The organism is Pseudoalteromonas sp. SR41-7 (genome assembly GCF_014163935.1).
GTDB lineage: Bacteria > Pseudomonadota > Gammaproteobacteria > Enterobacterales > Alteromonadaceae > Pseudoalteromonas > Pseudoalteromonas distincta.
This window is the reverse complement of sequence record NZ_JACJEF010000004.1, coordinates 173015-229439: the sequence shown is the minus strand read 5'-3', so window position 1 is coordinate 229439 and position 56425 is coordinate 173015. Positions and strand designations below refer to the sequence as shown.

The 56425-nt window shown below is 39.3% G+C and carries 63 protein-coding genes (2 of these 63 cut by a window edge); 29 read left to right on the top strand and 34 right to left on the bottom strand.

The window, feature by feature from the left end; all coding sequences use genetic code 11:
- Both H5092_RS07335 and H5092_RS07330 read left to right on the top strand, forming a co-directional pair.
- Nucleotides 1–430, top strand: the 3' portion of a protein-coding gene (locus H5092_RS07335; RefSeq protein ID WP_182733216.1) for a hypothetical protein. 662 nt of this gene lie to the left of the window's left edge; the window shows 430 of its 1092 coding nt (coding positions 663–1092); its start codon lies beyond the left edge, outside the window; it ends in the stop codon at nt 428–430.
- Nucleotides 431–439: 9 nt separating this feature from the next.
- Nucleotides 440–2320: a hypothetical protein gene (locus H5092_RS07330; RefSeq protein ID WP_182733215.1), complete on the top strand. Its 1881-nt coding sequence runs from the start codon at nt 440–442 to the stop codon at nt 2318–2320.
- A gap of 134 nt (nt 2321–2454) precedes the next feature.
- Here H5092_RS07330 and H5092_RS07325 read toward each other — a convergent pair whose 3' ends face one another.
- Together H5092_RS07325 and H5092_RS07320 are read right to left on the bottom strand one after the other, a co-directional pair.
- Nucleotides 2455–3096: a CPBP family intramembrane glutamic endopeptidase gene (locus H5092_RS07325; RefSeq protein WP_002961594.1), complete on the bottom strand. Its 642-nt coding sequence runs from the start codon at nt 3094–3096 to the stop codon at nt 2455–2457.
- A gap of 66 nt (nt 3097–3162) precedes the next feature.
- Nucleotides 3163–3738, bottom strand: coding sequence for an inner membrane-spanning protein YciB (locus H5092_RS07320; protein ID WP_033028426.1), 576 nt, complete (start codon nt 3736–3738; stop codon nt 3163–3165).
- A 191-nt stretch (nt 3739–3929) separates the two neighbouring features.
- Between H5092_RS07320 and H5092_RS07315 the strand changes: the two genes are divergently transcribed.
- Nucleotides 3930–4199: an HU family DNA-binding protein gene (locus tag H5092_RS07315; protein WP_007375441.1), complete on the top strand. Its 270-nt coding sequence runs from the start codon at nt 3930–3932 to the stop codon at nt 4197–4199.
- 358 nt (nt 4200–4557) lie between these two features.
- Nucleotides 4558–5136, top strand: coding sequence for a type 1 glutamine amidotransferase domain-containing protein (locus tag H5092_RS07310; RefSeq protein WP_024595007.1), 579 nt, complete (start codon nt 4558–4560; stop codon nt 5134–5136).
- A gap of 64 nt (nt 5137–5200) precedes the next feature.
- Here H5092_RS07310 and trpA read toward each other — a convergent pair whose 3' ends face one another.
- The 6 genes from trpA to H5092_RS07280 are packed head-to-tail and all read right to left on the bottom strand — an operon-like array spanning nt 5201 to nt 11789.
- Nucleotides 5201–6022: a tryptophan synthase subunit alpha gene (gene trpA / locus H5092_RS07305; RefSeq protein WP_024595006.1), complete on the bottom strand. Its 822-nt coding sequence runs from the start codon at nt 6020–6022 to the stop codon at nt 5201–5203.
- Nucleotides 6019–7203: a tryptophan synthase subunit beta gene (trpB, locus tag H5092_RS07300; RefSeq protein ID WP_002961582.1), complete on the bottom strand. Its 1185-nt coding sequence runs from the start codon at nt 7201–7203 to the stop codon at nt 6019–6021. The genes trpA and trpB overlap by 4 nt, the downstream gene beginning before the upstream one ends.
- Nucleotides 7204–7210: 7 nt before the next feature.
- On the bottom strand, nt 7211–8575 hold the full coding sequence (gene trpCF / locus H5092_RS07295; RefSeq protein WP_002961581.1) for a bifunctional indole-3-glycerol-phosphate synthase TrpC/phosphoribosylanthranilate isomerase TrpF: 1365 nt from the start codon (nt 8573–8575) through the stop codon (nt 7211–7213).
- Complete coding sequence (trpD, locus tag H5092_RS07290; RefSeq protein WP_039489971.1) at nt 8568–9605, bottom strand: anthranilate phosphoribosyltransferase; 1038 nt, start codon at nt 9603–9605, stop codon at nt 8568–8570. The genes trpCF and trpD overlap by 8 nt, the downstream gene beginning before the upstream one ends.
- Before the next feature lie 11 nt (nt 9606–9616).
- Nucleotides 9617–10219, bottom strand: a complete 603-nt coding sequence (locus H5092_RS07285; protein ID WP_182194407.1) for an aminodeoxychorismate/anthranilate synthase component II — start codon at nt 10217–10219, stop codon at nt 9617–9619.
- A 1-nt stretch (nt 10220) separates the two neighbouring features.
- Nucleotides 10221–11789: an anthranilate synthase component 1 gene (locus tag H5092_RS07280; RefSeq protein ID WP_182733214.1), complete on the bottom strand. Its 1569-nt coding sequence runs from the start codon at nt 11787–11789 to the stop codon at nt 10221–10223.
- Between the two features lie 464 nt (nt 11790–12253).
- On the opposite strand from H5092_RS07280, the gene H5092_RS07275 reads away from it, so the two are divergent.
- The 5 genes from H5092_RS07275 to H5092_RS07255 all read left to right on the top strand — a co-directional run bounded on the left by H5092_RS07275 (nt 12254) and on the right by H5092_RS07255 (nt 15849).
- Nucleotides 12254–13108: an RNase RNM gene (locus H5092_RS07275; protein ID WP_138488940.1), complete on the top strand. Its 855-nt coding sequence runs from the start codon at nt 12254–12256 to the stop codon at nt 13106–13108.
- Entirely contained in the window at nt 13105–13725 is a 621-nt protein-coding gene (locus tag H5092_RS07270; protein ID WP_002961576.1) for an L-threonylcarbamoyladenylate synthase, read from the top strand. The genes H5092_RS07275 and H5092_RS07270 overlap by 4 nt, the downstream gene beginning before the upstream one ends.
- A 6-nt stretch (nt 13726–13731) precedes the next feature.
- Nucleotides 13732–14568: a ScpA family protein gene (locus H5092_RS07265; RefSeq protein WP_039489969.1), complete on the top strand. Its 837-nt coding sequence runs from the start codon at nt 13732–13734 to the stop codon at nt 14566–14568.
- Between the two features lie 146 nt (nt 14569–14714).
- Nucleotides 14715–15266: a cytochrome b gene (locus H5092_RS07260; protein WP_182733213.1), complete on the top strand. Its 552-nt coding sequence runs from the start codon at nt 14715–14717 to the stop codon at nt 15264–15266.
- A 1-nt stretch (nt 15267) separates the two neighbouring features.
- On the top strand, nt 15268–15849 hold the full coding sequence (locus tag H5092_RS07255; RefSeq protein ID WP_039489966.1) for a YceI family protein: 582 nt from the start codon (nt 15268–15270) through the stop codon (nt 15847–15849).
- A gap of 84 nt (nt 15850–15933) precedes the next feature.
- On the opposite strand, the gene H5092_RS07250 is transcribed toward H5092_RS07255, so the two are convergent.
- Together H5092_RS07250 and H5092_RS07245 are read right to left on the bottom strand one after the other, a co-directional pair.
- Nucleotides 15934–16776, bottom strand: a complete 843-nt coding sequence (locus tag H5092_RS07250; RefSeq protein ID WP_154903278.1) for a transporter substrate-binding domain-containing protein — start codon at nt 16774–16776, stop codon at nt 15934–15936.
- Nucleotides 16777–16915: 139 nt separating this feature from the next.
- Nucleotides 16916–17083: a hypothetical protein gene (locus H5092_RS07245; RefSeq protein WP_002961566.1), complete on the bottom strand. Its 168-nt coding sequence runs from the start codon at nt 17081–17083 to the stop codon at nt 16916–16918.
- Nucleotides 17084–17454: 371 nt separating this feature from the next.
- Here H5092_RS07245 and H5092_RS07240 point away from each other — a divergent pair, with 371 nt between their 5' ends.
- Nucleotides 17455–18006 (top strand): hypothetical protein, encoded by a 552-nt coding sequence (locus H5092_RS07240; RefSeq protein ID WP_182695149.1) that lies wholly within the window; start codon nt 17455–17457, stop codon nt 18004–18006.
- Here H5092_RS07240 and H5092_RS07235 read toward each other — a convergent pair.
- Entirely contained in the window at nt 18003–18806 is an 804-nt protein-coding gene (locus H5092_RS07235) for a hypothetical protein (protein WP_182733212.1), read from the bottom strand. The genes H5092_RS07240 and H5092_RS07235 overlap by 4 nt on opposite strands.
- A 188-nt stretch (nt 18807–18994) precedes the next feature.
- Here H5092_RS07235 and icd point away from each other — a divergent pair, with 188 nt between their 5' ends.
- Nucleotides 18995–20263 carry an NADP-dependent isocitrate dehydrogenase gene (icd, locus tag H5092_RS07230; RefSeq protein ID WP_138488944.1) on the top strand — a complete coding sequence of 423 codons (1269 nt, stop codon included), beginning with the start codon at nt 18995–18997 and terminating at the stop codon, nt 20261–20263.
- 12 nt (nt 20264–20275) lie between these two features.
- Here the strand turns inward: icd and H5092_RS07225 are convergent, their stop codons facing one another.
- The 4 genes from H5092_RS07225 to H5092_RS07210 all read right to left on the bottom strand — a co-directional run bounded on the left by H5092_RS07225 (nt 20276) and on the right by H5092_RS07210 (nt 22834).
- Complete coding sequence (locus H5092_RS07225) at nt 20276–20707, bottom strand: hypothetical protein (RefSeq protein WP_002961558.1); 432 nt, start codon at nt 20705–20707, stop codon at nt 20276–20278.
- A gap of 411 nt (nt 20708–21118) precedes the next feature.
- Nucleotides 21119–21325 (bottom strand): hypothetical protein, encoded by a 207-nt coding sequence (locus tag H5092_RS07220; RefSeq protein WP_007375422.1) that lies wholly within the window; start codon nt 21323–21325, stop codon nt 21119–21121.
- A 29-nt stretch (nt 21326–21354) separates the two neighbouring features.
- Nucleotides 21355–21804 (bottom strand): N-acetyltransferase, encoded by a 450-nt coding sequence (locus tag H5092_RS07215; protein WP_182733211.1) that lies wholly within the window; start codon nt 21802–21804, stop codon nt 21355–21357.
- A gap of 82 nt (nt 21805–21886) precedes the next feature.
- A complete protein-coding gene (locus H5092_RS07210) occupies nt 21887–22834 on the bottom strand; it encodes a LysR family transcriptional regulator (RefSeq protein WP_154903270.1) in 948 nt (315 codons plus the stop codon).
- Nucleotides 22835–23214: 380 nt separating this feature from the next.
- Here H5092_RS07210 and aceK point away from each other — a divergent pair, with 380 nt between their 5' ends.
- From aceK to H5092_RS07195, 3 genes are all read left to right on the top strand, one after another.
- Nucleotides 23215–24987 (top strand): bifunctional isocitrate dehydrogenase kinase/phosphatase, encoded by a 1773-nt coding sequence (gene aceK, locus H5092_RS07205; protein WP_182695153.1) that lies wholly within the window; start codon nt 23215–23217, stop codon nt 24985–24987.
- A 64-nt stretch (nt 24988–25051) separates the two neighbouring features.
- Nucleotides 25052–26014, top strand: coding sequence for a zinc-binding dehydrogenase (locus tag H5092_RS07200; protein ID WP_182733210.1), 963 nt, complete (start codon nt 25052–25054; stop codon nt 26012–26014).
- A gap of 62 nt (nt 26015–26076) precedes the next feature.
- The gene (locus H5092_RS07195) at nt 26077–26328 is read left to right on the top strand and encodes a DUF2999 family protein (protein WP_007582532.1); all 252 of its coding nucleotides are present in this window, start codon (nt 26077–26079) and stop codon (nt 26326–26328) included.
- 81 nt (nt 26329–26409) lie between these two features.
- Here H5092_RS07195 and H5092_RS07190 read toward each other — a convergent pair whose 3' ends face one another.
- Nucleotides 26410–26910, bottom strand: coding sequence for a fasciclin domain-containing protein (locus tag H5092_RS07190; protein WP_007582534.1), 501 nt, complete (start codon nt 26908–26910; stop codon nt 26410–26412).
- A gap of 184 nt (nt 26911–27094) precedes the next feature.
- Between H5092_RS07190 and lepB the strand changes: the two genes are divergently transcribed.
- Nucleotides 27095–27745: a signal peptidase I gene (lepB, locus tag H5092_RS07185; protein WP_024597614.1), complete on the top strand. Its 651-nt coding sequence runs from the start codon at nt 27095–27097 to the stop codon at nt 27743–27745.
- Nucleotides 27746–27928: 183 nt separating this feature from the next.
- On the opposite strand, the gene metG is transcribed toward lepB, so the two are convergent.
- Nucleotides 27929–29950: a methionine--tRNA ligase gene (gene metG / locus H5092_RS07180; protein ID WP_182733209.1), complete on the bottom strand. Its 2022-nt coding sequence runs from the start codon at nt 29948–29950 to the stop codon at nt 27929–27931.
- Between the two features lie 187 nt (nt 29951–30137).
- Here metG and apbC point away from each other — a divergent pair, with 187 nt between their 5' ends.
- Together apbC and dcd are read left to right on the top strand one after the other, a co-directional pair.
- Entirely contained in the window at nt 30138–31214 is a 1077-nt protein-coding gene (gene apbC, locus H5092_RS07175; RefSeq protein ID WP_182733208.1) for an iron-sulfur cluster carrier protein ApbC, read from the top strand.
- Between the two features lie 6 nt (nt 31215–31220).
- Nucleotides 31221–31805, top strand: coding sequence for a dCTP deaminase (gene dcd / locus H5092_RS07170; protein ID WP_076923901.1), 585 nt, complete (start codon nt 31221–31223; stop codon nt 31803–31805).
- Between the two features lie 16 nt (nt 31806–31821).
- Here the strand turns inward: dcd and H5092_RS07165 are convergent, their stop codons facing one another.
- The gene (locus H5092_RS07165) at nt 31822–32607 is read right to left on the bottom strand and encodes a CLCA_X family protein (protein ID WP_182715383.1); all 786 of its coding nucleotides are present in this window, start codon (nt 32605–32607) and stop codon (nt 31822–31824) included.
- Nucleotides 32608–32631: 24 nt separating this feature from the next.
- Nucleotides 32632–33228, bottom strand: a complete 597-nt coding sequence (locus H5092_RS07160) for a tRNA-uridine aminocarboxypropyltransferase (protein ID WP_024597610.1) — start codon at nt 33226–33228, stop codon at nt 32632–32634.
- A 137-nt stretch (nt 33229–33365) separates the two neighbouring features.
- On the opposite strand from H5092_RS07160, the gene H5092_RS07155 reads away from it, so the two are divergent.
- Nucleotides 33366–33710: an Hpt domain-containing protein gene (locus H5092_RS07155; protein WP_002959674.1), complete on the top strand. Its 345-nt coding sequence runs from the start codon at nt 33366–33368 to the stop codon at nt 33708–33710.
- A gap of 367 nt (nt 33711–34077) precedes the next feature.
- A complete protein-coding gene (locus tag H5092_RS07150) occupies nt 34078–35295 on the top strand; it encodes a pyridoxal phosphate-dependent aminotransferase (RefSeq protein ID WP_024597609.1) in 1218 nt (405 codons plus the stop codon).
- Nucleotides 35296–35324: 29 nt separating this feature from the next.
- On the opposite strand, the gene H5092_RS07145 is transcribed toward H5092_RS07150, so the two are convergent.
- From H5092_RS07145 to H5092_RS07130, 4 genes are read right to left on the bottom strand one after another with little or no spacing between them, the layout of a single operon-like run.
- Nucleotides 35325–35792 carry a glycine zipper 2TM domain-containing protein gene (locus tag H5092_RS07145; RefSeq protein WP_002959676.1) on the bottom strand — a complete coding sequence of 156 codons (468 nt, stop codon included), beginning with the start codon at nt 35790–35792 and terminating at the stop codon, nt 35325–35327.
- 55 nt (nt 35793–35847) lie between these two features.
- Nucleotides 35848–36468, bottom strand: coding sequence for a penicillin-binding protein activator LpoB (gene lpoB, locus H5092_RS07140; RefSeq protein WP_002959677.1), 621 nt, complete (start codon nt 36466–36468; stop codon nt 35848–35850).
- A gap of 11 nt (nt 36469–36479) precedes the next feature.
- Entirely contained in the window at nt 36480–36905 is a 426-nt protein-coding gene (locus H5092_RS07135; RefSeq protein WP_002959678.1) for a YcfL family protein, read from the bottom strand.
- Nucleotides 36906–36913: 8 nt separating this feature from the next.
- Nucleotides 36914–38278, bottom strand: a complete 1365-nt coding sequence (locus H5092_RS07130) for a COG3014 family protein (RefSeq protein WP_024595111.1) — start codon at nt 38276–38278, stop codon at nt 36914–36916.
- Between the two features lie 224 nt (nt 38279–38502).
- Between H5092_RS07130 and H5092_RS07125 the strand changes: the two genes are divergently transcribed.
- The 4 genes from H5092_RS07125 (at nt 38503) to H5092_RS07110 (ending at nt 41543) form a co-directional block, all read left to right on the top strand.
- Nucleotides 38503–38961 carry a hypothetical protein gene (locus H5092_RS07125; RefSeq protein WP_024595110.1) on the top strand — a complete coding sequence of 153 codons (459 nt, stop codon included), beginning with the start codon at nt 38503–38505 and terminating at the stop codon, nt 38959–38961.
- A gap of 70 nt (nt 38962–39031) precedes the next feature.
- Nucleotides 39032–39862, top strand: coding sequence for a DUF692 domain-containing protein (locus tag H5092_RS07120; RefSeq protein WP_154903261.1), 831 nt, complete (start codon nt 39032–39034; stop codon nt 39860–39862).
- Complete coding sequence (locus tag H5092_RS07115; protein ID WP_182733207.1) at nt 39859–40632, top strand: DNA-binding domain-containing protein; 774 nt, start codon at nt 39859–39861, stop codon at nt 40630–40632. The genes H5092_RS07120 and H5092_RS07115 overlap by 4 nt, the downstream gene beginning before the upstream one ends.
- 41 nt (nt 40633–40673) lie before the next feature.
- Nucleotides 40674–41543 carry a DMT family transporter gene (locus tag H5092_RS07110; protein WP_024595107.1) on the top strand — a complete coding sequence of 290 codons (870 nt, stop codon included), beginning with the start codon at nt 40674–40676 and terminating at the stop codon, nt 41541–41543.
- A 6-nt stretch (nt 41544–41549) separates the two neighbouring features.
- On the opposite strand, the gene H5092_RS07105 is transcribed toward H5092_RS07110, so the two are convergent.
- From H5092_RS07105 to H5092_RS07075, 7 genes are all read right to left on the bottom strand, one after another.
- On the bottom strand, nt 41550–42248 hold the full coding sequence (locus H5092_RS07105; protein WP_182733206.1) for a M15 family metallopeptidase: 699 nt from the start codon (nt 42246–42248) through the stop codon (nt 41550–41552).
- Nucleotides 42248–43378, bottom strand: a complete 1131-nt coding sequence (gene dapE, locus H5092_RS07100) for a succinyl-diaminopimelate desuccinylase (RefSeq protein WP_154903259.1) — start codon at nt 43376–43378, stop codon at nt 42248–42250. The genes H5092_RS07105 and dapE overlap by 1 nt, the downstream gene beginning before the upstream one ends.
- Complete coding sequence (locus H5092_RS07095) at nt 43375–43722, bottom strand: ArsC family reductase (RefSeq protein WP_024594546.1); 348 nt, start codon at nt 43720–43722, stop codon at nt 43375–43377. The genes dapE and H5092_RS07095 overlap by 4 nt, the downstream gene beginning before the upstream one ends.
- 4 nt (nt 43723–43726) lie before the next feature.
- Nucleotides 43727–44224: a PTS glucose transporter subunit IIA gene (locus tag H5092_RS07090; RefSeq protein WP_002959694.1), complete on the bottom strand. Its 498-nt coding sequence runs from the start codon at nt 44222–44224 to the stop codon at nt 43727–43729.
- A 3-nt stretch (nt 44225–44227) separates the two neighbouring features.
- The gene (locus H5092_RS07085; RefSeq protein WP_002959696.1) at nt 44228–44614 is read right to left on the bottom strand and encodes an ACT domain-containing protein; all 387 of its coding nucleotides are present in this window, start codon (nt 44612–44614) and stop codon (nt 44228–44230) included.
- A gap of 227 nt (nt 44615–44841) precedes the next feature.
- Complete coding sequence (gene pta, locus H5092_RS07080) at nt 44842–47001, bottom strand: phosphate acetyltransferase (protein ID WP_002959697.1); 2160 nt, start codon at nt 46999–47001, stop codon at nt 44842–44844.
- Nucleotide 47002: 1 nt separating this feature from the next.
- Entirely contained in the window at nt 47003–48217 is a 1215-nt protein-coding gene (locus H5092_RS07075; RefSeq protein ID WP_182733205.1) for an acetate kinase, read from the bottom strand.
- Nucleotides 48218–48500: 283 nt separating this feature from the next.
- Between H5092_RS07075 and yfbV the strand changes: the two genes are divergently transcribed.
- Nucleotides 48501–48947: a terminus macrodomain insulation protein YfbV gene (yfbV, locus tag H5092_RS07070; RefSeq protein WP_024596543.1), complete on the top strand. Its 447-nt coding sequence runs from the start codon at nt 48501–48503 to the stop codon at nt 48945–48947.
- Here the strand turns inward: yfbV and H5092_RS07065 are convergent.
- Genes H5092_RS07065 through xthA form a run of 3 tightly spaced genes read right to left on the bottom strand, consistent with a single transcriptional unit; the run spans nt 48944 to nt 51215 of the window.
- A complete protein-coding gene (locus tag H5092_RS07065) occupies nt 48944–49759 on the bottom strand; it encodes a putative RNA methyltransferase (protein WP_182733204.1) in 816 nt (271 codons plus the stop codon). The two genes, yfbV and H5092_RS07065, sit on opposite strands and share 4 nt — an antisense overlap.
- Entirely contained in the window at nt 49756–50403 is a 648-nt protein-coding gene (locus H5092_RS07060) for an energy-coupling factor ABC transporter permease (RefSeq protein ID WP_024596545.1), read from the bottom strand. The genes H5092_RS07065 and H5092_RS07060 overlap by 4 nt, the downstream gene beginning before the upstream one ends.
- 5 nt (nt 50404–50408) lie before the next feature.
- Nucleotides 50409–51215, bottom strand: a complete 807-nt coding sequence (gene xthA / locus H5092_RS07055) for an exodeoxyribonuclease III (protein ID WP_182694965.1) — start codon at nt 51213–51215, stop codon at nt 50409–50411.
- Between the two features lie 240 nt (nt 51216–51455).
- On the opposite strand from xthA, the gene H5092_RS07050 reads away from it, so the two are divergent.
- The 4 genes from H5092_RS07050 (at nt 51456) to rluB (ending at nt 54247) form a co-directional block, all read left to right on the top strand.
- Complete coding sequence (locus tag H5092_RS07050; RefSeq protein ID WP_182733203.1) at nt 51456–51887, top strand: exonuclease III; 432 nt, start codon at nt 51456–51458, stop codon at nt 51885–51887.
- Nucleotides 51888–52114: 227 nt separating this feature from the next.
- Nucleotides 52115–52636 carry an EF-hand domain-containing protein gene (locus H5092_RS07045; protein ID WP_182733202.1) on the top strand — a complete coding sequence of 174 codons (522 nt, stop codon included), beginning with the start codon at nt 52115–52117 and terminating at the stop codon, nt 52634–52636.
- 151 nt (nt 52637–52787) lie between these two features.
- On the top strand, nt 52788–53378 hold the full coding sequence (gene scpB, locus H5092_RS07040; protein WP_002959713.1) for an SMC-Scp complex subunit ScpB: 591 nt from the start codon (nt 52788–52790) through the stop codon (nt 53376–53378).
- Nucleotides 53375–54247, top strand: a complete 873-nt coding sequence (gene rluB, locus H5092_RS07035; protein WP_024595359.1) for a 23S rRNA pseudouridine(2605) synthase RluB — start codon at nt 53375–53377, stop codon at nt 54245–54247. The genes scpB and rluB overlap by 4 nt, the downstream gene beginning before the upstream one ends.
- Before the next feature lie 83 nt (nt 54248–54330).
- Here the strand turns inward: rluB and H5092_RS07030 are convergent, their stop codons facing one another.
- A complete protein-coding gene (locus H5092_RS07030) occupies nt 54331–55077 on the bottom strand; it encodes a YciK family oxidoreductase (protein ID WP_182733201.1) in 747 nt (248 codons plus the stop codon).
- Nucleotides 55078–55283: 206 nt separating this feature from the next.
- Here H5092_RS07030 and H5092_RS07025 point away from each other — a divergent pair, with 206 nt between their 5' ends.
- A protein-coding gene (locus tag H5092_RS07025) for a VolA/Pla-1 family phospholipase (RefSeq protein WP_182733200.1) crosses the window boundary here: on the top strand, nt 55284–56425 show its beginning. The gene runs 1288 nt beyond the window's last position; the window shows 1142 of its 2430 coding nt (coding positions 1–1142); it begins with the start codon at nt 55284–55286; the stop codon falls past the right edge of the window.

The window sequence follows — 56425 nt, the reverse complement described above, 5'->3', positions numbered from 1 at the left end:
TAAAACTCAGTACGAAGACAGTGGCTCTGTAAAGGGTCAAACTACTGAAATTCCATTTAGCGAAGATGACAACGGCGATATTATTACTCAGCCAACAGTTTCATTAAAAACATCTGCATTTGGAAATACGGTATCTCATGATTTCGAAATGGAAATGCGACTACAAGCATTTGCCGATTACAGAATAAACGACCGATTTTCGACTCAGTTAACTTTAAAACGTTACGATAAAGACACGTTTAGCCAATTAAAAGGCCGTATTCACTTTTGGGATCATTGGCGAGTACAAGCAGGCTACGAAACAAAAAGCGAAGCATTTTTAGTTGGTATAGAAAACGAATATTTTGGTCTTAATTTACAAACTGATAGCCTAGATTTAGATAAAGCCTATTATGCGAATGTGAATTGGTACGTGAACATTAAGTTTTAAGGAATGAAGATGTTAAAACAAATTATACCTTTAGGGGTCGCTATTGCATTGGCAGGTTGTGGTTCTTCATCAGACAGTGACAGTTCAGAATCTGTTGCAGTGAGTGAAATTGCTACATCTTCTTCTGTGAGTTTTTATGTATCTAATTGGCAATCACCACAGGGCACGCTTAATGTTTTAGATAGCGATGGGGTGGTGCAAGAATCAATTGAAGTCGAAAACATCAATACTGCGAGTGTAAGTGTAACTCCACTTACTTTTAATAGTTTTGAGTTTATACCTAGCGATACAGCTCTACCTTGTCCGCGATTTACAGGGTGTGGCAGAACTGTGCGTGGTGATGTAAATGACTTAAACGCAAACCGGTTAATCGACTACCAAGAATTGACAACCGTTACCCTTAATTACAAAGCGGATGCATTTAGTGCACCGGGTGTAAATAAGGTTTATTTATCGCCATTGAGTAAAGCAATTACAGAAGAAGGCTTTAGTGCTACACAGGCGAGTTTATCAGCCACGCCTTTTTATCATTTAACGCACAGTAATTTAAATGCAAGTGTTGAAGCAGAAATGGTGACAAATGCCTTCACCTACGCGGCAATTTTAGCTGGTGTTGCTGATAGTTCGTTTAGTGTTGAAAGTGCTTTTAATGCATTTACTAACTTGGAGACTGACCAGCAAGCATGGCAAGATTACAGCGACTTAGCAGCGCAGTATGTTACAGACAACTTATTTAGCGACCAAGGTAATGCTTTGCTGAAAAATGTAGCTGGTCAAGTTAAGCAAACGATTGCAAGTGTAACTACATTTGCAAATTGGCAGGCTCGCTCAGCAGAAGTGCAAAGCTTAGACTCAAGAGAGTTACTTGTTGATACGCGAAATATAATTGGTGTTGCAAGACTTCAAGAAAAAAGCTATTCAGATGAATTAGAAGCAAAATTTACTGAGCTTGAAGGTGCGTTTGATGAAGATACACAAAGAACCCTTGATGCACTTAGTAATGCTTTAAACGAAGTTATCACAAATTATTCACCACTAGCTGATGGCTCTACACCATCAGGGCAATATAAGCTTCGTGATTTAGATATTGATTACAACCAATCACCTTATACTTGGGCTATTACTGGCACATATGATGAGTTACCTATAACCATTGATTTATCAATTCCAACTTTCAGAGTAAGTGGTGTATTAGGTAATAAAATCGAAGGTGTAATGAGCGCAACGGTCACAAATGGTACTACGGTATTAAGTGTGGATGTAAGTGAGTTGCTGATTGAGTTTGATGGCATAGATGCTCAAAGTGAATTAAACCCAGAAGCCGATACGGGTATTACACAGGTAACCACCAACGTAATTATCAATAAAGCCGCGGGTAAACTCGAAGGTGATTTATCAGTAAACTTAAATCGTTTTGTTAATTCACTAGGTGAGGAGTCAACCACGTTATCTACTTTTGATTTTAATGGTGATTACGTAAGCGACATTCAAAACACTGCATTTCATATCACAGCAGTAGAGGCTTCGCCTTTTGTTGGTGAAGATAATGACGATTTAGCATTTACTTTTGAATTAGATTTTCCATTGAGTGGTGCAAGCGATTTTAAATTTGCGTACGTAGGCGATGTGGAAAACTTATCAGAACTTACCTCTACAGATATATTTGTTAGCATACAAAATCGCGCGTTAGATTTACGTATTCGTGATGTTAGTGGCAACATTAATCTAATAGCGAAAGGCGAAAATGGACGTTGGTTAGATGTAAAGCAAAAGGGCCGTAATTACAGTGGCGGTTTATATTTTGGTGATACTAAACTAGCTGATGTTACTGCAGTGCGTGGTATTCCTGGTGTTTTATTTCCAAATGGTGAGTTTGAGTCGTTATTTTAACCATTAGATTAAATAATTAAAAACTCAGCATATGTCTTACAGCTCAGCGCTTTTTGCGATGAGTGAAGTGTTTTTATAACTATTCGAAATCCGGTATTAGTTTTTTAGTATCGGATTTTTTAATGTTTGTTATATTAGTTAAATGCGCCTGAATCGAGGTAGCTGCCAATCCCGAGTGTAAACATCCATAGCCCCCATAAGCTGTGTTCAATAACACACACGACCGTTGAGCGGCTTTGTGCGTAGGTATACGCAAACAGTAAACCGCCCAAAAAGGCTAAGGCTACTGCAATCCAATTTGCATACACAATATGCGCCAGCGCAAATACACTCGCACTGACTACAATACGCACTGCTTTTTTTGGCATGATGCGTTTATAACGATGAAAAAAATACGTTCGGAATATTAATTCTTGAGGAATAACCGACAGTATTGGATACAGCACCAGCAGTAAAAGCCAATCATTAAACGAGTTACGGGGAAGGGTAAACCAGTTGCCTTGATGAATAATCCCGTAAAACATGCCTGAGAACAGCGCACCTAAAAAAAAGAAGCTAAACACACGCCTTTTAACAGCAGAAAATTGCCCAAGGCTTGTGAGTCTAAACCGTTTAAAATGGGGATCGCCTAGTAGCAACATACAACACACACTCATAAGTATAATAAGCGCAGGGATAAGCCAATTAGCTAAATGCTCGCGTAATCCAAAACCCAACAAGGGCAGCAATATAAAAATGAGGGTAAATTCAAACCAGCGGTATTGATTAGCGTTCAAGGTCGTCTCAACTTGCTTTTTTTAATAAGCTAACAAGCTAAGACGACACTTTTATGACGAGGGGGCTTACTTTGCTGTTTCCTCTTCATCAGGGAGATATTTGTACAAGGCAATAATGGTGGCAAAAATGCTTACAAAAGTAATACCCATTAAACCAAACACTTTAAAGTTAACCCAAAAGTCGAGCGAAAAATTATATGCAATATAAATGTTTAGTGCTGCGATGCCAGCAGTAATTACAACCCACATTAAATTAAGCTTATCCCATAATGGTTCTGGGACAACAATGGCTTGTTTTGTATCATTAGCGTTTTCGAGGATTGAGCTAAGCGCTTTTTTAACGAGATTTTTATTAAGTACATAACGGCTAACAAGTAACGTTAAACTTAAACCTGCATATATCAGTGTTGCTTTCCATTTAATGTATTGCTCATCATGAAGTACCAGCGTTAGCGTACCAAACACGGCAGCAATGCCAAAAAATATCCAATGACGAGTAGGTACATTGCCATGTTTAAAGTAGCTATAAGCAACTTGAATAAGCGTAGTGGCCATCAATAAACCGGTAGCCCAATAAATATCGACGAGTTTAAACACTGCAAAAAACAGTATGAGTGGAATGTATTCAATTAATGCGTGCATATACTACCTAAATTATACAAAAAAGAGTCAAAGGCTTTTTACCACATAAAGCTTAGCAACTACAAGGTTGACTTGTTGCCCTGTAACCCTTAGCCTGCGTGGCTTTATTACCAATTTGGTTTGGTATTTTTCATATCATCATATTCCCACGCTTAACCAACACTGATTTGGCGTGTATTTAGGAGCCTAGAATGAATAAAGCAGAACTCGTTGCTGCCATTGCACACAAAAGTGAATTAACAAAAAAAGATTCTCAAGCGGCACTTTCAAGCTTGCAAAAAGTCATTACTAAATCGCTTTCTGAGGGCGATCAAGTTCAAATTAATGGCTTTGGTACCTTTGCGCTAAGTTATTACCCAGCGCGTACTGGGCGTAACCCACAAACAGGGGCTGCAATTGAAATAGAAGGCGCAAATAAAGCGGTTTTTAAACCAGCTAAGGCGTTAAAAGATCTGCTTTAAATAGCATTACTTAGCTTGGTCGTTGATTGAGCTTTGCGTGGAGTTATTAAACATAAAATTATGGGCTTTGCCCATCAAGCCAACAAGTTGTGCGTCTACAAAATAAACATAATGCCGAGCGTTAGTTGTAGGCGTTGAGCTTGCTCACGCGAGAAGCGAAGCTTCTGTATTTAAATCACCAAGTAGCAAAGCTATGTCTGATCTATGTAGTTTTTTCATCCCTTCTAAATGATTTACATGGCATTATAAATCCCACTTAAATTAACTCCTTTATTTTCAATCACTTGTTGTCGGCACGCATCGTGCTTTTTTGATTGTGTATTTTAAATATACCTTTTAAGAAAATAAGGAGATCTCAATGAGTACATTACAAACAAGCACACGTTTACAAGGCAAAAAAATCGCAATTTTAGCCACTGATGGATTTGAGCAAAGTGAGCTTTTATCTCCACGCAGCGCATTACTTGATGCTGGTGCAAACATCGAAATAGTATCAATTAAAGAAGGCCAAATTACTGGCTGGGATGAAGACAAGTGGGGCGATAAAGTAACAGTAGATAAACTAGTTACAAACGCGGATCCTGCTGATTACGACGCGCTTATGCTTCCTGGTGGTTTATTTAATCCAGACAGTTTACGCCAAGATAAAGATGCTAAAGCATTTATTGATGGATTTTTTGGTGCAGAAAAAAACAAACCCGTTGCTGCTATTTGCCACGCACCGTGGTTGTTAGCTGAAATTAATAAATTGCGCGACCGCACTATTACTTCTTTTCCTAGTATTAAAAGCGATTTAATTAATGCAGGTGCTAATTGGGTTGACCAAGAAGTATGTGTAGACCAAGGTTTGGTAACAAGCCGAAGCCCAGCTGATTTAGAAGCATTTAATGCTAAATTTATTGAAGAGATTTTAGAGGGTAAACACCAAGCTCACTAATTTGCTTTTAAAAAACAAAAAAGGGCATTTAATTGCCCTTTTTTAATGCGTAAATTTACACTTTTTATAATGCGGTTGCGGCTTTCATTTCACTAACAAATGCTTTTAACTGCGTTGTCATTGCGTCTAAATCGTTAAGGTTAGCTTCAATAATTTTAACTACAGCAGAGCCTGAAATAGCACCTGCTGCGCCTGCATTAAGAGCCGCTTTTACATCATCTGGCGTTGAAATACCAAATCCTAAAAGAGCAGGAGCTGCATGGTATTCTTTTAATTTAGTAACAATATTACCCGCTGGCATTTGTGCTTTAGTATCGGTACCGGTAACACCTGCGCGCGATAGTAAATACGTATAACCACGACCGTAAGAGGCGCATTGGCGAAGTGTGTCATCATCTGCATTAGGTGTTGCTATAAAAATTGGGTCTACACCGTTATCCATTGCCGATTTTCTAAATATTTTAGATTCATGCAGAGGCACGTCAGCCACTAAAATAGAGTCTACACCTACCGCTTTTGCATCTTTATAAAATGCTTCTATGCCGCGCTTAAAAACTAGGTTTGAGTAAAGCAATAATCCAATTGGAATATCGGCGTTATACTCGCGTATCTCTTTAATAACATCAAAGCAATCTTGCGTGTTAATGTGCACATCAAGTGCGCGAATATTGGCTTTTTGAATTACAGGACCATCCGCAATCGGATCAGAAAACGGAATACCAAGCTCAAGTGCATCAGCGCCGCCGTCAATTAGGCTTTTTATAATCGCAACACTTTGCTCTTTACCTGGGTCGCCAATTGTTACAAATGGTACAAATGCACCTTGTTTTTTCTCGTTAAGCGCTGCAAACATTTTGCCGTAACGATCCGTTTTTACTTGGCTCATAGCTGACCTCTTTCAGATAGTACATTGTGAACGTGTGCTAAATCTTTATCGCCACGACCACTTAAATTAATAACTAAAACGCTTTCCTCGGTTTGCTCTTCTGCATACTTAAGTGCATAAGCAAGCGCATGGCTTGATTCAAGCGCCGGAATGATCCCTTCGTTTTTAGCAAGTGATTGAAACGCATCAAGCGCTTCTGTATCTGTGATACCCACGTATTGCGCTCGACCGGTTTCGTGTAAAAATGCGTGCTGAGGACCAACCGCAGGGTAATCAAGACCCGCTGATACAGAGTAAGACTCTTCAATTTGGCCATCGTCGTTTTGCATAATGTACGTGTAAGTACCGTGTAATATACCTTTAGTGCCTTTACAAATTGTTGCACCGTGCTCATTTGTATCAAGCCCTTTCCCAGCAGGCTCAACACCAATTAATTTAACGCCTGGCTCGTCAATAAAGTCGGTGAACATACCAATTGCGTTTGAACCACCACCAACACAGGCAATTACAGCGTCAGGTAAACGACCTTCGGCTTTAAGTACTTGTTGTTTAGCTTCTTCACCAATAACTTTTTGATACTCACGTACAATTGTTGGGAATGGGTGAGGACCCGCAGCTGTGCCTAGTAGGTAGTGCGCGTCTTGATAATTAGCTGACCAGTCACGCAGGGCTTCATTTACTGCATCTTTTAATGTGCCAGAACCCGCTGTTACCGGAATAACCTCTGCGCCCATTAACTTCATTCTAAATACGTTTGGTTGCTGACGTTCAACGTCTTTTGCGCCCATATAAATTCGACATTTTAAACCCAGTAATGCACATGCAAGCGCGGTTGCAACGCCGTGTTGGCCTGCGCCTGTTTCAGCAATTACTTGTTTTTTACCCATGCGCTTAGTAAGTAACGCTTGGCCAAGTACTTGGTTGGTTTTATGTGCGCCGCCGTGTAATAAGTCTTCACGCTTTAGATACAGTTTTACTTTTGGGTTTTTAACTAAATTGCGCGTTAAAGTAAGTGGGGTAGGACGACCCGCATACTCGTTTAATAATTTACTTAGCTCAGCCTGAAACTCAGGATCTTTTTGTGCTTTGTTAAATTCGTTTTCTAACTGCTTAAGCGCAGGGACAAGTAACTCGGGTACAAACATACCGCCAAACTCGCCAAAATAAGCTGGATTTTGCATTTTAACCTCAATAATTTCTGATGCTTGTAAAAGCATTATGTAATTTGTTAGGGCACTTTTTACCCGCAGATTCTTCAACGCCTGAGTTTAAATCAAGGCCTAAGGCACCTTTAAAAAGCGCATCTTTAATATTGTCTGGATTTAAGCCTCCAGCGAGCATAAACGGAGTGGTTGCATCATGAAGCACCGACCAATCAAATGCTTTACCTGTACCGCCAGCTTGTGTATCGCTGTGTGTATCGTAAAGGTGTCGGTCAACGCCATTTACAGGCGTTGGCAATGCATCTTTTATTGCTTGGGCTTTCCAAATCTCGCAGCCGGTAGGTAACTGTGTACGCAACTGAGCGATGTAATCGTCACTTTCTTGACCATGTAATTGAACTGCCGCCAATTTTAGCACACTTGCGTATTGAGCAACTTGATCAATTGGGGCATCTACAAACACACCCACAAAATTAAGCGGGGCACTTTGGCTAAGCTCTTTTGCGCAATCTAAATCAACATAGCGTGGCGATTTAGGATGAAAAATTAAACCCCCGTAAATAGCACCGTTTTGATATGCCGCTTGTGCATCTTTGGTACGTGTTAAACCACATACTTTATTGTCACCTAAAATAACACGGCGACATGCTTGCTCTAAATCACGCTCGCCCATAAGTGAGCTGCCAATTAAAAAACCATCGCATAATGGAGCTAAACGTTTTACGTCTTGATGGGTGTAAATACCCGATTCCGAAATAACCACTTTATCAGCCGGAATAAGTTTGCGTAGCTTTTCGGTAGTGGCTAAATCGGTGCTTAAATCGCGTAAATCACGGTTATTAATACCAATAATTTGTGCATCAAGCGCAAGTGCACGGTGTACTTCTTCTTCATTACTTACTTCGGTTAATACCGACATATTCAGAGAATCGGCAACTGCGTGCAGTGCTTTATAGCTTTCGTCATCGAGTACTGAAAGCATCAGTAATATAGCGTCACCGCCGTAAATACGCGCCATATATACTTGGTACTCATCTATAAAAAAGTCTTTACATATAAGCGGTTGTTCTACTTGGCTGCGCACAAATTCGAGGTAGTCAAAACTGCCTTGAAAATATTTAGCATCAGTTAAAACGCTCATGCAGGTGGCGTATTTTTTATAAACCGATGTGATTTCGGTTAAATCAAATGGCTCTCTAATTAACCCTTTTGAGGGCGATGCTTTTTTACACTCTAAAATAAACTGTGTACCTGGAGCGGCTAATGCTTTGTAAAAGCTACGGCTTGTAGGCACTGCAAGGTGTTTAAAGCTTTCAAGCGGGCGTGCGGCTTTACGCTCAATTAGTTCTAATTTTTTATCAGCAACAATTTTGTCTAATACATTAGCCATTACTTACCTCAATAATTGCATTTAGTGTGTTCATGGCTTGCCCTGAACTTAATAATGTTTGTACTTGCTTTGCCCCTTTTTTTAACGTTTCTGCTTTACCTGTTAGGTATAAAAGGGCAGCTACGTTAACCACAATGGCAGCATTATGTGCATCTGTGCCTTTGCCTTGTAAGATGGCAAGGCTAGCATTTGCGTTGTATTGTGGGCCTTCACCAGCGAGTTGTTCAAGTGAATAGTTTGCAAGGTCAAAGTCGCTTGGGTTTAGTGTGTACTGTGTAAGCTCGCCATTATTCAGCTCAACTACCGTTGTTGGACCGTGTAGAGCTATTTCGTCAGTGCCCGAGCCGTGAACAATCATAGCGCGCTTTGTGCCAAGGGTTTTAAGTGTTTGTGCCATTGGCATACATAACGCTTCATTGTACACACCTAACAATTGCACATCAGGTGCTGCTGGGTTAGCAAGCGGGCCTAAAATATTAAAAATAGTGCGTGTTTTAAGCGCTGTACGCACGCCCATCGCATGGCGTACGCCACTGTGATAGTGCGGTGCAAACAAAAAGGTAAAATTGGTTTGCTCAAGGCATTTTGCTGCCTGCTCTGGGCTCATATCTATATTAATTCCCAGCGCTTTTAGTAAGTCGGCAGAGCCTGAATTACTCGATACACTGCGATTACCATGTTTTACCATGTTAATACCGGCAGCAGCGGCAACTATGGCTGCTGTTGTGCTTATATTAATTGTGTTTGAGCCATCACCGCCAGTGCCACAGCTATCAGCAAGTTGTGTACTGCTGGTAGTAAAAGCAACAGCGTTTTCGCGCATTGAGGCTGCAGCACCTGCTATTTCATCGCTTACTTCGCCTTTAATTTTAAGGCTTATTAGTAGGGCGGTTAGCTCAATCTCGCTCATGTTACCTTGCATTATTTCATCAAACAGTGCTTTGGCGTCTGCGTAGCTTAATGATTGCCCTGTAATTAGTTGTTCAATAGCGTGTTGAACATTTATGGGTTGTTCTGGTTGTGTACTCATAATGTCCTCTATTATTTGGCACGTGTTAAGTAAGCGACACTTTGCTGAAGTAGCATTGCGCCGTTTGGCGTCAGTATTGATTCTGGATGAAATTGATAACCCAATGCGTTGTCATCATGATGATAAATAGCCATTGGGATATCTTCATACTGGGCAATAACCTTTATATTACCAGGCACTTTTGTTGCCATTAATGAATGGTAACGTGCTACAGGCATTGTATTGCCCATACCATCAAATACAGGATGTTCGCCTAAATTAATAATTGAAGACTTACCATGTACGGTTTCACCCGCGTGACCGATTACTCCGCCATAGCTTTGTGTTAACGCTTGTTGGCCTAAACAAATGCCTAGCATTGGGAAGTGGCCTTTAGAGAGCTCAATAAGCTCCATTAAACAGCCTGCATCGCTTGGTGTTCCAGGGCCAGGCGAAAGTACTAATAGTACTTGGCCTTGCTCTTGGCGCATTTTATTAAAAATAACCTCAGCGCTAATGTTGTTTCTGTAAACAACAAGTTCGCAGCCAAGCATCGTAAGCTCATCAACTAAGTTATATGTAAATGAGTCAAAGTTATCTAAAAAATAGATTTTAATAGGATTCGCTTTACTCATTTTATACCGCCTTATACGTAGATTTTATGGCGGTGATAACCGCTTGTGCTTTAGCGCGAGTTTCGTTTGCTTCTGAAATAGGATCTGAGTCAAACACTACACCTGCACCTGCTTGCACGTAGGCTATGTTATTTTTAACAAAAGCAGAGCGAATAACAATACAACTATCCATTGCGCCATCACCGGTTAAGTAACCTACAGCGCCGCCATAACTGCCACGGCGCTTACCTTCTGTTTGACGTACAAGCTCAGCAGCACGTACTTTTGGTGCACCAACAAGGGTGCCCATGTTCATACACGCTTGGTAAGCATGCAGTGCATCAAGTTCTGGTTTTAGTGTGCCAACAACGCGTGAAACTAAATGCATTACCTGTGAATAGCGGTCTACTTTTAATAACTCTTTGGCAAAACGAGTACCTGCAACACTAATGCGGGCTACGTCGTTACGGGCTAAATCGACAAGCATTAAATGCTCGGCGCGCTCTTTTTGATCGTTTCTTAGTTCCAGCTCAATGCGGCTGTCTAAGTCGGGGTTTATTTGCCCATTAGCAAATTTGCCACGTGGGCGAGTGCCAGCAATTGGGTAAACTTCTACTTGCTGATTACTTACGTCGTACTTAAGGGCCGACTCAGGAGACGCGCCAAATAATGCAAAGTCTTCATCGCGCATATAAAACATGTAAGGGCTTGGGTTTTGCTTTTTAAGCTGGCTATACGCATGTAAAGAATCAGGGCAAGGTAGTGAAAATGTACGCGACGGCACTACCTGAAAAATATCGCCATCTACAATGTTCTTTTTAAGCTTAACAACTTGCTCGCAATACGTTTCGTCGCTTATATCAACGCTTACTTCACATTCGCCACTTTGCATATCCGCACTAAATTCTGCTGCGTTATCGCAAAGCGTATTTAACCGCTCAAGCTCTTTACCTACTTCAAAGCAGTTAGCGTGTACGTCTGGGCCATTAAATACATTGCCAATGAGTTCGGTTGTTTGCTTTTGATGATCAATAACAACTAAGGTTTCGGCTAAATAAAATACGTAATCTGGGCAGGTGTTTTCGCCATCAGGTACATCACTTAATTGCTCAAAGTTTGCCACCATGTCGTAGGCAAACACACCGCCTAAAAATACCGAAAACGGATTTTCGGTAGTGCTTTGAATACTGTTAATACAGGTACGAAGAGCGCTGAAAGCGTTATCGGCAACAAGCTTACTTGCTTCGTCTATATCGCTGCTGGTGTCTTGGTAGTTAAGTGTAAGCGTTGTGTCGTTTAATTGTGAATCACAGCTCTTAACATTTGCTTGTAAGTAGCTTAATAATTGCTTGCCGTTATTAGATTGTGCGCTAACAGTTACCGTTTTACCCTTACATACAATGCGCAGTGCGCTATCAACTAAAATTAAACTTTTTACACTGTCTTTAGAATCAATCTCAGCCGATTCAAGCAGTAGTGAGTTAGGCTTATCAAGTGCCGCGTATAATGCAAGAGGGCTACTAATATAGTCGCGTGCTTGCGTAATGCTTGTTACTTCGCCTGGTGTGGTAGTTATATGACTAAAAATCAAACCTCATTCCCTCAAAAAATTAAACCCCGCAGTGCTTTTGCAATGCGGGGTTTGAATAACGATATCTAAATTACAAACAGATCATTACCGTCCCGCTATATCAGGCGCCACCACCAACGATGTGTAAGAGTAAGACCGTTATTCATGTTTTTCTGCCTCAAAATTTATTAAATATTGTTAACGTATATGTTTCGTAAAATTTAGTTATAAAAAAACCCGCATAGTTGCGGGTTTTGAATTTTTGCTAGACACGACAATTCATCACCCGAAAATTACGAGTGCCACCACCAAATAGTGTTTAAGTTTGAATTGATCATTATTGTTAATTCTTAATGTGTCTGAAAGTGGCTACAGTAAAACGTATCTTATGCTTTTGTGTCAAGTGTTTATTTAAAACAATTTAGTCAAAAAAGTTGTTATACTTACATAAACACCAGTAACCCCTAATTTTAAGCAGTTTTCTTTTGATAAAATACGATTTACATAGCCATACTACACATTCAGACGGGCGTTTGACGGTTGAAGAATTATTGCATCGCGCTGTTGATAAAAATATTGATGTGTTTGCTATTACCGATCATGACACTGTGGCGGCTATTAAGCCTGCTCAGCAATTTATTGAAGCAGAAAACTTACCGCTTTCATTAATAACGGGTACCGAAGTGTCTACCAAATGGGAAAGCTTCGAAATTCATATTGTAGGTTTAAATATTGATATTAATAATATTGACCTTACTTCTTTATTAACGGCTCAGCAGCAAAAGCGAGAAGAGCGTGCACTAGAAATTGGCGCACGCCTTGCAAAAAATGGCTTTGATGGCATTTACGAGCAAGCTAAAGAGCTGGCAAAAGACGCGCAAATTACGCGCGCACATTTTGCACGCGCTCTTATTGAGCGCGGTGTAGCTAAAAATTTCCCGGGTGTTTTTAAAAAGTACTTAGGGCGCGGCAAAACAGGCTATGTACCTAGTTGCTGGTGCACCATGCAAACCGCTGTAGAGGCAATACATGCTGCTGGTGGTGTTGCTGTACTTGCGCACCCAAGTAGCTATCAAATGTCAAACAAGTGGCTACGCAAATTATTAGTAGAATTTAAAAGTGTAGGAGGAGACGCAATGGAAGTTGCACAACCTCAACAGGCGCCAAGCGAACGTCAATTTTTAGGTGAACTCAGCCGTGAGTACGAACTACTTTGCTCGCAAGGGTCTGATTTTCATTTTCCGACAAGCTATTTAGAGCTTGGCAAAAATTTATACTTACCGAAAGACTGCCAAGGTGTTTGGCAAGTTTGGGAAGGACAAGAAGGGGCATTAACTTGAGTCAATTATTCCATATTCATCCTGATAACCCGCAACCAAGATTGATTAGTCAAGCCGTTGATATTATTAAACAAGGCGGTGTTGTTGTTTACCCAACAGATTCGGGCTATGCCATTGGCTGTAACATTGGTAATAAGCAAGCCAAAGAGCGCATAGAGCGTATTCGTGGTATTGAAAAAAACGATAATTTTACGCTAGTTTGCCGTGATTTATCGGAGCTATCTACTTATGCACGTGTAGATAACCAGCTATTTAGATTAATTAAAAATAATACGCCAGGGCCTTATACCTTTATTTTTAAAGGCACAAAAGAAGTCCCTAAGCGTTTATTAAACGACAAGAAAAAAACCATTGGCATGCGTGTAATTGAACACCCAATTGCTTGTGCGTTACTTGCCGAACTTGGCGAGCCATTAATGTCGTGTTCTTTAATTTTACCCGGGCAGCAGTTTACTGAATCTGATCCGGATGAAATATTAGAGCGATTAGATAAACACGTTGATTTAATTATTCACGGTGGCCATTTAGCCGAGCAAGCAACCACAGTAATCGACTTGTCGGAAGATGAAGTTAAAATATTGCGTGTTGGCTGTGGTGATACAAGCCCGTTTGAGTAATAACAAGTGAGCGAAAGTACTGCTGATACAAAAAGTAGTGAAAAGCCAGTGCAGCAGAAGCTGCCACTGGCTTTTTTGCATGGTAAAGCGGTTGTAGATAAACCAGAAGACTTATATATTCCGCCCGATGCGCTCGAAATAATATTAGAAACCTTTGAAGGCCCGCTCGATTTACTGCTTTATTTAATTAAAAAGCATAAGCTTGATGTGCTCGATCTTTCTATTTTTAGTATTACAGAGCAGTATGTAAGTTATGTTGAAATGATGACCGAGTTTCAACTCGAACTTGCCGGTGAATATTTAGTAATGGCTGCGTTACTTGCACAAATTAAGTCGCGCTTATTACTCCCTGTTCACGAAGAACTTGAAGAGGAAGAAGACCCTCGCGCTGAGCTTATTAAACGCCTGCAAGAATATGAGTTATTTAAAAAAGCCGCCGAAAACCTCGATGATATCCCCCGTGTTGGGCGTGATATTTTTATAGCGCATGCCGCTATGCCAATAAATGAAGACACAAGTCATAACCTCCCTGATATTGAACTTAAAGACTTAATGCTGGCGTTGAGTGATGTTATGGCGCGAGCAAAAACGTTTGAACATCATCAAATTACTGCTGAAGTACTCTCAACCCGAGAGAGAATGAGCCAAATATTACAACAGCTATCGAAAGCAAATTCAGCAGTGGTATTTAATGCGCTTTTTACGCCTGATGAAGGGCGTAGTGGTGTGGTGGTTAGTTTTATAGCCATGCTTGAGCTCATTAAAGAAGGACTTGTTACTTGTTTGCAAGTAAGCCCAGAGAGCTTAATTTATGTCAGCTTGAGCGAGCAATCCACCCTATAAACTTATCTGTTTAATCCTCAACTTTTAAAAACTGACTTTAATTATCAAAGTTCTGTGCGTATACGCACGTAAAGTGTTTGTAAATGTTATTTTCATTTACGGCTATGCACTATATTGTAACGTCATAGCATTATAGGACGTTACACATGTTTAAAAATACACCTTCATCTTACGGACTTGTCGCCATTATTTTACATTGGCTCATGGCGTTGACTATTTTTGGCCTGTTTGGTTTAGGTTTATATATGGTTGAGCTTACTTATTATGATAGCTGGTATAAAGGCTCGCTCGATTTACATAAAAGCATTGGTATTACACTTGTGGCCGTATTTTTATTTAGAACTTTATGGCGTGCTTTATCTACACAACCTAAACCATTAGGTGAAAGTAAAGGCATGAACCAATTAGCACATACTGCGCATATTGCTATGTATATTATTTTGGCCGTTATAGTTGTTGCAGGGTATTTAATATCAACCGCAGACGGACGTCCAATAGAAGTGTTTACCTTATTTAACGTATCAGCGCTTGATTTTGCATTTGATGACCAAGCCGATATTGCAGGAAAAGTACATTATTATGGCGCGTGCACATTAATCGGGTTTGCAGTATTGCATGCACTAGGGGCGTTAAAACATCACTTTATCGATAAAGATAAAACCTTAATCAGAATGATCAAACCATTAAAGGATGATTAAAATGAAAAAATTATTAGTAAGCACAGCCGTTTCGGCTGCAATGATGTTATCGGCAACAGCCGCTAATGCAGCTGATTATGTAATTGATACGAAAGGCGGGCACGCATCTGTTAACTTTAAAATTAAACACTTAGGTTACAGCTGGTTATATGGTCGTTTTAATACTTTTGACGGCACATTTAGTTACGATGCTAAAAATCCTGATGCATCAAAAATTATGGTAAATATTGACACCACAAGCCTTGATTCTAACCATGCAGAGCGTGATAAGCACCTACATGGTAAAGATTTTTTAAATGTGGATAAATACCCAAAGGCGACATTTAAAAGCACCAGCATTAAATTTGATGAAGATGGTGAAGAGGCCGACGTAACCGGCGAATTTACGCTGCATGGCGTAACTAAAACTATTACCTTTGAAATAGATAAAGTGGGTGAAGGTAAAGATCCGTGGGGTGGATACCGCGTAGGTTTTGAAGGCGAAACCAGCCTTAAACTTACCGACTACGGTATTGATTACAACTTAGGGCCTGCATCTACTCATGTTGATATTATTTTATCAATAGAAGGCGTTCGTAAGTAATACAGTTATTGAATATAAAAACGCCACTTACTGTGGCGTTTTTTTTGCTTAACAGAAACTCAAATTAAGCGACTTTGAATTTGTTTATTTTGTGCTATTAATACGTGACTTTAATAGAGGCCTTAAATCCTCAGGCAACCAGCGCATAAGTAAATCGTTATAAGCCTGCGTTTTTTTAATAACTTTAAGCTGCTCATTAAGAATAGCGATGTCTTTTGCGCCTTGCTCGTTTTTAGTACAACCAATAAAGCCATAACTGAGCGCTGGAGATTCGGTTAATGGACGCTGCGTTAAGTTTTCTTCAAAGTGCATTGATTTAGCTAAATAGTAATGCTCGCTTGGGTAACCCAGCAAAATATCAATTCGTTTTAGGTTAAGCATATATGTAAGGCTCGCTAGGCTATCGCGTGTGGGTCTAATTACTAAATCAATGTTGGGTGTACTGTTTATTAAAGTATCTATCTCTTGGCCGTAAGAGCGGCTCATAGAAACTCCAAGAGTTAGTTTTTTATCTTGTATTAAATTGAGTAGTGATACTTCTTTAGATTCCGCTATATTTAGCGCTTTGGCGAGCTTTTTATGCATTGCTATTGAAGGCGAGAGGCCCGTTGTTGAGCTTTCGTCTGTGAAATAAATATGCTCTTTTCTGTAATCATTTTTATAAAGCGATAACGCACAAACATTATTTGAAGTATTGGACAGCTCTTGAATTACTTTACCTGAGGGGATAAGCATGCGGTTAAAGGTGATATTAGGAAGTTGTTTTTCAAGTAAAGAAATTATGCTTTCGTCACGGCCTTGGTGTTGATATTGACCATTTAAAATATAATAGGGTGCAAAATCGTGCGCTAGCCAGTTTATGGTTCTAGCATTGCTTATTGAGCTCAGACAGAAAAAAAGTAAGAAAGTTAAAAATATACGGAGCATTACAACAGCTACCAGTAATTATTATTGTAAAACTATTGTAACCAATAAAGGGCTAAAAAGTAAAATGCCAGCAACAAGGCTGGCATAATATCTTATCAATAATTGCAATAATAGAATGGCAATTAAAGTTATATGTTGCTTAGTTAGCTTTTAGCCACTTAACAAACTGGCGTGCATCACTCGCTTTTTGAAATAATGCATTTTTTAAACCTTGTGTATCACTGAAGATTACACGATGTTTGTTTACTGAAATTGATTGCACTGGATGTGCTATTTGGATCATAGACCCGTTATATTTATAAGACATAATAAAACTCACTTTATTCTTGTTATTTATTCTGCGCTATATTTGTATAGCAAATTGCAGTCAATAAATTAACGATGTTGTGTTTAGCTTCATTACAGTGTTGACGATCTTTATGACACTTTTGCGATGATAGTAAAAAATCATCTCGGTATTATTCAAGGGGTTCTCGCCGTACAATAACTTAGCTTTCAAATATACGTTTTGCGGGGCTTACTGGATCAGGGTAAATGGTTAACCGCGGCGGTTTCTTTAAACCAGAGAGGGAAGGTAACTTATATATAAATTGTGTGCAAGCTATTTATTATAAAAATATTTATAATAAATCTTATCAACTGCTTACAAAGCCCATTTTTAGTTACCAAAGGATAAGTATGAATTACCTAATAGTGAGTGATATTTATGGTTTAACCCCTGCTTTAAGTAAGTTATCACAGGCAATTAGTTCAAATTTAGTGATTGTTGACCCATACAATAACAAGATTCAAGCTATTGAAAGTGAACAAGATAGTTATAATAATTTTATACAGCAGTGTGGCCATGACAAATACACGGACAAACTTCTAGAATGCTTTGAGAGTTTAAAAGTGCCGACCACATGTATTGCGTTTAGCGCAGGGGCAAGTGCAGCATGGCGGGCACAGTTATTAACAGGCAATACACACCTTAAAAAGTTAATTGGCTTTTATCCGTCGCAAATTCGTAATTATTTAGCGTTAGATGCAAATGTACCCTGTGAATTCATATTCCCAGAAAGTGAGAGTCACTTTAATGTTGATGAAGTTATTAAAGCTTTAAGCACCAAAGCGGGTGTTAAGTGCTATAAAACCAATTTTTTGCATGGTTTTATGAACGAGTACTCAACCAATTTTAATGCGCAAGGGCTGGTTGAATATAGTAGCTATATAAAACAGAGCAGCCGTTAAAGCGTGTTTAGCTGCTTTTTATTAATATCAGGAAAATCAGTACGGGTATTATATTTTGCATACAGCGTTGTAAAAATGCTGCTGCCGGATAACTTATCTAACTCTTTTATAAAGGTTTTAGCACTAGAACGAGCGGGTCTACAGCATGTTTGATACTGTTTTATTATACCCGCGACAGATAAACCTTGTTTTTGTAGCTTAAGGTCGGCCTGTGCAAAAAAAGCCGCACCCGTCCAATAAACACGTTGCTGGGCGCGTTGTTTCCACATATCGGCAGAGAGCTTATTAAGTGGCTGTGTTTTAGTTTTGGTTTGCAGGCGGGCACGATCAAATCCTGCATTTAAACGTTGTAAAAACTGTGGCTGGGTGATTATACCGCTGTCACGCATTATTACGTTTTGCATATAACTGGCAAAACCCTCGCTTAGCCAAAAACCGGAGTAGGGAAGTAGCGGCAAATATAAATGCGAAAGTTCATGGTATAGCGTCCAATCTTTAGTGAATGCATTTAAACTGGCGTAGCGATCTATATGTAGTTCAATCCCATCGGGGTTATTGCGCTTAACTGTAGCCCAAGGTACAGGCTCAAAAGCAAAGTATTGCGGTTTTAAATAAATAGGCAAAGTGGTTTGCTTTAAAGGCCCCAGTGTATTTTGTGTTTTTTCAACACTTTGATTAACCCATGTAGACACCGTATTTTGAGCATTACTTGAGAGCGAGCTAAGGTTATGTATGACTACTTCAGCGGCTAATACGTTAAAAGAGCTGATTGATAGTAGCAGTACAAAAAAGTATTTCATTAAAATGCTCCACTGTAATTTAATAACTGGTACGCCAGGCTTAATATACAAGACCAACTAAATGGATAAATAATCACGCCTAATTCTTTATTTTTTAAAATGATAGTAACTATAAAAGTACAAATACAGACACCTCTAGCTAAGCATGGTTTAATCAATTAATCGTTATTTTAAGTTAGGTTTTAGCCATGACGTATCAGCATATTCAAGTTCCTGAGCACGGCCAAAATATCACTATTGATGCACAAGGACATTGGCAAATACCGTTAGAACCTATCATTGCTTTTATTGATGGCGATGGCGTGGGGCTGGATGTTATGCCGGTGATGCGCCACGTTGTTGATAGTGCAATTGAGCATTGTTATAAAAGTGCACGGAAAATTCATTGGATGCAAGTTTATAATGGCGAGCAGGCCGCAAAGCTGTATGACGGTGACTGGTTTCCACAAGAAACAATTAACGCGGTACGTGCCTGCAAAATTGCCATAAAAGGGCCGTTAACCACACCACTGGGTGGTGGCTTTAGATCGCTTAATGTTGCACTCAGGCAAGAAATGGATTTGTTTGTAAATATGCGAACTATAAAAGGCTTTAGCGCACTTCCTTCTCCTTTAAAAAATCCTTTTTTAACAAACATAACAGTGCTTCGTGATAGCAGCGAAGACGTGTACTCAGGTATTGAGTGGCAAGCAGGGAGTGTAGAAAGCGAAAAAATGCTCGATTTTTTATGTGAGGAAATGGGCGTAACCCGCTTAAGGTTTTCACAAGAATGCGGTATTGGTATTAAAAATATATCTAAAGAAGGCTCTGAGCGACTAATGCGCTTTGCCATTAACTATGCACTTAAAAACGATAGTGAATCATTAACGCTAGTGCATAAAGGCAATGTACTTAAATTTACCGATGGGGCATTTAAGCGTTGGGGGTATGCACTTGCACAAAGCGAATTTAATGCCACTGCACATGAAAATGGGCGTTGGCTGCAAATAGAGCGAGTAAATCAAGCACCTCTAATTATTAAAGAAGTTATAGCCGACAACATGCTGCAGCAATGTTTAATGCACCCAGAGCAATTTGATGTAGTGGTGACGACTAATCAAAATGGTGACTTTTTAGCGGATATGCTGAGCGCACAAGTTGGCGGTGTTGGCATAATGCCTGCTGCAAATTTAAATAACGATGTCGCATTTTTTGAGCCTACACACGGCACGTTTGAACGTATAGCAGGGCAAAATAAAGCAAACCCCAGCAGTAGTATTTTAAGTGCTGTGTTAATGCTTAAATTTATGGGATGGGACGAGGCCGCATTACTAATAGAAAATGCGTTAGAGCAAACATTTAAAAGCGGTGAAGTAACCTTTGATTTAGCGCAAGAGCAGAGCGATAACTCAAGTATTCATAACTCGACAACCTTAACTTGTACTGGCTTTGCAAAGAAGGTTATCGAGCACTTTTAAACACATTCATTATTAAGCTGCTGAGGCAGTTTTTACTCTGTGCATGCAAGGGCGGTTGGTTAACTGCGCTGCACGATGGTAAATCTCATGTGCTTGAGGTTCATCGCACTGCGTACCACTAAGCGTATCCATTAACGCAACAACAATAATTGCAGGAACCTGGCAGCAATATTCGTCTAAAACGGCTTCTGTCGTTTGTGCATCAACATGGCAAAGTGGGTGGTTTTTAAGTTGGTATGCGTTTAGCAATGTATCCACTTCTAATACATCATTTGGTTGGTGCTTTGTTTTACGGCATTTACAACCAAACTCATCAACTAAAGTAGCTAATGCTTGGTAAGTTTCAGTGGTGTTAGTTTTTGCGCATAACTGCTCTTCAATAAACTGATGTAAGTTAGCATCAATAAATAACCCGTCTTGTTGTGTGAAGCTTGATGTTGTCATAATTATTACTCTTAGTTTGTTGGCTTAACTTCACTCTAGCGCTAAGTGTATTATTAATGAAATTGTTGTTTTCAATAACTGACATTGATTTCATCAATAGTAAGTTTTAAAACTAAATAAAAAATAGAAAACATACCTAAATTATACTAATTAATTTGGTGCAGAGCGGTAAATACGTGCACAAAACTGGAACAAGGGGATTAGTTGATGAGTTAAGGTGGATGCTTAGTTAATTGTTTTTATTGAATTTTAATTGTTTTATGAAGTTGGTACTAAGCTTGCTAATCTTACACTGTAGGTAGACTCCTATATCGACGATTTCCAAAAGCGCCATGGTATTTTCCCAAAGTTGAATACCACGGCGCTTTTTTATTTTCTCGTGTATTTTATTTAGCCGTAACAATAGTAATATTAAATTTTAATAAAGTAGGGAATAGCCACTAAAATAGCGCCTACAATCAACAGCATGCTAACACTGCTCATAAAATACGGAAATACCAATAGCGACAAACCAATACAAAGCGGTACTACGGCTTTTTTTCTTCGCCCGTAAGTAAGGTAGCCAATACCTATGCCTCCAAACAAAACACTCCACGCAATTATTGATGCACTATCCATTTGTAAATTACCTATTTTGAAATACTGATTTAAATTACGACCGACATAGCCAGCTTTTCAATACCATGTGAAGGGATCCATCTTTTAAATTCCACGAAGCCATGCTTTTTATATAAATTTATTGCAGGAGTATTAGCAACCGCAGTCTCCACTATTGCATGAGAAAAATCATTCATTGCTAAAACATAACTTATTAGCTTACTTGCGATACCTTTTTTAAAATGACTAGGATCAACGGTTAAACTGCAAATATCTAAATACTCGTTGTTTGTATCTACTTCTATAACGGCTGCTAAACATTCATTTTCGCTGTAGCCATAAAAGGTTGTTTCTGATTTTTTTATACCTTTAATATTACGCGCTAAAGGAGGAAAGTTATGCGCGCCGATCAGTTTAGCCTCTATAGCGTAGGACTTTTGAAAGACAGCAAAAATTATATTTGCAATATCGTTATTCTTATTATTAAGTTTGTTTATCATTATATTCTTCTAATGAAAGTAAAGCTTGGACAGTATGCGCGATAGTAAAATACCTAGTGCTTGATGTGATGAAAATAATAATTTATCTATCTGCAATCGTTTTAGCAAACGCTAATAACTCACGCCTTAACCATTGGTGCGCCGTTGCATGGTGTAGCAGTGGGCTCCATATCATTTTTACTTCAATAGGCACTATTTGAAATGGTACAGGGCTGATTACCAAATCAGTATGAGAGGTTAATAACTTAGCTTGCCTGCGCGGTAGGGTGGCAATAAGTTGCTCTGATTGGCAGAGCAGGCTTGCGACCATGTAGTGGCGAGTAAAAACACGTATTTTACGGGTTTGTTCTAGTTGCCAAAGCGCTTCATCTACCCAGCCTAATTTTTGCTTTCCTGATTTATTAGTAACAGCGGCTTCAGGCCCCCAGCCGGCACGATTTACCCAAATATGCTCTTTTTTTAAGTAGTCGTCTAACCCTGATTGTTGTAAAAATGTATTTTTAGGATGGGTTAAACAACAGTAATTATCGCGCCATACACTGGCTTGATGAAACGAGCGTGGCAAACCATTAAAGCGATTTATTGCTAAATCTATAGTGCCTTTTTCCATGTCTTGCAGGTTTATGTCGCTTGGACTTAATACATCAAAATTAATACCGGGATTTTTACTAAGCTGCGCAGTTATAAAAGGGGCTATTAAGGTCGACTCTATGTAGTCATTTGCCATTATTCTAAAGGTAACTTCAGCGGTTGCAGGGTTAAATTGCTCACTAGGCTGCGTAATAGCTTCGGCCATTTTTAAGAGCGCCTCAACTTCAGGCTTTAACGCAAGTGCCTTTGCCGTTGGCGTCATAGAGCCTGCGGCACGCACAAGTAGCGGGTCGTCAAATAAATCGCGCAAACGTTTTAATGCGTTACTCATAGCCGGTTGCGTAAGCGCGAGTTTATTTGCAGCTTTCGACACACTTTTTTCATCTATTAACACATTTAAATAAACGAGAAGGTTAAGATCGACATTTCTTATATTCATATGGGCGTGTTGGCCTTTCAGGGTTGAAATTTGTTCAATCTAGGGGCGATTTAATCGCGGCGCGAGGTTTGCCACCTAGTGGGCTAAGTAAAAATCGAGCAACAAAGAGTTAATCGTCCCTAGAAAGAACCCTATGGGCAGTGTGTATTTGGCCTTTATGCAGCGTTAAAGTACATTTATGGGGAGCCACCACACTACATGTACTTTGCCTTGCTTATAAACCAAATACACGGCTGCAAAATTAACCTCGAAAGGTCAATACGCCCAATAAATTCTATTTATATGGTTTATTAATTATCTAAATTAAAGCCTGCTTGCTAAGGTGTAAACAATTAATAAAAATAACCGCCATAACTGGCATCAATATAAGTGCTGTATTTATGCAAAATAGGCTAACACATCAATCTAATAATACGCTGCAAAACGTTATTGCCAGTAAGCTTGCACGATCTGTTTTTGCTGGATTTGAGGCGATGTTTTCGCAATTTTTAAATATTACACTGGGTGCACAAAGCCGTTTTGAACAACGACAGTACCATAGTGTGCAAAGTGCTATGCGTGAACGTTTACAAGTGTATGAGCGCGAAGTGAAAAACGTGAGTGAAGCCGTGAGAGTTATTGCTTATGCTGAGCTTACTTGCCCGCAAACGTGGCAGTTAGCTAAAAATATTTACGGCGATATGGTACAAAATCACGAAAACAAACCTATTGCGCATACTTTTTTTAATTCAACGTTTGGCGCAATTTGGGACGATAAAAAAATTCGTACTGTGCATTTGTTTGTATTAAAAGCAAAGTATCGTAGTGAGCCGCGCTCTTATGAAAGCTTAGTGAGCAGGGTATCGCTACATAATGGGTTTAATAACGCCGTTAAAACGCTTATCACTAATCAAGTATTTAGAGTGCCGTTTAGTCATTTAGAACTTGATGTAGCCACATTACAAAGTACGTTAATGCAAGGCGCTAAGCAGCAATGCAAACAGGTGTACGAACTTATAAATTTAAACGACGGTTATATTGAATACGCCAACTCATTATTTTTTAGAAACAAAGCCTGTTATTTAATTGGGCGCTGCATTGCTAAAAATGGCGACAATATGCCTTTTGCTATCGCTATTTTAAATACCGATGAGGGACTAAAGCTTGATGCTGTAATGATGGGCGCCGATCAATTAAGTTTATTATTTGGCTTTGCACGCACCTATTTTATGGTTGATACCGATAAGCCCGCTCGTTATGTAGATTACTTAAGTGTGTTAATGCCACACAAACAACGCTTTGAGTTATTTAACGCCATTGGTTTTATAAAGCACGCCAAAACTGAGTTTTATCGGTATAAGGTCGATACGACTAAAAATAGCCCAGCCAACTTCAAGTATGTCACAGCACCAGGGACGCCAGGTATGGTAATGCTGGTATTTACTATTGAAGGGCTAGATTACGTTTATAAAGTAATTAAAGACAAATTTAGTGCGCCAAAAACAGCCACCAAAGCACAAGTGATAGACAAGTATAACTTTGTAAAACAAGCCGATAGGGTTGGGCGTTTGGTAGACACACACGAATTTAGATATTTAGCGTTTGATTTAAGCCGTTTTAGCGACGAGCTGCTTGAGCAGATGAAAAGCCAAATTGGCAGCAGCATAGTTATATCTGGCAAGGCACTCATTTTAAAGCACGTTTATGTTGAGCGTAAAATGACCCCGCTTAATTTATATATTAACCAATGCGATAACAAAACCCTAGAACGAGTAATGCATGACTACGGTAAAGCAATTAAAGAGTTAGCGGGCGCTAATATATTTCCGGGCGACATGCTAATGAAAAACTTTGGCGTAACGCGATGGGGGCGAGTGGTGTTTTACGACTTTGACGAAATTTGCCCGCTTACCGATTGCAACTTTAGAGAGGTTCCACAAACCCAAAATGCACTTGAAGAGCTAAGTAGTAACTCGTATTTTGATATAGCTGAAAACGATATATTTCCGAGCCAATTTAAGGTGTTTTTTAGTGCCAACGAGGTTGCGTTTAATTATTTTAATAATGAGCACAGTAACTTGTTTTTAGCGACGTTCTGGCAGGATTGTCAGCAACAAGTACATAATGGTTATCTACCCGATGTTTATCCTTATAAACAAAGTTGGCGCTTTTGAGGTTGTTTGAATCTGTGTTCATCCCCATCTATATGTTATTACAGTTTTTAAACTTGGAGCAACAATGAAATATATTTCTCATAAAGATGGCAACCTTGCATTTAGTGAAACCGAAAAGCCGGTTTTAAAGAGCCATGAAGTACTTGTTAAAGTTGCAGCAATAGGTGTAAACCGTGCAGACAGTATGCAGCGCCAAGGTAAATACCCGGCCCCTGCGGGAGATAGCCCTATTTTAGGTTTAGAATGTGCGGGTACAGTTACTGAGCTTGGAAAAAATGTAGATAAAAGCTGGCTAAACAAGCGTATTTTTACATTGTGCTCTGGTGGTGCTTATAGCGAATATGTAGCAGTTGATGCAAAACAGCTTATGGAATTACCCGATGATGTAACAATGGCTGAAGGCGCTGCAATAAGCGAAGTGTATTTAACGGCATTTGGCGCGTTATTTGAGCTTGGTAAATTACAAAAAGGGCAAACAGCGCTTATTCATGCAGGTGCTAGTGGTGTGGGCGGTGCAGCAATTCAAATGGCTAAAAGCGCAGGTGCTACCGTAGTTATTACCGCTGGTACGGATGATAAATGCCAACACGCAAAAGAACTCGGTGCCGATCATGCAATTAACTACAAAACCACCGACTTTGTAGAATATATGAAAGCAAATGAGTTAACAGCAAATGCAATTGTAGATCCTGTTTCGGGTAGTTACTTAAATAAAAATGCCGCTATTGCAGCCATGGATTGCCAAATTGTGATGCTTGCATTTTTAGATGGACGTTTTGCAGAGGTTGATTTTGCGGCGCTTTTACAAAAGCGTATTTCGTTTCATGCCTCAACGCTTAGAAATCGTAGTATTGAGTTTAAACGTCAGGTGCGCGACGACTTTGTAGCGCGTTTTTACAATGATATTGCCACTAAAAAGTACGACTTTAACTTGTATAAAACATTGCCTTGGAGCGACGCAAACGAAGCCCATGCTATTTTAGAGCGTAATGAAAACGCAGGAAAAGTGGTTTTACTTGTAGAGTAACTCTTTAATTTTAGGGTTTAGCCCATATACTAAGCCCTATAAAAAACACTTAAGGTTTAATAATGAATCCAATACTAGCAATACTTAAAGAGCACAATGTAAGCGACGAAAAAGTAAAAGCATTGTTTGAAGCGTTTACTCAAAACCCAATGATGGCAATGGCGCTTGTTCAAGAGCTTGGTATTCCGCCAGAAAAGCTACAGCAACTAATGGCAGTCGTGATGACTCAACCGCATCTTATTAAAGAAGCGACTGACGAACTTGGTTTAGATTTTGAAAAAGTAAAAGAAGCGAAAGAAAAACTAAATCAATAATTTGTTATGTCATGAAACAAAAATAAAAAAAAAAGCATAAGTATTTACTTATGCTTTTTTAGTTGGCTTATTCTTTTATGACTACTCTTTTGGAAGTAGTACGGTGTCGATAACATGAATTACGCCGTTGCTTGCTTTTACATCAGCTTTTACAACTTTAGCGTCATTTATCATTACGCCCATGCTGTCGGCTTTAACCATAACTGATTGGCCTTGTAGTGTTTTCGCACTATCTACCTTCATTACATCGGCTGCCATCACTTTTCCAGACACTACGTGATAAGTTAATACCGCCGTTAGCTTATCTTTGTTTTCAGGCTTGAGTAACATTTCTACAGTGCCTTCAGGTAATTTAGAAAATGCAGCATCTGTTGGTGCAAAAATAGTAAAGGGTCCTTTACCTTGCAGTGTTTCAACTAAACCTGCGGCTTTAACAGCAGCAACAAGAGTAGTGAACGAACCATTTTCAACGGCTACTTCAACAACGTCTTTTTTCATACCATGATGATCAGCATAAGCCATTGTAGTAAATCCAAGGCTTGCAGTTGTAAACAATAATGCAGTAGTAATTTTCTTAAACATTTTATTTTTCCTTTAAGTTAATACCCGTTGGTTTCGTTAAATGTTACGACGCTCTAAATTTAATCGATCAATTAAAATTAGTAGTCAACATGTTTTGTTACATCATTGATTGAACTGCAGCTAAATAGCAAAGTCATATAAACAGTTACTTAATTAAAGACTTGTTCAATTGAAGGGAATAGGCATGAAATTAGTTTATAAATTTTGGAAAAACAACCGCTCTCTTATCGTATTTATTGCACTAATGAGCGTATTTAGAAGCGCTGTAGCCGATTGGTACGAAGTGCCAACAGGCTCTATGAAGCCAACAATTCAAGAAGGTGACAGAATACTTACCGATAAAATGGCCTACGATATTCGTGTCCCATTTACGCATATAAAACTACTTAAACTAGCGGACCCACAAACCGGTGATATTATTGTTTTTGACTCACAAGCTGCCGATAACCGTTTAATTAAACGTGTAATTGGTGTGCCAGGAGACACCGTTGCGCTTGAAAATAATGAGCTCATTATTAATGGTAAAAAACTTAATTATGCAGATCAGCAAAGCAACATAGACTCGCTTGATAAAATCGAAGATTTAAACGGGTTAGCGCATTCGATAAGAGTGGCAAATATTCCTTCACGTTTATCGGGCTTTGACGCAATTACAATTCCTGATGATTATTATTTAGCAATGGGCGATAACCGCGACAATAGCGCTGACTCGCGTGTAATAGGTTTAATTCCGCGTAATGAGTTATTAGGAAAAGCAGAGCGCGTTATAGTGTCTCTTGATTACGATAACTATTACTTACCAAGAAAAGACCGCGTATTGAAAAAGCTCAATTAAATAAGATAATTAATTTTAGAGTTAAAATATAACTGCCTATTTAGGCAGTTTACTTATATATTTTTTTACAAGCTTGGTAAGAACACTACGCTCTTGTTCGGTATTTAATATCCGACTAAACATTACTTTAGCCCATAAAAAAACCGCTGACATATCAGCGGTTTTTTTATTGTATGAATAATATTACATTACGCGCATACCAGGCTCTGAGCCGTCATCTGGGTTAAGAATATAAATTTCTTTTCCGCCAGGACCTGCTGCTAATACCATGCCCTCAGACATACCAAAGCGCATTTTACGAGGCTTAAGGTTAGCAACCATAACGGTTAGCTTGCCTTCGATATCCTCTGGTGCGTAAGCTGATTTAATACCTGCAAACACTTGGCGAGTTTCTCCGCCTAAATCAAGTGTTAGCTTAAGTAGTTTATCTGCGCCTTCTACGTGCTCTGCTTTAGCAATTTTAGCTACGCGTAAATCTACTTTTGCAAAGTCATCAAATTCTATTTCGTCGCTAATCGGCTCTTTTGCAAGTGGGCTGTTAGGGTCAATAGTTACTTTTGGCGCTAAGCTTTCTTTAGATTCTTCAACCATTTTGTTCACTTTATCCATTTCAACACGTTGCATTAACGGTTTAAATTTATTGATAGGGTGGCTTACAAGTGCATTTTGAACGCCGTCCCATGCAAGGTCGTCATTTAAAAACGCTTGTACGTTGTCGGCCATTTCTGGCAGCACAGGTTTTAAGTAAGTAATTAAAACGCGGAACAAGTTAAGACCAAGAGAACACACTTCGTGTGCTTCTTGTTGCTTAGTTTCGTCTTTAATTAATACCCAAGGTGCTGCGCCATCAATAAATTGGTTTGCTTTGTCGGCAAGTGCCATTATTTCGCGAATTGCGCGGCTGTAATCGCGGTTCTCGTAGTGTGTTGTAATGCTAGGTGCAGCCGCTTGAAATTCTGCTAGCAGCTCTGGTTGCATAATAGTGCTGCTTAGCTTGCCATCAAACTTTTTAGTAATAAAGCCAGCACAACGGCTCGCTATGTTGACTACTTTACCTACTAGGTCTGAATTTACGCGCTGTGCAAAGTCTTCTAGGTTTAAATCAAGGTCAACAATACCGCTGCTTAATTTTGCTGCGTAGTAGTAACGTAAGTACTCTGGGTTTAAGTTATCTAAATAAGTACGCGCTTTAATAAACGTGCCCTTCGATTTAGACATTTTTTCGCCATTTACAGTGACAAAACCATGAGCGAATACGTTAGTTGGCTTTCTAAAATTAGCGCCTTCTAACATTGCTGGCCAAAATAAGCTGTGGAAATAAATGATGTCTTTACCAATAAAGTGATAAAGCTCAGCGTTTGAACCTTCAGCCCAAAACTCATCAAAGTTGATGCCTTTTTTGTCACATAGGTTTTTAAAGCTTGCCATGTAACCAATAGGTGCATCTAGCCAAACGTAAAAATATTTGCCCGGTGCATTAGGAATTTCAAAACCAAAGTAAGGCGCATCACGGCTAATATCCCACTGTTGCAAGCCATCGGTAAACCATTCGTCTAGCTTGTTAGCCATTTCTTGTTGAATAGTGCCCGAGTGTAGCCACTCTTTTAACATGCCTTCAAATGCTGGCAGGTCAAAAAAGTAATGCTCAGAATCTTTAAGTACAGGCTCAGCGCCCGACATTACAGAGCGCGGATTAATGAGTTCGGTTGGGCTGTATGTAGCACCACACGAATCACAGCTATCGCCGTTTTGGTTTTCAGACTTACATGTTGGGCAAGTACCTGTTACGAAACGATCGGGTAAGAAAATACCTTTTTCAGGATCGAATAATTGCGAAATAGTGTGCTTTTTAATATGACCGGCATCGTTTAGGCGGTTATAGATAAGTTCGCTAAATTCTTTGTTTTCTTGGCTGTGCGTGCTGTGGTAGTTATCAAATTTGATATTAAAGTCAGCAAAGTCGCGTTGGCGCTCTATGCTCACTTGTTTTACCATTTCTTCAGGCGTGATCCCTTGCTTTTGCGCATTAAGCATAATTGGCGTGCCGTGGGCATCGTCTGCGCAAACATAATAAGCTTCGTGGCCCTGTAGTTTTTGAAAACGTGACCAAATATCAGTTTGAATATATTCCAATAAATGACCTAAGTGAGTAGGGCCATTTGCATAAGGTAATGCGCTGGTAATCAGGATCTTTCGCTGCGTCATAATCATTCCGAATTGAGGATAAAACGCCGTTTTTATTATACAAACGGCAATTATCATTAATTTATCTACAAGCTATCTGCTTAGAGTGTGCACAGCTTATGGATTTTTATTAATTGACTGGTGTTAATGCCCTGAATGTTACATAATTCCGTGGCACTTTTCATCAAAGAAACGCTATTTAATTGCTATGTTTGGACTGTCGAAACTATTCTCTTCTAAATCGGTGCAAAAACAACCGATTATTACTGCCTTAGCGGCATATCGTAGTGCGGCTTTTGCCGTCGGTATTGACGAAAGCTTCATTGATACTATTACTCAAAATGACGATAAATCACTACAGATAAAATTAACCCTGCCATTTGCTGGACAATCAGAAATGCCTTTAGTTGAGCAACACGTAAGTGAAAGCTTAAATGTGCCAGTAACAATTAGCGCCAAGGTTATCATTAAAGAAGCAGCTAAGTTTAAAGCGATTAAACATATTGTGCTTATTGCCTCAGGCAAAGGCGGAGTAGGTAAGTCGACTACCGCTGTTAACTTGGCGGGCGCCCTTAAAAACGAAGGAGCAAAGGTGGGTATTTTAGATGCTGATATTTATGGCCCGTCTATTCCAATGCTTTTAGGTTTGGTGGGCGCAGAGCCCGTCACTAAAGATAACAAACAATTACAGCCTTTTGATGCAAACGGCATTAAAGCGCAATCTATTGGATTTTTAGTACCAAGCGATGATGCCACTGTATGGCGCGGACCAATGGCGTCAGGCGCACTTAACCAGTTACTTAACGAGACTGATTGGGGCGAGCTTGATTACTTAATTGTGGATATGCCACCAGGTACCGGTGATATTCAGCTTACAATGAGTCAAAAAGTTCCCGCGAGCGGCACTGTTATTGTAACGACACCGCAAGACTTAGCGCTAGCCGATGCGCAAAAAGGCATTGCCATGTTTAATAAAGTAAACGTACCGGTTCTAGGCCTAATAGAAAACATGAGTCACTACATTTGCAGCCACTGTGGTGAAGCTAACCACGTATTTGGTAAAGATGGTGCACAAAAACTTGCACACAAGCACGGTGTACCCATACTTAGCCATATTCCTCTTGCAATAGATATACGCGAGTATTCTGAGCAAGGGAAACTTATTGCCAACGATAACGACGCGGCAATAAGCAAAACATACAGCGCAGCAGCGAGGCTTATAGCCAGCACGCTCTATTATCAACAGCATCACAATGCGATTGAAATTGTGATTACAGAAGATTAATAAATAATGAGACTTTCAGACACACATATTAATGAATACCTAAGCGACGGTCGCATTGTTATTGAGCCTGCGCCAACAAGTGAGATGATTTCAGGCGTGACTGCCGATTTGCGCTTAGGGAACAAATTTAGAACATTTAACGCACACAACGCAGCGTACGTAGATTTAAGTGGTCCAAAAGATCAGTTAAATAAGGCCATGGAATCAATCATGAGTGAAGAAATAGTGCTTGATGAAGGTGAAGCATTCTTTTTACACCCAGGTGAACTTGCACTAGCTATTACCCATGAAAAAGTAACGTTGCCAGCGGACATAGTAGGCTGGTTAGATGGACGCTCATCACTTGCACGTTTAGGTTTAATGGTGCATGTAACAGCGCACCGAATAGACCCAGGCTGGAGCGGTAATATTGTTTTAGAGTTTTACAACTCAGGTAAATTACCACTGGCGCTTCGCCCACTGATGAAAATTGGTGCAATGAGCTTTGAAATGTTATCGGGTCCGTGTGAAAACCCATACAACATTCGTAAAGATGCAAAATATAAAGATCAAAGCAGCGCAGTAGCAAGTCGTATTAGTGACGATAAATAATCACCAAATATAGGCATTACTCGTCCATTTTATGAAGCGCATAACCCAGTAGCTCAAAATACTGGTTAAGCGCTTCATTTGCTTTATTAATATGCTCACTATTTGGGTATATTAAATTACTACTTTTTAAGCCTCCCACCAAAAAGCTATTTTTTATATATGTGTGGCCTTCAATACAGGCTTCAAAACACCGTGCTGCAAGCTCTTCGGGCATGCTCATATAATTCATATTGTGGGCTTTATCGTGTTCTATACACGTTTGTACAAAGTTATTTGCATCAATACCATCTTCATCTAAAAACACATGTTTATAAAAACTGTTCAAAGCATTATTAAGTGGATGTGATAAATTAGGCGTGTTTGAAAGCCACAATTTTGAGGCAAAGCCAAAGCGTGGTTTTGTTGCAAATAAGTGCTCGCTTATATGATGGTCAAACGCATGGAACCATTCGTGAGCAAGTGCACCACCGCCTGCATTTTTTGCAAGAGCAAGTGTTTGAGAGGCTGCATTATAATGCGCTTGCACGCCTTTTTGACCACCATGGCCAAATGCAAAGTTAAGCTTCCCGCGCAGGCCAATTGCTTTAGGTGGTAAATGCAGTATTTGCGCAAGGTCGGCCAGTGCATCGTAAATTAAGTTGGCGCTAATATAGCGCTCTTCTTTAGTTACCCATTTACCAACGACCATTGACCTAAAGCCGAAGGTATCTCTTATATCGCTAAAGTCGACTTGGTCGTCAAAGCGATAGTCGGGTCCTTGGCGAGTAAAGCCACGTTTTAGTCTGTTAGGGTAGTTACGCATTGCAAGTTTCATATAGTAACGAATTTAATCTAAGTAACGTGCTTTTACGTGCTCAGGCATGTGTTGGGTTTGTTTTTGTATTAATTCATTTAGCGCATTATAAAGTGGTGCGGGATTTAGCTGCTCTATTAAAAACAAACTATGCGCTACAGCTTCAAGTGTGGATAGGCTGTCGGCCCGAGGAGCTTTACGAATAGCATAACGATTTTTAGGTAGCTGTTTAAAACTGACCGTTTTAAATTGATTTAGTAATGTGGTGAGCTGCAAAATTTTGTAGACTTTTTTCCATGTACCATCAACCACGATTAAATGGGTGATGTTTTTTACATTTGGCTGCTCAGTGTTATCGTCTAAATTTACAGCGTGTTCGTTAGGGTAGAGTAAAACAGTTGAGCTTACTGGCAGTGTTTTTAGTATGGAAAAGTCATCATTATTTTCGCCTTTGATTATTTGGCAATCAGTTAGGCATAAATTGAGTAGTTTAGCGGTATTTTTTGCTATTTTTTCTTCACTCGGGTGCTGTAGAATAATAACCGTAACTTTGTTGTTTATATTTGTAATTGCGTTGCAAATACAGGTGTTTATTGAAAAGTTACAATGATTACAAAGTGTGCGTGCCATTTAATAAACTTTTTGTTGCCAGTATGATCCTCGCAATTATACATTTATAAGGTAATTAAGTTGGTTTTTTTTACGCATCAATATAAAGTAGTACTATTAAACTGTAACTTACATGGATTGTTTTAAGGGCTTAAAATATGACAGAAATAAATATTGATACATCAGCATTAGAGAGTATGGAATCGTTATTGGGTGAGCAGTTTGCTGATACACTTGATTTTTGCTGCTCAGAGTTTGAACGTTTAGGCTCAGAAGTGTTAGCAACCATTGGTAAAGATAAAGAAGCAGCTATTCGCCACTCTCATAGCTTAAAATCGAATGCGGCGCAGTTTGGTGCTTCAAGCCTTGCTGAAGTATCGCGTGTTATTGAACAAAATTTAAACCTAGATAACTTAGCTGAAGCTATCGACGCATCTAATAGCTTAATGGCTCAAGTAACAGGCTCTCAAGCTAAGCTAAATGAATGGTTAGCATCTCGTTAATTATTGACGCTGAAACGTGAATTTATTTCAGTATTAAGCACCTAAATTGACTGGCATTTTACGCCTTTACTAGGTTAGTCTAAAGACTCACTAGGGCGTGTTGATCTTTCGGGATTGAATTTGCAACGAGTGTCTGGTTTTTAGGTTAGGCAGAGCCTATGCTGTGTGGTTTTTCCACATAAATAGGCGAGAACAACACATAAAATCCAAACACGCATTGCCCAGAGGGTTCTTCCTAGGGGCTATTTTCTCTTTGTTACTCAATTTTTACTTAGCCCACTAGGTTACAAATCTCGCGCCGCGATTAAATCACCCCTAGGTTGAACAAATTTAATCCATAAAGTCAATACGCCCTAAAGAGGTAAAAATGTCTGATATTAAAAAGAGTCACAAATTAGAAGGTGTATGTTATGACATTCGTGGGCCGGTTTTAGCACAAGCTAAAAAAATGGAAGACGAAGGTCAAAAAGTATTAAAATTGAATATAGGTAATCCAGCTGCTTTTGGTTTTGATATGCCAGAAGATATGCACCGCGATATTATCCGCAACTTATATTCAGCCCAAGGTTACTGTGACTCTAAAGGCCTCTATTCAGCCCGCGTGGCTATTTATCAGCACTACCAACAACGTGGATTACATAATTTAGATGTAGATAGTATCTATATTGGTAATGGCGTAAGCGAACTTATTCAGATGATCACCCAAGCGCTATTAAATAATGGCGATGAAGTGCTTATTCCAGCTCCAGATTATCCACTTTGGACTGCTTCTGTCACATTATCGGGTGGTAATCCGGTGCATTATTTATGTGATGAAGAGCAAGATTGGTTTCCGGATATTGCAGATATAAAAAGCAAAATAACGTCTAAAACTAAAGCTTTGGTATTAATTAATCCTAATAATCCGACAGGTGCGGTTTACAGTGATGATTTGTTAATGCAATTAATTGATATAGCGCGTGAACATAAACTGCTGTTATTGAGCGATGAGATTTACGAAAAGATTTTATACGATGGTATAACGCATACTTCAATCGGCTCACTGTGTGATGATGTACCAATCATTACTTTCAATGGTTTAGCAAAAACCTACCGTGCAGCGGGGCTAAGAATGGGGTGGATGGTTCTAAGCGGTCGTACCTCGGTAATGGATGATTTACGCAAAGGCCTTGAAATACTTTCATCTATGCGTTTGTGCGCCAATGTACCTGCGCAATATGCAATTCAACAAGCGTTGGGCGGCGTGCAATCAATTGATAATTTAATTAACCCAGGTGGGCGCTTATACGAGCAGCGCGATATAGCATGGCGCGGGTTAAACGCTATTGAAGGCATTAGTTGTAAAAAACCTAAAGGCGCGCTCTATGCGTTTGCCAAAGTAGATACAGCACTTTTTAACGTTAAAGATGATGAAAAGATGATGTACGATTTGCTAAAAGCCGAAAAAATATTACTTGTACATGGCAGGGCGTTTAATTGGCCCGAGCCGGATCATTTTAGATTGGTATTTTTACCAAGCAAAGATGATTTATCTGATGCGATGTTAAAAATGAAGCGTTTTTTTAAAGACTATCGCCAAGTATAGTTTTTTTACTTTAGTCATGAATATATTGGCTAGTACGCTTTATCTACACGCACCGTGTTGTCGTTCAAGTACACTAATCTTACATTATCGCCTTTGCTAAAGCGCATTGATTGGTCTTGATCTTGAACAACCATAAACTGGTCGCCGTTTTCAACTTGTATTAATAACTCTACAAAATGATTTTGCTGATAATGACTTTGCTGCTGCCTATTGTGTGCAACACTGCCGCCAATTACCGAGCCTAATATCGTTGCTACTGTGCGGCCGCTACCGCCACCAAACTGGTTGCCTACAACACCACCGAGTAATGCACCGCCGAAGGTTTTCCAGCCGTTGTTTTTGTCTTGAATGATTTCTTGTTCGGTAATATTGCGTACCGATTTTACGTCACCAAATAAAACTTGCTGCACAGGGACTGCTTTATTGCGCTCGTATTGAGCAAAAGTTGGCGCGCTCACACTAAGTAGGGCACACATTATTAATATTATAGCTTTCATAATAATCTCCTATTGGTAGCCTTTATGGGCTTATTAGCCCGTAAAGGCTTAGTAACTACCAACCAAATGTCGATTTTTCTTTAGTTTTACGAATTTCAGTTTCGTCAGCCCATTCTACAAGGCCGCTTTCCATATCCATTAAGCGCATTGTAAATTTGTAATAAACATCTGATTTATCAGCGTTTGATTTAACTATGCTCGATAAATTTCCGTATAACATATATTGCGCGCCAATTTGTTTACCAAATGCAACGGCTGTTGCAGGGTTAACAAGGGCATCTTCGTTTTGAAACGTTAATTGCTCACGTACTGATTCAACACGCGTCATATCTACAAAACGGAATTTACCACTGCGTAGCATTTGCGTTGAGATTGAATCGGTGATTGATTCAGTATCAATGTGCTCACTAGTTTTGTTTTTAATACGCTCAACAAATACTACAGGGCGTTTATTAGCGGTCATTGTGCCAACAACGGGTGAGCTGAGTAATGAATCGGTCATTTGGCTCGCTACTTTTTGTAAATCGGTAGAGCCAAAATTAATATCGGTTGTTTCTACTGCTTGTGCATCGCCATAACTTACTACGGCTTTATTAGCACAGCCACTTAATACTAAAGCGCTCAAGCCAACTAAAGCGTAAGTTGATACTGTTTTAAATTTGTTACTGATGATCATGGTTGTTTCCTTTAATCTTTAAATTCTTGTGATTCGGTAGACACTTCTCTTACTGCTAAAGAAAAGGTAACCGCATCAGAGCTCGGTGCTAAGCCCGGTAATTGTGTTTTTGCAAAACCAAATAAGGTGAGTGCTTGCCAAGGTGAATGGTTGCCTTTAATTACAAAGCCGTCTTTATCAAACCAATTAAACTGATACTGTAAATATTGTGATTTTTTATACTGGCTCGAAAGTGTCACTACTACATCGGTTAACTGGTTGGTTTGACGTGTTTTCACATCAGTAATGGCCAGCTTTTTACCAAGCTCTGGGTTATCTACACGTAATTGCTCATTAAACTGGTTTTTATTTTGTTCAACAGAAATACCCGATGTAACCGGTTGGCTGGAACATGCACTGAGCATTAAGGCTGCTAATAATGGCGCTATGTATTTCATGATGGCTCCTAAAGTTGAACTACGTGGTAATTAAAGTAGTTATTAATAGAGGTTAAGTAAATTAACGTTAACCCTTGCTTACTAATGGTAAAATTTATGGGTGCTTGTGTGCCTATATGCACAGAATGCTCACCTGTATTTAGGCTTTGCCTTGCGACACTTATTTGATTTGGAAGTGTAAGCCAGCTGCGTGTATCAGCTTGCTCAGACGCCAAATTATAAATATTAGCAAGTATGTTACCTACATCACCGGCACTGCGAGCAAGTTCTGCCCGTACTTTCTCTTTGGCTACTAATCTGAGTACTTGGCGAGCGACTTTTGCAGGTATTTGATCTTCTAGAGTTTTAGCTGCAAGTGCCTCAATGTGTACCAGTGGGCTAAGCGCCAAGCTTTGTGCATCTATATTTATATTGTTAAGGCGGCGCACATAGGCATTATCTTTATATACCGGCATCGCCAAGCTGTAAAAGCGTGCATCGCCACGTGATGAATAAATTGGCAAGCGCAGTTTAAATTCATCTTGTTTTGGTACTAATCCTTGTTCAAATAAAACAATTACTTCGCCTTGTGATGAAGAAATAGTGGGCGTATCGCCAAAGCGTTTTTTAAATTCATTTAGATCTTGGTCAAACCCTTGTTTTTTAGCAAGGCGCATCACATCTTGCTGTAAATAAATATTGTTAGGTTGTATAGCCAATGCTTTTTTATAATCGATATAGGCGTCGTCGTATTGTTTAGCACTTTGGTAAAGCAAAGCAGATAAGTAAAATGTGTAGGCATTTTGAAAGCCATTTTTTATGTTTCTGGTTACATTGCTCATGCTTGGGTAGTGTTGCTGAGCTTCTTTAACGGTTGAGTCTACTTCTGCTTCATTCTCGCTAAGCGCATCAACTTGTACTTTATTAGCTCGGCGAATTTCGACCAATGCGCCTTCAACATCATTTTTATACACGTAGTTAAGCGCTTTATAACTATGAAGCATGCTCATTTCGTAAGCGGGTGGCACATAAGTTATTGCTGAGTCGTTGGTAAATAAAGCGTTACTTTGTTCAAGGCCCGCACTAACTTGTATTTTGGCGGCTTCACGCTTTTTTTGCATTTGCGTATACACGTTCTCAAATTTACTTTGTGCATCATCTGGTGTATTTGCTAAGTCGTTTAAACGAGCTTGCTCAAGTTGGTTGAGTAAGTAGCTGCTGTGCAGGGTGCTATTATTAGCAATAAGGGATTGCGCTTCTTCGATGTTGTTTTTCTCGATCGCATTTCTTATTGGTGTCATTTGTGTGGCATAGTCATTAAATAGGTCATTAAAACCCATTGTGCTACACCCACTTAAAATAAAACAAAAGCTTAAAATTATACTGCGGCGCACTGAGCACTCCTCTTAATTTACCTGTATACCTTAACATACTATTTTTAGCTAAATGTGTGAAATATTGTAAAAAATCGTAGAGTAAAACTGCCTGCTAATAAAGAAATATAAAGTGACATTAGTGAACAAAGTGTGAATTTTTTTGGTTTATTATCACTCCACTGAAATAGTATTTTCGCTTTAGCGGTCTTGCTAAGAGTTATATCACTTAGAGGAATTAAAAAATGAAAAAGTTTACAGGTGCAGCAATGGCTGTAATGGTAGCAGGTTTAGTTGGTTGTAATGCAACAGAGGCAGAAACGGCAACATCAAGTGCAGTTGCTAGTAATGGCGCAACAACTGATTTAGTTCATTGTTATGATGCGAATGTATGTGGTGGCCATAACGATTGTAAAACAGCTGAGAATGCATGTGCAGGTCAAGCGTCATGTAAAGGGACTGGTTTTGTAGCAATGCCTGCAAAATCATGTGCTGACGTTGGCGGTACAGTAAAAGATAAATGGGTTGGCAGTGTAGCTAAAGCAGATTTAGTACATTGTAACGATGTAAATGTGTGTGGCGGTCATAACGATTGTAAGACTGCTAATAATGCTTGTGCTGGACATGCATCATGTAAAGGCACCGGTTTTGTATCAATGCCTGCAAAAGCATGTGGTGATATTGGTGGTTCTGTAGGTAGCTAATACCAATTTATCGAACGCATAAAATAAGCTTGAACGATGTGTTTATTATTCAGGCTTATTAAGGAAGTTTATGACAAATCGTTTTTTAGGTTTTGGTTTAGGGCTAAGAGCCCCGCATTTTGAGCAAATTATTGCAGATAAACCAGCTGTAGATTGGTTTGAAATTATTTCAGAAAACTATTTTGTAGCCGGTGGAAAACCTTGGCATTATTTAAATAAAATAAGAGCAGATTATCCGATTGTTATGCATGGGGTATCAATGTCGATTGGTAGTATTGACCCTATTGATAAGGACTACTTAAATCAGTTAAAAAACACAATTGCGAGGGTTGAGCCGCATTGGGTGTCTGATCATTTATGTTTTACCCAAGTGGGCGGTATTAATAGCCACGATTTACTACCAATGCCTTACACCTCAGAGGCGCTTGATCATTTAGCAAATAAAATTTCGCAAGTTCAGGACTACCTAGGGCGCGAAATGATTTTTGAAAATGTATCGAGCTATTTAACCTATAACGATTCACAAATGAGTGAGTGGGAATTCTTAGCGCAATTACATAAGCAAACAGGCTGTAAGTTTTTAATGGATGTAAATAATGTTTATGTAAGTGCGCGTAATCACGACTTTAATGCAATGGATTATTTATCAGCTATTCCGAGTACAGCTATTGCACAAATTCACTTAGCAGGACATCAAGACTTTGGTACGCATATTATAGATACGCACGATGAAGATGTTCCCGATGCGGTATGGGACTTATATGCTCAGTATGCAAAAACATTAAATCCGGTAAGTACCATGATTGAACGCGATGATAATATTGGCTCCCTTGATGATTTAATTACTGAGCTTGAGCATGCCAAAGCGCTAGTGAAACCGTTTTGGGATATAAGGTCATGAGTGGTTTAGCAAAGCTGCAACAACAGTTTATGGATTTACTGCAAGGAGAAAGTTCGGATATTAGCGAGCAAATTGCGCAGCAAGGGCAGTTAAATACACAACAGCGACTCTCTATTTATCAAAGCGCTTATAAAATTCGCTTAAGAGCCGTGATTGAGCAAGATCACGAACAGTTGGGCATTTACTTAGGTGATGATTTATTTGAGATGATGGTTGATGGTTATTTAGCTTTATATCCTTCAACTCATACGTCACTACGAATTTTTGCAGAGAAGCTACCAGATTATTTAGCCGCTAATACTCCTTTTAGTGATTACCCCATACTTGCAGATATAGCAAAATTTGAACGACTATTACTAAGTACTTTTGATGCAAGCGATAAAACATTACTTAATGTATCAGAGCTTGAAAGTATTGAACCTCAGCAATGGCCAACTTTACTATTAAAATTACATCCAAGTGTTCAGTTAGTTGTGTTTTATACGTTGGCGGTTGAAAGTTGGCAGGCAATAAAACAAAAGCAAACACCGCCAGAGCCAAGAGTCTCAGAACCTCGCTTTTGGGTTGTAGCACGTGATGCTCAAAGGCGTACACAATATTTAAGCGTTGATGCACAAGAATATCGCTTACTGAGTTTATTAAAACAAAACACACCCTTTGCACAGTTATGTCAATCCTGTTTAAATGAACTCCCAGGCGAGAAAATCGCTGGGTTTTTAATTACTAAAATTAATCAATGGCTTGAACGTGGTTGGTTAATTAGCGAGTGAGTTAAAACAATATAGTTATTTTTCGTTGCGAAGGAATTTTTTTGAAAGCCACCATATACACATTAATTGCTTTAATTGCGTTTGCCGCAAATTCTCTTTTTTGCAGAATGGCCTTAGCAGAAGGTTATATAGATGCTTGGAACTTTACTGTTATTCGCTTACTTAGCGGGGCTGCATGTTTGGGCATTATAATGGCTATTTATACCCATAATTTAAAACGTAAAGGCACATTCAATCCCGCTATTTTAAGTGACAGAGGAAGCTGGCGAAGCAGTATTAGCCTGCTTGTTTACGCGCTTTGTTTTTCGATTGCCTACGTAGAGCTAGATACCGGTACCGGTGCACTAATTTTATTTTCTGCTGTGCAACTTACTATGATTGGCTGGGGTATTTATCAAAAAGAGCAATTAAGCGTACTCCAGTGGTGTGCATTTATAGTGGCGTTATCTGGTTTTGTATATTTAATGCTGCCATCTGCAGCGGTGCCTTCATTATTAGGTGCATCACTTATGGCACTCAGTGGTGTGGCATGGGGTATTTACAGTATTCGCGGTAAAGTGTGCGTATCGCCACTGCGTACTACTGGGTTTAACTTTATAAGAAGCTTAGTTGCTATCCCTGTTTTATTACTTGTAGGTATGAGTTATTTAAAAAATATGAGTATTGAAGGGGTATTACTTGCGTGTGCCTCGGGGGCAATAGCGTCTGGAGTTGGTTATAGTGTTTGGTATGTAGCAATGCCACTACTTAAAAGTACCCAAGCTGCGGTTGTGCAACTTTGTGTGCCGGTACTTGCTGCCATTGCTGGTGTTATGTTTTTATCAGAGCAGGTAACAATTGAGTTTATAGTAGCAAGCTCGTTAATATTAGGGGCCGTGCTGGTGTTTATTTTAAATAAAAAGAAGGCTTAATATAACCTAACCTTCTTTTAGGTGTGGGCTTACGTTTGTTACAAAGCGTTTATAAATAGCAGGTAAGTTATCAAGTATTGCCCGCTTACCCTGTAGTTCACTGTTTTTTATGCATTCAAAAAGTACTTGCTCGCTAAGTTTATTCACTAATAATTGTGATTGCTTAATATGGCTTATATGCCAAAGCTCAGGTGCTACGCCACCTAAATCATGCTGGTAAGGGCGATAAAAACCAAATTTAACTAAGTTAGTATCAAGCCAATTACTTAAAGGTGCAAACGGCCCACCTTGCAGGTATTCATCAGGTGTTAGCTGTAGCTTATAATCATCACTGACCGCAGCTTTATCAAACACATCTAAGTCAGTCCCTAAATGGTGTCTGCTTGCGCCAGGTAGTGCAGAGTAGAGCATTATTGCTATGCATTTATCTACATCATTTAATTTAGTTAAATTTACAACCTTTTGTTGTTTATTATAAACAGGTCGAATACCTAAAAACTTATTATTCCAAATAATTGACTGGCGTTCAAAGTCGCGAAAACTTGAGGCAATAGTAAGATCAAATCCCGCTTTTTGAGCTGCACTTTGCAGCGCTAAAAAGTCGCTAATAATAGCGCTGTGCAAGCGATGATTTTGTATGTCAGTTAAATGTGTATCACTTTGCCCTGTGATACACATTATCGATGTTGGTTTAGTTACATCCATTATGCTAAAAGTTGCTCTAGTATTTGCTCGTAAATGTCGGTAAGGGCTATTAAATCATCGGTACTTACGCATTCATCTACTTTATGAATAGTTTCGTTACGTGGGCCAAGTTCAATTACTTTAGCACCTGTTTGTGCAATAAAGCGACCATCTGATGTACCGCCGGTAGTTTCTAGGTTTGTGGTTAAACCGGTTACTGATTTAATCGCTTTTACTGTGGCATCAACAAGTGGGCCGTGCTCGGTAATAAAAGGTAAGCCATTTACTATCCAGCTTAATTCATAATTTAAGTTATGCTTTTGTAGTATGTCATTTACACGTTGTTGTAATTGCTCATGTGTTACTTGCGTGCTAAATCTAAAGTTAAACTGTACTTCTAGCTCACCCGGGATCACGTTGCCTGCACCTGTGCCGCCATTAATATTTGAAATTTGAAAGCTGGTAGCAGGGAAGTATTCATTTCCGTTATCCCACACCGTTTGGCTAAGCTCAGTAAGGGCAGGGGTTGCTAGGTGAATTGGGTTTTGTGCTAAATGTGGATAGGCGACATGCCCTTGTACACCCTTAACGGTTAAAAAAGCGGTAAGTGAACCTCTGCGGCCATTTTTAACAACATCACCTAATACATCTCGTGATGAAGGCTCGCCTACTAGGCACATATCAATTTTTTCACCGCGCGCCTCTAGCGTATCAATTACACGGGTAGTCCCGTTTATAAACGGGCCTTCTTCGTCGGAGGTTATTAAAAAAGAAATTGAGCCTTTATGATCTGGATGTTTAGTAACAAAACGCTCGGTTGCAACAAGCATTGCAGCTAACGAGCCTTTCATATCGGCAGCGCCGCGCCCATGTAATAAACCGTCTTTTATTAATCCTGAAAACGGCGGGTGTTGCCAATTTTTCTCTGGGCCTGTTGGCACAACATCAGTGTGGCCTGCAAAACAAAAATGCGGTGATTGTGTGCCTTTTCGAGCCCATGTATTTAATGTGTCGGTAAAAAATAATGACTCAATATTAAAACCAACCGCAGCAAGGCGATCGTTCATCATCTGTTGGCAGCCAGCATCCTCGGGCGTTACTGACTCACGTTGTATTAGTGCTTGAGCGAGTGCAATTACATCATCTTTCATGATTTAAATATCTCATCGTATTGGGCTGCTTTAAAACCTAAGTGGTAACTGCCATTGTTAATAAGTACTGGGCGTTTGATCATGGCAGGTTGTTCAACTAACAATGGGATAGCACTTTCTTTAGTCAAACTCTGTTTTTGCTCATCAGTTAGTGCGCGATAAGTTGTGCCACGTTTATTAACAAGCTGTTCCCAATCGAGTTTATCTGCAAAATCACTTACCATTTGCTCATCTACGCCATCTTTGCGGTAATCATGAAACGTAAATTCGATGTTGTTGTCGGCTAAGTATTTTTTTGCTTTTTTTATCGTGTCGCAATTGCTAATACCGTATAGAGTGATCATAAATCTAGTTCTTCTTAATAATAGTTAATAAGGTATCTACATCCGCATTTACATGCGAATGTGAGTAATGAAATGTGCCGAGATTATGGCCGTTAAGTAAGATTAAACTGGCCAGCATAGGCGTTTCTAGTTCGCGTAAATCAAAATAAGCGAGGCGCTGGCCTTTACTTATTTCACTACCATTTAATTGTGCAATATGAGTATGTGTAATTGATTGCGAACCGGTAATAGTTAAGTTGATTAAAACTTTTAAACCATTTTTAGCCTGTAAAATAAACTCAGTACCTGCGTTTTTTACTTGTAATAACGTGCCATCAAACGGCGCTAAAATTTTGTGGCTACTGAGCTTTACAGTAATACCAGGACCGAGAATACCAAACCTAAAAATAGGTTCGGGGTGTTCTTGAAGCGGTATTACTTTACCTGTAAATGGGCTTGTAATAAGGATGGCACTACGAGGCGTTTTATTGAGTGCTAGATATTCAATTGTTTGTGCTTTCATATGCTATTGCGCCACCACGTTGTAACCATCTTTTTTTAAGGCGTTAAGTGCTAGTGAGGCCGTTTGCTTTTTTACTAAAATATAATCGGTATCGTAGGTTGAGATTGAAAAAATAGAAATTTTAGCGCGTGCTAATACACCCGATATATTAGCCATTATTCCGGTCAGCGAAAAACCAAGTGGGCCAACCACCTCAAGTGCTTGCCAATCAGATTCGGTATCTAAACTCTCTATTTCAAAGCTACTAGGGCAAACAATAGATAGTTCATCCTGGGTTTTAGATATAAAAAATAAAGGAAGCTTGAGTAGCGCCGCAGGTATATCGGCGTCAACATCTAAACTGTGAATAGATAAAACCGTGCTGTGTAATTGTAATGTTTGTTTTGACATTAAACGCCTGCGATACAGCATTATTGATAGCTTTATAGTATAGATTATTGCCTTCAAGTTAAAGGTGTAAGCGTGACTAAAATGAGCATTTGGAAGTGGGTTTTAATAGAGATTAAAAACTTACCCACAATTTCTGTGGATAAGTATGGGGGTTGCAGGGTATAAATAGCCTAACTAGTTAATTATTAAATAAATAATAGCTAGGCTATAAAAAGCACACGTTGTGTTTAATGTGCTATTAGCGCTTCTGCTTGGGCTGCCTGAATTGCAGTTAAGGCGATTGTATACACAATATCATCGACCAATGCACCACGGCTCAAGTCGTTTACGGGTTTGCGCATACCTTGAAGCATAGGGCCGATACTTATTAAGTCGGCACTGCGTTGTACTGCTTTATATGTTGTATTACCTGTATTTAAATCTGGGAATATAAATACAGTCGCTTTACCAGCTACAGGGCTGTTAGGTGCTTTTTTAAGTGCTACATTTTCCATTATAGCGGCATCGTATTGTAGTGGGCCGTCGATAATTAAATCAGGACGTTTTTGTTTTGCTATTTTTGTGGCTTCACGTACCTTTTCAACATCGGCACCCGTACCTGATGTACCTGTGCTATAGCTTATCATTGCTACACGTGGCTCTATGCCAAATGCAGCTGCAGAGTCGGCAGATTGAATCGCTATATCAGCAAGTTGTTCAGCATTAGGGTCGGGGTTAATTGCACAGTCACCGTAAACTAACACTTGGTCAGGTAGCAGCATAAAAAATACGGAAGATACCAGCGATGATCCTGGCGCTGTTTTAATTAACTGCAGGGGCGGGCGAATTGTATTGGCAGTGGTATTAACCGCGCCCGATACTAAACCATCCACTTTACCTTGCTCAAGCATCATTGTGCCAAGTACGACGTTATCTTGTAGTTGCTCTTGTGCTACAACGGCAGTTAGGCCTTTGCTTTTACGAATTTCGACCATAGGCGCAATATAATCATTTATAATACTTTTTGGCTCGATGATACTTACATGTTCGTTTAGCTCAATACCTTGCTGCTGTGCAATACGCATTATTTCTTCGCGATCGCCAAGCAATATAGTTTTAGCAATGCCACGTTGACCACAAATAGCAGCCGCTTTAATTGTACGAGGTTCATTCCCTTCTGGTAATACTACGGTTTTATCTGCTTTACGTGCTTTATCGGTTAATAAATAACGAAATGCAGGTGGTGATAACTTACGCGTTTTGCCTACACTTTGAGCTAGAGTATCGAGCCAGCTTGAATTGATATGCTCTGCATTGTGATCTTTTACTTTTTCAATGCGTTGGTCATCATCATTTGGTACTTCCATATTAAAGTTATGCAGTAATAGTGATGTGCGCCATGTGTCGGCATCGGTTGCGAGTATTGGTAAACCGGTTTGCATGGCTTGTTCACACAAAGCCATAATACGTGGCTCTGGCTCAAAGCCACCGGTGAGTAATATAGCGCCAAGTTTAGTGCCGTTCATAGCAGATAAACACGCAGCAACAAGTATGTCAGAGCGATCGCCCGGTGTTACTAATAAAGCACCTGGCGTAAAATAATTTAAAATATTAGAAACCGTACGAGCACAAAAAGTAATACGACGCAGGCGACGATGAAGCATATCGCCTTCGTTAATTATTGTTGCTTTTAAATACGCGCTTAAGTCTTTTACGCGTGGCGCTACTAAGTCAAAATCCCACGGGATTGCGCCAAGCAACATAAACGGATTTTTTTTAAAAATAGGTAAAGACGCTAAACGATTTAACTCGTTTTCAAGCTCTTCGGGTTTGTAAGCGTCGACTAAATCGGCGCGTGCACGGCCTTCTTCATCAAGTGGCGCATTTACTTTATTAAAAATACAGCCCAGTACACGAGGATGATCGATTCCACCGTAATTACCTGCTGCAATTTCTAGGCGGTCTTCTATTTGAGTAATGGTGTAATTACCAGGGGTAAGTACAAATACAATTTCAGCGCCGAGTGTTTGCGCAATTTCGCGGTTTACACGCCCAGCATAAGGTTGGCGACGAGTAGGCACCATACCTTCAATAATAGCTACTTCATCGTCGTTTATTTTACTTTCAAAGCGTTCAACAATTTCCTCTAGTAGATCATCACCTTTACCGTCGCCAATCATTTGCTCAGCATAATCAAGAGCAAAAGGGGTGGGTGGGTTAATAGGTGAACCTTGAGTGACTATTTGTGTTGATTTTTCAGGACCTGTTTCGCCTGAACGAGGCTGAGCGATGGGTTTAAAAAAGTTAACTTTAACTGTTTTTTGCTCAAGAGCGCGAACTAAACCAACGGATACCGACGTTAAACCCACACCGGTAGACACAGGAATTAACATAATACGACGTGCCATATTAAAGCTCCTTTACGATGTTAGCGGCATCAAGTGCAATAACCCACTCTTCGTTGGTCGGCATTACTACCACTTTGGGTGAAGTATTGGCTGAACTAATAATACCTTGATTACCAAAACGTGCATCAAGATTGCTCTTCTGGTCACAACTGAACCCTAAAAAAGCTAATTGATTAATGACATTTTCACGTATGATATCGGAGTTTTCGCCAATGCCGCCAGTAAATATAAGTGCATCTAAACGTTGTAATGGTACCATGTAGGCTGCAATTTGTTTGGCTAGTCGGTAGCAAAAAATATCCAGCGCTAAACGTGCTTGTTTATGTCCGGCAACAGCGGCTTCTTCAATCGTTCGACAATCGTTAGAGAGTTCGCTAATACCTAGTAGGCCGCTTTCTTGGTTTAATAAATTATCTATTTGCTGAGCGTTGTAACTAAGCTGTGTAGTTAAAAAATTAAATAAACCGGGGTCAATATCTCCACTGCGAGTACCCATAACAATACCAGCCAATGGTGTTAAACCCATACTGGTATCAACACTTTTACCATTTTTTATTGCAGTAACAGAGCAGCCATTACCTAAATGAGCACTAATGAAATTACTCTTTTCTACAGGCTGATTTAATAATTTAGCAGTTTGTCCTGCTACATAGTAATGACTTGTGCCGTGCATACCATAGCGTCTTACACCGTAGCCTGTATAAAGCTTATAGGGTAGGGCGTAAAGGTAGGCAACTTCATCCATAGTTTGATGAAATGCTGTGTCAAATACTGCTACTTGGGGTAAACCTATAAATGAAGCTTGTGCAGATGAAATACCTAACAAGTTCGCATGACCATGTAGCGGCGCTAAAGAAGACGCTTTAGTAATACCGTTAATTACGTATTCATCAATTAAGACTGACTTTGTGAAATGCTCTCCGCCATGAACAACACGGTGCCCAACAGCAATAAGGTGCTCATCAAGGTTATGATCCTTTATTAAGCTTACAAGCGTATTTATAGCCTCAGCATGTGCTTGATTAGCCGCTAAGTCGATAACCGTCTTAGTTCCATTAAATTTGTATTTAATGGAGGGGGCTTTGGCGCCCAAGCGTTCAGCAAGGCCTGATATAATTTCGTGACCGTCGTTTGCATCAATAATGGCAAACTTTAAACTAGAGCTACCACAGTTTAAAACTAAAACATGTTGGGATTCAGGGGAGGTTGTTGGCATAGATTCAATTTCCATAAACAAATTTAGTAAGTGAACGTTAATACGTGATAGTTACACTTACGGTATTAAATAAAGCTAAAACAATTAAATGTTCAACTGCAAAGTGGTTAACTCAATGTTAAATATTTTACCTTATTTATGATGTTTAAGTTAGGATTGTTCGCCATTAAAGGGGAAATTTAAGCTCTTTTACTGAGAAAGTGTAACTCCCTCATTTTGTGTTACACTTTGGGTATAGCTCGTTTTCTATTGTATTTAAAAGCAGTATCTGTGAGGAGTCATGATGCAAAAAAGTGTGATGTCACAACTACAAACAGGCCGTTTGTATGGTAAAAAATGGCCAATGCGTAAAGAGCTTGCGCCTTTGTTTTTAGAGTTTAGAGTGATTAGAGCGACTGAGCTTGCCATTACAGTAATGCCAATCTTGGCTATGCTAACGTTGTTTTTTCAGCTTAATTACTTAGGTTCTGATTTTTTACCGCAAGCTATTGCGAGTGCATTATTTTTTATATCGTTACCTTTACAAGGTTTATTTTGGTTAGGCAAACGAGCGCAAACGCCTTTAGATCCTGCAATGCAAAAATGGTACAACGAGCTGTACACTAAAATGGCGGCTAATGGATATCAAACGCAGTTAAGTGAGAACAAGCCCCGTTATATGGAGCTTGCTAACTTACTTAAAGATATGTTTGAAAAAATGGATAGAGCATTTACTAAAGAGCAGTTTTAGCGGGTTATACCATTATCTATTTTGGTAAACTGAGTAATATAAAATGATAAGGTGACATTGTGTTCACCTTTTTGTTCGAGTGCTGTCCAGTGCTCGGGTCTAAATTTCCATGCAAATGGCGTCATCATTATTAAATTTTTAATATCAGTAAAGCTAAGCGCTACATACTCTGTTAAAAGAGTCTGTTCTGATTTTTGAAACCCTTTTGGCGTGGCTATTTCAGTATGTTCGTTTACTTCTGAATATATATACGATTTTAGCTCTTTTAAATGATAAGGGCCTGGGCTTGCTACCACTAATGTTGCGTTTTTATTAGCTAGACGTTCAAGTTCTTCCTCAAACAAAGGCGCAAATACACTAATAAGTACATCAGCAAATTGGCTTTCAAAAGGCGCTTGGCTAATTGATGCAACACTAAAATGGCACTTAGGATAGCGCTTTGCTGCATATTTAACGGCAGATTTTGAAATATCGACACCGTACACTATAGCGTCTGTTTTACTTGCTATTGCCTGGGTATAAAAACCTTCACCGCATCCTAAATCAATAACCGTATTCGCGCTTATTCGACCGACTAACTCGCTAAGATTTTGTTGTAAAAAGCGGTAGTACCCACGCTCTAAAAATGCGCGTCTAGCTTGCACCATTTCAAGGGAGTCGCCCGGTTGTTTTGAATTTTTTTGTTGTACTGGCAGTAAATTAACATAGCCTTCTTTGGCAAAATCAAAGCTGTGGTTGTTAGCACAACGAAGTGTTGAATCAGCTTTCAAAAGTGCGAGGTTACATAGCGGGCATTGATATTGTAGACTCATGAGTCTAGGTAGTCCTTATCGTAAAAAGTTTTTACCCAATGCGGGCGATAGGTGATCATAATTGTTATAGCCATGCCGTTGAGCATTGCTTCAGGAAACCAAATTATGGCACTTAAATAAACGTAGTTATCTGCAAGTTCTTGCCAATTGTATTGCCCTATAGCTAAGTAAAATAAAGCACCTAGGCCTATTTTTATACAGGCTATAAATCCTGCGGTTATAAACGCACAAACAAATATATAAACAAAAAAATGACGAGGTAAATATTGGTAACTAATTATAAAGCCAAGATAGCTCAATAAAATAGGAATAAACGCACCAATAAACAGTTGTACTGGTAACAGCTCAAGTTCAATTTGACCAAAGGCAGCGAGTAGCGCTGTGGCAAGTAGGCTACTTAAAATAGTCAATCGCCAGCCTAAAATTAATGTAGCAGCCGTAACACCTAGGATGTGTAAATCAAGGCCAGTTAAAATGCCAGCCTTTATTCGCCAAAGCACTGCAAACACTAACGCACATGCAAGAACTCCAGTTTGACGGGCTGGCGTATTAAGCAATGTTTTATATGTTTTTTTATCAAAGCTTAGTAGGGCAATAATAATTACAAGGGCCCAAAGTAGCCCTTGTATTGTTATGCTGAGCATAGTAATTACTTAAATGTTGACCATATAGGGGCATGATCTGAGGGTTTTTCAATACCGCGCAGTTCGTAGTCAATACCAGTATCTATACAGCGTGCTGCAAGCTCATTAGTCGCAAGTACTACATCTATTCGAAGCCCTCGGTTATCTACAAACCCTTTAGAGCGATAGTCAAACCACGAATATTGATCGTCTGTTTCTGGGTTTTGTTCTCTAAAGGTGTCTTTAAAGCCCCAATTAAGTAATGTTGAAAGCCATTCACGCTCTACCGGTTGGAAAGAACACTTACCCGTTTTTAACCAACGCTTTGCATTAACTTCGCCAATCCCAATATCTAAATCGGTGGGTGATATGTTGATATCGCCCATAACAATGACGTCTTGATCAGGGGTGTGGTTGGTTTCAAGGTGTGTCATCAAATCTTTATAAAATTGTCGTTTATAAGGAAATTTAGTTTCGTGATTAATATTTTCACCTTGTGGGAAATAGCCATTCATGACGGTAAGGTCGCGACCGTTATCTTGTTCAACAGTGACGCTTATCATGCGTTTTTGCGATTCCTCTGTATCGGTAGCAAAGCCTTTTAAGACCGATTTAGGCTCTTTTTTGCATAACATAGCTACGCCATAATGGGCTTTTTGGCCATGAAAGTAGACGTGATATCCCATTTTTTGTACATCTTCTAGTGGGAATGCTTCGTCATGAACTTTAATCTCTTGCAAGCCAATAACGTCTGGTTGATGTTTGTCGATAATTGCTTGTAATTGGTGGAGACGAGCACGCAGACCATTGATATTGAAAGAAATCACTTTCATAAAATTTACCTTAAAATTGGATCTATTTAATGAATTAAATTGTATCAGTAAATACGCGTACATAACATGACTGAAATGAGAAAATAGCTGCACAAATGTTGATCAATTGGTGAGTAAAGTTTAAACATTGTAAATGCAGTATTAATTTTTTAAATAAATAAAAAATTCAATTGAACTTAACTTTATTGAATATATAATGCGCGAAATTCACTTGTTTAGCTCGTTCAAATAGGATCTCTCATGAAAACACAACTACTTTTAGCTACTGCTTTATTAGCATCTGCAACTGCTTCAGCACAAAGCAATACTTACTTCAGTCAAGATAATAAAATTGAGTCTAAGTTATGTGTACTAAGCGCAAACGAAGGCTTTAGTGTTGCTCGTAAAGAAGCTGCTCAGCACGGTGTTTACTTATCTCGTTTTTCTAAAAGCATTTTATGTAATGGTGAAGATATTCGCGATATTGCTAAAAAAACGACATTAAGCAACGCATCAGTTGAGAAAGTAGAAGTATTTGCAAAAGACGCTCAACAAGAAACTCAATTATGTATGACGGCTTTAAAACAAGGTTTAGCACCTGTTCGTCAAAAAATTGGTAACTTAAACTCATTAAAATGTAATGGTCAAAACGTTTCTGAGTTTGTTAAACGCTACCAAAACGCAGCAATCTAATTATTAGCTGAACTATATAACTAAAATTGAGATACCTGGTTTTTTACCGGGTATTTTTTTGCAAAAATTACAAGGTTGTTTGCAAAGCTTGCAAGCTTAACTTATTGAAACTGTTCAACAAATGCACAAATCAAGATTAAGTTGTTGATTCTTATAAGTTAACTATTATTGGCATTGGATTTGTATTAGTTAAAGTGACATTTAATTAATTACGAAGGATACGTCTTATGAAAAAGTTAACATTAGCAGCCACTATTTTAGCATCATTAAGCCTAGCGGCTTGTTCATCTAATCAAGGTCTTGAAAAAATAGACAGTGACTTTGCAAGTTTAGATAATGACAGCGATGGCTACATCTCAAAAGTTGAAGCTGATGACGATAGCATTTGGGACCATTTTTCAAATATTGATACCAATATGGATAACGAAATTAGCCGCAAAGAATTCAACACTTACATGAAGTTAAACAATGGTAAAGTAGCCACTGATTCTGAAGTAAGTGAGTCGGCATTTAAAGCTGAAATCGCTAAATTCGATAAAATTGAAAGCAGCTTTTCAAGCTTAGATAACGACAGTAATGGCTATATTTCGGTAGTTGAAGGTAACGATGATGATATTTCAAATCACTTTGGTTACATGGATAAAAACCAAGATAAGCGCATCAGTAAAAGCGAGTTTATGGGTTACATTAAAAAATACGGTAACGCGGTAGCTGAAGATGATGCATTAGAAGCCATTAAACACAGCTAATATTTGTTGTTTTAAAGAGTAAATTAAAAGCCAGTGATAATCACTGGCTTTTTTGTGTTTAAAATCTAGTTATTTAGTAGATATATTTTCCTAGTTTGGCGTTGTTCTGTCATAATAGATGGCTGTGTATTTTTATTTGTTAAGGGTGTGTATGGCTGGTCGGCGAATTAGTGATGAACAACTAGTTGAGATCATTGAAGCAGCTATTTTTGTTGCAGATAAGCCTGTGAGTAAACGCCACCTTAAAGATACTGTATTAATAGATTTAGCTATTTCTATGGCGCGAATAAACGACGCAATAGATACAATACAAGAACATTTTCAAACTCGTGGTATTCGCTTAGTTGAAGTTGGTAGCGGTTATCGTTTTCAGGCATGTAGTAGTTTAAGCCCTTGGTTAAATAACTTGTGGCAAGAACGCGCACCAAAATACTCGCGTGCTTTACTGGAAACATTATCACTTATTGCATATAGGCAGCCCATTACGCGCGGTGAAATTGAGCAAGTAAGGGGTGTTACTACGGGTTCGAATATTATTAAAACCCTACTCGAAAGAGAGTGGGTTAAAGTGGTAGGGCATAAAGAGGTTCCGGGTAAGCCGGCTTTATATGCAACTACTAAACAATTTTTAGATTATTTTTCGTTAACTGGACTTGAAAACTTACCTGCGCTGCCAACAGAGCAGCAAAGTAAAATTAACCAGTTATTGAGCGATCCTTCTGTGAGAGAACCATCCGAATGAGTATTATACAAGGTGAAAAGTTACAAAAAGTCTTAGCCCGTGCAGGCGTAGGCTCACGCCGTGAAATGGAAAAATACATTGATGCAAACCGCGTTAGTGTAAACGGTAAAGTGGCAAAGTTAGGAGACCGTGTTGAAGAAACCGATTTGATTCGTGTTGACGGGCACACTGTAAAGATTGAAGAAAAAGCAGATAGAATCTGTCGTGTGATTATGTATAACAAACCCGAAGGTGAGTTAAGCACACGTAAAGATCCAGAAGGGCGTCGTACAGTATTTGACCGACTTCCTCGTATTGATGGTGAGCGTTGGATTGCGGTTGGCCGATTAGACGTTAATACTTCGGGTTTGATGCTCTTTACTAATGATGGTGAATTAGCTAACCGCTTGATGCACCCAAGCTATGAAGTAGAGCGTGAATACTCTGCGCGTGTATTTGGTGAAGTAACCAATGAAACGGTTAAAAACTTACTACGTGGTGTTGAGCTTGAAGATGGTCCAGCCAAATTCACGACTGTAACCCCTATGGGTGGCGAAGGCGTTAACCGCTGGTTTAACGTAACGTTAAATGAAGGACGTAACCGTGAAGTACGTCGTTTATGGCAGTCTCAAGATGCGGAAGTATCTCGTCTTATTCGTATTCGTTACGGTAAACTAGAGCTTGATAAGCGCGTGCCACAAGGTGGTTGGATGGAGTATGATTTAGAAACAGTAAACTACTTACGCAAAACCGTTAAATTAGGGCGCGAGACACAAACTAAGCTTTCTGTTATGCCTGAAAAACGCAAAGATAAACGCGCTAAAATCAACCAGATCCGCAAAGCAGTTAAAAAACACAATCAACGTGTTAAGCCTACCAAACGTAAATAATAAATTAGTTATTTATTGCACACAAAAAAGCCGCTAATTGCGGCTTTTTTAATGTGTGTTGTATAAATTTTTTAAACTCTAAATTACTTTTTTACTTGAGCATCTAACGATACGCCATTCACTTTACTAGAATCATCGCTCATCAAGTATAAGTAGGTTGGCATTAAATCTTCTGGTGTAGCAAGCGCGTCTCTATCTTCTCCTGGGTATGCAGCAGCGCGCATAGAAGTGCGAGTAGCGCCTGGATTAATACAGTTTATACGAATATTCGTTTTGCCTACTTCACATGCCCATGTTTGCATCATGCCTTCTACAGCAAATTTTGAGATGGCGTATGGCCCCCAAAACTCACGGCCTTTGCGGCCTACACCTGATGACGTAAATACTATCGATGCATTATCAGACTTACGAAGAACAGGAAAAAGCGCTTTAGTGATCATCGCTTGCGCGGTCACGTTTACTTTCATTATGTTTTCGAACGTAGATGAGCAAAAATGTTCAAGTGGACCAAGTGACCCTAAAATACCTGCATTATTAAGCAAGCCATCAAGGCGGCCAAATTGATATTCAATTGTTGCAGCAAGGTCACGGTAGTTTTGTTTAGTTGCGCCTTTTAAGTCCATGGGCACAATTGCAGGTTTAGGGTAACCTGCATTAACAATTTCATCGTAAACACATTCAAGTTTATTAGTTGTTTTTCCTAATAAGATAACTGTAGCGCCGTATTTTGCATACGTAATTGCTGCTACTCGGCCAATACCATCACCGGCGCCTGTTATTAAAATAATTTTATCTTTAAGTGCGTTTTCAGCCGCTTGATATGTGTGCATAAAAGTACCCATTCATCTATTTTTTTTGATTTTAACATAGCGAAACGTGAAGTAATCGAATTTATTGTAAAATTAGGTGGCGAAAATAGAAACTTTACGTTAAGTTTAACTGGTCTAATGTCTCATTAATAACCTGATTACATTGTTTTAACTTAATACACTGATTAAACACACTATAAAAATAAAATATGTGCGGAGCCAACAATATGAAAAAAATGCTACTTTCACTCTCTGTTACAGCTGCCTTGGCAGGTTGTGGCGGCGGAGAAACGTTAGAAGATGTTAAGAACGACACAGCAACCGTTATTCCAACAGCAACGGTTACTTTTGACCCTGCTGCAGGTATCTTATCGGTACCTAATGATTTATTAATGAGTGGAACCCAAGACGGTACACTTAATATTCCTGGAGAATTAGATGACAACAATGTGTCTATTTCTCGAGCAGCTTATGCAGATCCTCAGCTTGCTCTAGGCGCACTTGACGGTTGGTCTTCTCAGGTTCCTTATAAAATCGATTTAACATTCCCACCAAATGTTAGCTTAGATGAAACGTCTGCTGGGACACCAGGTACAGTTCGCATTTTTGAAGTAGTAATGGGTGCAAGTTTAACTGACGCAGAATGTTCAGTTGTTGCTGCCGGTACAGCTTGTAAATTGGTCGGTGAGCTTACTTTTGGTGTTGATTTTGTTACTCAAGCTTCTGGTGATGCCGTTGCAATTATTCCTTTAAAACCATTTACGGCAGGTAGCTCATACATCAATGTACTAACTACTGGTCTTAAAGATTCATTAGGACGCTCTATCGAGCCTTCTTCTACTTATGGTCTGGTTAAGCAAGAATCGCCATTAATTACAGAAGCCCAACTTGGTTTGCAGGGCGCTGTTAACAGTTACGAAAATGTAGTTGTAAGTTCAGGAAATATAACAAAAGAAGATATTATTTTTTCTAGCGCAATGACTATTCAGTCTGCGGGGCCAGTACTTGGGACAATTAAAAAATTGCTAGCTGCAAGTTTGCAACAGCCTGCGATGCCAACGCCTGCGCTTCAAGTTCCTGAACAACCTATGGTAAATGTGCAACAGGTATTTGCTTCTCAGGGTGTAGAAGTGTCTGCTGCTTTCTCTGGTGTGCAATATCAAAAAGGTAGCATTATGCTACCGATGTATCTAGGTACACCAACGGGTACTGATATTAGTGATTTAAGTGATACATATTGGCAAGGTATGTGTGATAACGCGGTGGCAATAATCGGTTACAAGGCCGTTGCTGGTGATGCATTTCCGACAGATCCTATTAGTGAAAATGATGGTTTATGTTCTGCATTAAGTGACGGGCAATTACGTGA

Bases quoted from the DNA above. Each gene is read 5' to 3' on its own strand.
- H5092_RS07330 (WP_182733215.1), top strand. From the start codon at position 440: ATGTTAAAACAAATTATACCTTTAGGGGTCGCTATTGCATTGGCAGGT.
- H5092_RS07320 (WP_033028426.1), bottom strand. From the start codon at position 3,738: ATGCACGCATTAATTGAATACATTCCACTCATACTGTTTTTTGCAGTG.
- H5092_RS07315 (WP_007375441.1), top strand. From the start codon at position 3,930: ATGAATAAAGCAGAACTCGTTGCTGCCATTGCACACAAAAGTGAATTA.
- H5092_RS07310 (WP_024595007.1), top strand. From the start codon at position 4,558: ATGAGTACATTACAAACAAGCACACGTTTACAAGGCAAAAAAATCGCA.
- trpA (WP_024595006.1), bottom strand. From the start codon at position 6,022: ATGAGCCAAGTAAAAACGGATCGTTACGGCAAAATGTTTGCAGCGCTT.
- trpB (WP_002961582.1), bottom strand. From the start codon at position 7,203: ATGCAAAATCCAGCTTATTTTGGCGAGTTTGGCGGTATGTTTGTACCC.
- trpCF (WP_002961581.1), bottom strand. From the start codon at position 8,575: ATGGCTAATGTATTAGACAAAATTGTTGCTGATAAAAAATTAGAACTA.
- trpD (WP_039489971.1), bottom strand. From the start codon at position 9,605: ATGAGTACACAACCAGAACAACCCATAAATGTTCAACACGCTATTGAA.
- H5092_RS07285 (WP_182194407.1), bottom strand. From the start codon at position 10,219: ATGAGTAAAGCGAATCCTATTAAAATCTATTTTTTAGATAACTTTGAC.
- H5092_RS07260 (WP_182733213.1), top strand. From the start codon at position 14,715: ATGTTTAAAAATACACCTTCATCTTACGGACTTGTCGCCATTATTTTA.
- H5092_RS07255 (WP_039489966.1), top strand. From the start codon at position 15,268: ATGAAAAAATTATTAGTAAGCACAGCCGTTTCGGCTGCAATGATGTTA.
- H5092_RS07250 (WP_154903278.1), bottom strand. From the start codon at position 16,776: ATGCTCCGTATATTTTTAACTTTCTTACTTTTTTTCTGTCTGAGCTCA.
- H5092_RS07245 (WP_002961566.1), bottom strand. From the start codon at position 17,083: ATGTCTTATAAATATAACGGGTCTATGATCCAAATAGCACATCCAGTG.
- H5092_RS07240 (WP_182695149.1), top strand. From the start codon at position 17,455: ATGAATTACCTAATAGTGAGTGATATTTATGGTTTAACCCCTGCTTTA.
- H5092_RS07235 (WP_182733212.1), bottom strand. From the start codon at position 18,806: ATGAAATACTTTTTTGTACTGCTACTATCAATCAGCTCTTTTAACGTA.
- icd (WP_138488944.1), top strand. From the start codon at position 18,995: ATGACGTATCAGCATATTCAAGTTCCTGAGCACGGCCAAAATATCACT.
- H5092_RS07225 (WP_002961558.1), bottom strand. From the start codon at position 20,707: ATGACAACATCAAGCTTCACACAACAAGACGGGTTATTTATTGATGCT.
- H5092_RS07220 (WP_007375422.1), bottom strand. From the start codon at position 21,325: ATGGATAGTGCATCAATAATTGCGTGGAGTGTTTTGTTTGGAGGCATA.
- H5092_RS07215 (WP_182733211.1), bottom strand. From the start codon at position 21,804: ATGATAAACAAACTTAATAATAAGAATAACGATATTGCAAATATAATT.
- H5092_RS07210 (WP_154903270.1), bottom strand. From the start codon at position 22,834: ATGAATATAAGAAATGTCGATCTTAACCTTCTCGTTTATTTAAATGTG.
- aceK (WP_182695153.1), top strand. From the start codon at position 23,215: ATGCAAAATAGGCTAACACATCAATCTAATAATACGCTGCAAAACGTT.
- H5092_RS07200 (WP_182733210.1), top strand. From the start codon at position 25,052: ATGAAATATATTTCTCATAAAGATGGCAACCTTGCATTTAGTGAAACC.
- H5092_RS07195 (WP_007582532.1), top strand. From the start codon at position 26,077: ATGAATCCAATACTAGCAATACTTAAAGAGCACAATGTAAGCGACGAA.
- H5092_RS07190 (WP_007582534.1), bottom strand. From the start codon at position 26,910: ATGTTTAAGAAAATTACTACTGCATTATTGTTTACAACTGCAAGCCTT.
- lepB (WP_024597614.1), top strand. From the start codon at position 27,095: ATGAAATTAGTTTATAAATTTTGGAAAAACAACCGCTCTCTTATCGTA.
- metG (WP_182733209.1), bottom strand. From the start codon at position 29,950: ATGACGCAGCGAAAGATCCTGATTACCAGCGCATTACCTTATGCAAAT.
- apbC (WP_182733208.1), top strand. From the start codon at position 30,138: ATGTTTGGACTGTCGAAACTATTCTCTTCTAAATCGGTGCAAAAACAA.
- dcd (WP_076923901.1), top strand. From the start codon at position 31,221: ATGAGACTTTCAGACACACATATTAATGAATACCTAAGCGACGGTCGC.
- H5092_RS07165 (WP_182715383.1), bottom strand. From the start codon at position 32,607: ATGCGTAACTACCCTAACAGACTAAAACGTGGCTTTACTCGCCAAGGA.
- H5092_RS07160 (WP_024597610.1), bottom strand. From the start codon at position 33,228: ATGGCACGCACACTTTGTAATCATTGTAACTTTTCAATAAACACCTGT.
- H5092_RS07155 (WP_002959674.1), top strand. From the start codon at position 33,366: ATGACAGAAATAAATATTGATACATCAGCATTAGAGAGTATGGAATCG.
- H5092_RS07150 (WP_024597609.1), top strand. From the start codon at position 34,078: ATGTCTGATATTAAAAAGAGTCACAAATTAGAAGGTGTATGTTATGAC.
- H5092_RS07145 (WP_002959676.1), bottom strand. From the start codon at position 35,792: ATGAAAGCTATAATATTAATAATGTGTGCCCTACTTAGTGTGAGCGCG.
- lpoB (WP_002959677.1), bottom strand. From the start codon at position 36,468: ATGATCATCAGTAACAAATTTAAAACAGTATCAACTTACGCTTTAGTT.
- H5092_RS07135 (WP_002959678.1), bottom strand. From the start codon at position 36,905: ATGAAATACATAGCGCCATTATTAGCAGCCTTAATGCTCAGTGCATGT.
- H5092_RS07125 (WP_024595110.1), top strand. From the start codon at position 38,503: ATGAAAAAGTTTACAGGTGCAGCAATGGCTGTAATGGTAGCAGGTTTA.
- H5092_RS07120 (WP_154903261.1), top strand. From the start codon at position 39,032: ATGACAAATCGTTTTTTAGGTTTTGGTTTAGGGCTAAGAGCCCCGCAT.
- H5092_RS07115 (WP_182733207.1), top strand. From the start codon at position 39,859: ATGAGTGGTTTAGCAAAGCTGCAACAACAGTTTATGGATTTACTGCAA.
- H5092_RS07105 (WP_182733206.1), bottom strand. From the start codon at position 42,248: ATGGATGTAACTAAACCAACATCGATAATGTGTATCACAGGGCAAAGT.
- dapE (WP_154903259.1), bottom strand. From the start codon at position 43,378: ATGAAAGATGATGTAATTGCACTCGCTCAAGCACTAATACAACGTGAG.
- H5092_RS07095 (WP_024594546.1), bottom strand. From the start codon at position 43,722: ATGATCACTCTATACGGTATTAGCAATTGCGACACGATAAAAAAAGCA.
- H5092_RS07090 (WP_002959694.1), bottom strand. From the start codon at position 44,224: ATGAAAGCACAAACAATTGAATATCTAGCACTCAATAAAACGCCTCGT.
- H5092_RS07085 (WP_002959696.1), bottom strand. From the start codon at position 44,614: ATGTCAAAACAAACATTACAATTACACAGCACGGTTTTATCTATTCAC.
- pta (WP_002959697.1), bottom strand. From the start codon at position 47,001: ATGGCACGTCGTATTATGTTAATTCCTGTGTCTACCGGTGTGGGTTTA.
- H5092_RS07075 (WP_182733205.1), bottom strand. From the start codon at position 48,217: ATGCCAACAACCTCCCCTGAATCCCAACATGTTTTAGTTTTAAACTGT.
- yfbV (WP_024596543.1), top strand. From the start codon at position 48,501: ATGCAAAAAAGTGTGATGTCACAACTACAAACAGGCCGTTTGTATGGT.
- H5092_RS07065 (WP_182733204.1), bottom strand. From the start codon at position 49,759: ATGAGTCTACAATATCAATGCCCGCTATGTAACCTCGCACTTTTGAAA.
- H5092_RS07060 (WP_024596545.1), bottom strand. From the start codon at position 50,403: ATGCTCAGCATAACAATACAAGGGCTACTTTGGGCCCTTGTAATTATT.
- xthA (WP_182694965.1), bottom strand. From the start codon at position 51,215: ATGAAAGTGATTTCTTTCAATATCAATGGTCTGCGTGCTCGTCTCCAC.
- H5092_RS07050 (WP_182733203.1), top strand. From the start codon at position 51,456: ATGAAAACACAACTACTTTTAGCTACTGCTTTATTAGCATCTGCAACT.
- H5092_RS07045 (WP_182733202.1), top strand. From the start codon at position 52,115: ATGAAAAAGTTAACATTAGCAGCCACTATTTTAGCATCATTAAGCCTA.
- scpB (WP_002959713.1), top strand. From the start codon at position 52,788: ATGGCTGGTCGGCGAATTAGTGATGAACAACTAGTTGAGATCATTGAA.
- rluB (WP_024595359.1), top strand. From the start codon at position 53,375: ATGAGTATTATACAAGGTGAAAAGTTACAAAAAGTCTTAGCCCGTGCA.
- H5092_RS07030 (WP_182733201.1), bottom strand. From the start codon at position 55,077: ATGCACACATATCAAGCGGCTGAAAACGCACTTAAAGATAAAATTATT.